The sequence below is a fragment of the Williamsia phyllosphaerae genome (genome assembly GCF_014635305.1).
GTDB classification, from domain to species: Bacteria; Actinomycetota; Actinomycetes; order Mycobacteriales; family Mycobacteriaceae; genus Williamsia_A; species Williamsia_A phyllosphaerae.
Genome location: NZ_BMCS01000001.1, coordinates 2218610 through 2276280, shown reverse-complemented (window position 1 = coordinate 2276280; position 57671 = coordinate 2218610). Strand labels below are relative to the sequence as shown.

The window sequence follows — 57671 nt, the reverse complement described above, 5'->3', positions numbered from 1 at the left end:
CGGCGACGGCGTCGGCGTTCTCGACGGCGGCGTCAGGGGCGTCGGCCTCGACCTGCGCGACGACGTTGTTCTCGTCCTCGGCGGCGTCGGCAGCGGCCTCGGCCGGAGCCGAGTCGGCAGCAGCGGCCGGGGCCGCCTTCTGCGATGCGGCGACACGGGTGGCGCGGCTGGCCTCCGACGATGCGGTCGACCCGGTCACGAGCTCGATCACGGCCATCGGGGCGTTGTCGCCCTTGCGCGGCAGCGTCTTGACGATGCGGGTGTAGCCACCGTCGCGATCGGCGAACGACGGCCCGATCTCGGCGAACAGCTTGTGGACGATGTCCTTGTCACGGATGTCCTTGAGCACCTCGCGACGATGAGCGAGATTGCCCGCCTTCGCATGGGTGATCAGCTTCTCCGCGTACGGGCGCAGGCGCTTGGCCTTGGCCTCGGTCGTGGAGATCCGGTCGTGCTCGAAGAGCGCGGTGGCGAGGTTCGCCAGCATCGCCTTCTGGTGCGAGGCCGAACCGCCGAGGCGGCGCCCCTTGGTGGGCTTGGGCATTGATGACTCCTTGAAGAGCTCGCGGCCTCTCGGCCGGGAGAAGATGTGTGGTTAGAGCTGTTCGGTCTCTGCGTAGTCTTCGCCCGCATCCGCGTCGCCGAAGGCTGCGGGGTCGGACCAGGTGCCGGTGGCGGGGTCGTAACCCGCGACCTGCGACGGATCGAAGCTTGCCGGGCTGTCCTTGAGCGCCAACCCCAGTGCGTGCAGCTTCACCTTCACCTCGTCGATCGACTTCTGACCGAAGTTGCGGATGTCGAGCAGGTCCGACTCGGTGCGCGCAACCAGCTCGCCGACGGTGTGGACACCCTCGCGCTTGAGGCAGTTGTACGACCGGACGGTCAGCTCGAGATCCTCGATCGGGAGGCTGAACGAGGCGATGTGATCGGCCTCGGCGGGCGAGGGACCGATCTCGATGCCCTCGGCCTCGACGTTCAACTCACGGGCGAGCCCGAACAGCTCCACCAGGGTCTTGCCGGCCGAGGCCAGCGCGTCCCGTGCGGTGATGGAGTTCTTGGTCTCCACGTCGAGCACCAGACGATCGAAGTCGGTGCGCTGCTCGACACGGGTGGCCTCGACCTTGTAGGTCACCTTGAGGACGGGCGAGTAGATGGAGTCGACCGGGATGCGGCCGATCTCGGCGCCCGACGCCTTGTTCTGCACGGCGGGGACGTATCCGCGACCACGCTCGACGACGAGCTCGACCTCGAGCTTGCCCTTGTCGTTCAGGGTCGCGATGTGCAGATCCGGGTTGTGCACCGTGACGCCGGCGGGCGGCACGATGTCGGCGCCGGTGACGGCACCCGGTCCCTGCTTGCGCACGTACATGGTGACCGGCTCGTCCTCTTCCGAGGAGACGACCAGACCCTTGAGGTTCAGGATGATGTCGGTGACGTCTTCCTTGACTCCCGGCACGGTGGTGAACTCGTGCAGGACTCCGTCGATGCGGATGCTGGTGACCGCCGCGCCCGGGATGGACGACAGCAGCGTGCGCCGCAGCGAGTTACCGAGGGTGTAACCGAATCCCGGCTCGAGGGGTTCGATGACGAACTTCGACCGATCGTCGGCGACGATCTCCTCGGAGAGTGTGGGTCGCTGTGAGATGAGCATGTAAAGGTGTTCCTCCTGTGTGGACGTCCGCTATTTGACGCCCTAGAGACCAAACAGCATGTGCCGCTTGGGGGTGGAGCGATCCGCGCCGGGAGATTCCCGACGCGGATCGGACCGGATTACTTCGAGTAGTACTCGACGATGAGCTGCTCGGTGAGCGGCACGTCGATCTGTGCACGCGAGGGAACCGAGTGCACCAGGATGCGCAGGGTGGACGGGACCACCTGCAGCCAACCCGGCACCACGCGATCGCCCTGGATCTCGCGGGCGATCTGGAACGGGACGGTCTGCAGCGACTTCGGACGGACGTCGATGATGTCGTACTGCGAGACGCGGTAGCTGGGCACGTCGACGCGCACACCGTTGACGGTGAGGTGGCCGTGCGTGACCATCTGACGCGACTGACGACGGGTACGCGCCAGGCCGGCGCGGTACACGACGTTGTCGAGTCGGGTCTCGAGGATGGCGAGCAGTTCGTCACCGGTCTTGCCGTTGCGACGGTTCGCCTCTTCGTAGTAGCGGCGGAACTGCTTCTCCATGACGCCGTAGGTGAAGCGGGCCTTCTGCTTCTCCTGCAGCTGCATCAGGTATTCGCTCTCCTTGATCCGCGCGCGGCCGTGCTGGCCGGGCGGGTAGGGGCGACGTTCGAATGCCTGGTCTCCACCGACGAGGTCGACGCGCAGACGGCGCGACTTCTTGGTTGCGGGTCCGGTATAACGAGCCATTGTTTTTCCTTAACCTTTCCCGCTAGACCCGGCGCCGCTTGGGCGGTCGGCAGCCGTTGTGGGGTGCTGGGGTGACGTCGGAGATCGTTCCGACCTCCAGGCCGGCGGCCTGCAGTGAACGGATCGCGGTCTCGCGGCCCGAACCCGGGCCCTTCACGAAGACGTCGACCTTCTTGACGCCGTGCTCCTGCGCCTTGCGGGCGGCGTTCTCGGCCGCGAGCTGAGCGGCGAACGGGGTGCTCTTACGCGAACCCTTGAAGCCGACGTGACCCGACGAGGCCCACGCGATGACGTTGCCCGCGGGGTCGGTGATCGAGACGATCGTGTTGTTGAACGTGGACTTGATGTGCGCGCTGCCGTGCGGGACGTTCTTCTTCTCGCGACGCCGCGTGCCCTTCTTGGGGCCCGCACTACGTGACTTGGGGGGCATTACTTCTTCTTCCCGGCGATGGTCTTCTTGGGTCCCTTACGGGTGCGGGCGTTGGTCTTGGTGCGCTGTCCACGGACGGGCAGACCACGGCGATGCCGGATCCCCTGGTAGCAGCCGATCTCGATCTTGCGACGGATATCGCCCTGCACCTCGCGACGCAGGTCACCCTCGACCTTCACCGAGGCTTCGATGTACTCACGAAGCTTCGCGACATCGGCGTCGGTCAGGTCCTTGGCGCGGAGGTCGGGGCTGAGCCCGGTTCCCGCCAGGATTTCCTTCGAGGTGGTGCGACCCACCCCGTAGATGTAAGTCAGTGCGATCTCCAAGCGCTTCTCACGCGGGAGATCTACACCAGAAACACGTGCCATCTGGCATTTCCTTTTCGTTTCGAAGGTCTGCTCCCCGTCCGTCCCCGCGAATCGAGATTCGGGGCTCCGGCCTTCGTCCGGAGGTGGGCGATCACGCGAATGTGGTCGCTGGTGCTGGGAGTTTCATGTCGTGCTCGATATTCGGTTGTGTCGCGCTTTTCAGGTGTTACTGACAAGCGATCTGTGATGCGACCGTGGGTCGTATCGAGTGCAGATCAGCCCTGACGCTGCTTGTGGCGCAGGTTGTCGCAGATCACCATGACCCGACCGTTACGACGGATCACCTTGCACTTCTCACAGATCGGCTTGACGCTCGGCTTGACCTTCACGTCGTTGTGCCTCTCGTGGTGGTGGTGAGTTCCCCCCGGCACGCGCGAGCGCTTCGGGAGGTGGGTGGTGCTACCCGGACGAGATGCCCGGGGAGTTCGTTACTTGTACCGGTAGACGATCCGACCGCGGGCGAGGTCATAGGGCGACAGCTCCACGACCACGCGGTCCTCCGGCAGGATGCGGATGTAGTGCTGCCGCATCTTGCCACTGATGTGCGCGAGCACCTTGTGACCGTTCTCCAGCTCAATGCGGAACATCGCATTGGGCAGGGGCTCGACCACGCGACCCTCGACCTCGATGGCGCCGTCTTTCTTGGCCATGTCCTCCACAATCTCTGTCGCACACGCGTGGCGGCGACATCTCGTTTACCGTGTCGGTACGCACGTCGGGCGGGGCGCCGAGAGACTCGGCGGAACCTGCGTCGATTCGCCGGATCTGTGCAGACCGGATGGCGAACCATCTGACCTGTGGGCACAGGAGTACCGGCGCGAAGCGCACCAGCGATCCACTTTACGCTTTCCGCAGGCGACAAGCCAAATTGCTGCTCAGCCCGCCGTCAGCTGCTCCAGGACGTCGGTGATGTCCTGCGTGGACTCGGGAGCGCCGAGCACCTGGATGGCGACGTGGTCGGCGCCCGCTGCGAGATGCGCGTCCACCTTGTCGCGGATCGCGTCGGAGTCACCGTGCGCCACGAGGTCGTCGATCAGCGCGTCGCTGCCGCCGTCGGCGATGTCGGAGTCGGCGTACCCCAGACGCTTGAGGTTGGCCACGTAGTTCGCCAGGTGCAGGTACGGGGTGTCGACGGGCGGACGGCCGATCGCGCGGGCGGTCACCGGGTCGGTGTCGAGGACGATCTTGTGCTCCGGCGCGAGCAGGGCGTCGGGCCCGAGGATCTCGCGGGCGTAGGCCGTGTGGGCCGGGGTCGTGAGATACGGGTGCGCGCCGAGCGCGCGATCGGCCGAGAGCCGCAGCATCTTCGGTCCGAGAGCGGCCAGGATGCGGCGATCGGCGGGCACGCCCGCGTCGTCGAGCACGTCGAGGTAGGCGACCATCGACTGGTACGGAGAGGCGTACTCCTGCGTGGCCTCCCGGTGCCCCACCCCGATGCCGAGGTAGAAGCGCCCCGGGAAGTCGGTCTCGAGCGAGGCGAACTCACCGGCGATGGCCGCGGGCTCGGTGTTCCAGATGTTGGTGATGCCGGTCGCGACGCGGATCCCGTCGGTCGCCTCGAGGATCGCGCGGACCGGGGCCAGCGTCGGCGCGGAGCCGCCGAGCCAGATCGTGCCGTACCCGAGTTGTTCGATGCGGGCCGCCTGCTCACCCGTCAACGTCGAGAAACCTGTCCACACCCCGTGCGTTCCGAATCCATGCATGTCCCGATTCAACTCCCCGACGCCGTCATCCCTTCCGCGAGGTCGGTGTCGGGGGTTCGAGCACGGTGTCGCAGTGCACACGCGCGACGAGCGCACCGGTCCGACGGGTCAGGGCCCGTTCCAGGTCGCGGCCACGGCCGACCGGTATCGCCCCCAGCAGCCGCCGGCCGTCGTCGTCGGCGATGACGACGAGCACGTCGTCGATCCGGCTCTCCACGTCGATCCAGTCGACGAGCGTCTCGATGACCCCGGCGTCGACGGGACGTTCGAGTTCGATCAACTCGATCAGGGGGTGCCGCGTCCGCCACTGTCGACGGAAGTCGGCGTGGTCCTCCCCCGGCGCGAACACGTGCACCGCCCGCAGCGCTCGACCGAACGGGCGGGATCGCACGATCGCCTCGTGCAGGACGGCCGCGTCGTCGACCGGGACGATCACGACCCCGCGGGCGGTGAGCGGGGTTCGCGCCTGCCCGGGTCGACGGAGAGCGGCCGGCTTCGTCTGGGTGGTGGTCACCAGGACGACCCTGCTCGCCTGCGCGTCCGCGCGGGAGATGCGTTGACGGGATCTGTACGGCCGCAGCCACGTTCTTGACGCGCTCCGACCGGGTCGGCCGGCGAAGATTACGGTGTCGACATGCGTGCAATCGTCACCCGGGTGTCGTCCGCGTCGGTGTCGGTCGACGGTGCGGTCGTCGGTGCGATCGACCCTCCGCCGGGGTCCGCGGGGCTGTTGGTTCTGGTCGGCGTCACCCATTCCGACACCCCCGACATCGCACGCGCACTGGCCGAGAAGATATGGCGTCTGCGCATCCTCGACGGTGAGGTCAGTGCCGCCGACATCGACGCCCCGGTCCTCGTCGTCAGCCAGTTCACCCTCTACGCCAACGTGTCCAAGGGGCGCCGGCCGTCGTGGAACGCCGCGGCCCCCGGCCTGGTGGCGCAGCCACTCGTCGACGAGGTCGTCGCCGCGCTACGTGGTCTCGGGGCGACGGTGAGCACCGGCGTTTTCGGCGCACACATGATGGTCGACAGCGTCAACGACGGGCCGGTGACGATCCCGATCGAGCTGTGAATCAGGGCCGCAACGTGAGGATGCGCGGACCGTCCTCGGTGACCGCGACGGTGTGCTCCCAGTGCGACGCACGCGAGCCGTCGTCGGTCACGATGGTCCATTCGTCCTCGCGCACAGACGTTTCCACCGTTCCGAGGGTCAGCATCGGCTCGATGGCCAGGGTGCTACCGACCACCAGCTGCGGTCCGCGGTTGGGCTTGCCCTCGTTGGCGAGGAACGGCTCCATGTGCATCTGTCTGCCGATGCCGTGGCCTCCGTATCCGGCCACGATCCCGAAGGGCCGGCCCAGGCGCTCCTCGGCGGCCCGGGTACCCAGCTCGATCGCGTGGGACACGTCGGTCAAACGATTGCCCGGGACCATCGCCGCGATGCCGGCCTCCATGGCCGTGCGGGTGGCCTCGTTGAGCTTCTCGTCGTCCTCACCGAGATCTCCGATCCCGAAGGTCCACGCCGAGTCGCCGTGCCAGCCCTCGAGGATCGCGCCGCAGTCGATGGACACGAGGTCTCCCTCGGCCAGCACCGTCTCGTCCGACGGGATGCCGTGCACCACGACGTCGTTGACCGAGCTGCAGATCGAACCGGGGAACCCGTGATAGCCGAGGAACGAGGGCACCGCACCCGCGTCACGGATGACGGCCTCGGCGACCTTGTCCAGATCGAGGGTGCTGACCCCCGGGCCTGCCGCGGCGCGGACGGCCACCAGGGCGGCGCCGACCACCGCGCCCGCGGCGGCCATGGCGTCGAGCTCACCGGCGGTGCGGAACGGGACGACCTTCGCCTTGCGCAGACCCATGACGCGTGTCAGTCGTTCAGGGCGCGGAGCACACGCTGGTGCACCTCGCCGACATCACCGATGGCGTCGATGACGGTGACCTGCTCCGCGTAGTAGTCGAGCAGCGGCGAGGTCTCCTTGATGTAGACCTGCATCCGGTTGCGGATCACGTCCTCGGTGTCGTCGGCCCGACCGCGGGCGAGCATGCGCTCGACCACGACGTCCTCGTCCACCTCGAACGACAGCACCGCGTCGAGCGAATGGTCGTTGTCGGCCAGGATCTGCGTCAGGGCGTCGGCCTGCTCGGTCGAGCGCGGGAACCCGTCGAGGATGAAGCCGTTGACCGCGTCGGGCTCACCGACGCGGGCACGGACCATGTCGACCGTGATCTCCGAGGGGACGAGGTTGCCCGCGTCGAGGTACTTCTTGGCCTCGATGCCGACGGGCGTGCCCTCGGTGATGTTCGCGCGGAACAGGTCCCCGGTGGAGATGTGCGGGATGCCGAGGCTCTCCGAGAGCATCTCGGCCTGCGTTCCCTTGCCTGCCCCAGGAGGGCCGAGGATCACGAGTCTCACTTCAGGAACCCTTCGTACTTGCGCTGCATCAGCTGGCTGTTGATCTGCTTCACGGTGTCGAGTCCGACGCCCACCATGATCAGCACCGCGGTGCCACCGAAGGGCAGGTTCTGCACACCGCCGCTGTTGCCGATCTCGAGGAACAGGTTGGGCAGGACCGCGATCACACCGAGGTAGATCGAGCCGGGCAACGTGATGCGGGACAGGACGTAGCCGAGGTAGTCGGCGGTGGGCTGACCCGGGCGGATGCCGGGGATGAACCCGCCGTACTTCTTCATCTCGTCGGCGCGCTCCTGCGGGTTGAACGTCACCGCCACGTAGAAGTACGTGAAGAAGATGATCATCAGGAAGTACACGGCGATGTAGACACCGTTGCTGGGGTCGACGAGGTACGTCTGGATCTGACGCTGCCACCACGGCTGCTCGCCGCTGCTGCTCTGTGTCAGCTGGACGATCAGGTTGGGCAGGTACAGCAGCGACGACGCGAAGATCACCGGGATGACGCCGGCCTGGTTGACCTTCAGTGGCAGGTAGGTCGACGAACCGCCGTACATCTTCCGCCCCACCATGCGTTTGGCGTACTGCACGGGTATTCGTCTCTGACCCTGCTCGATGAAGACCACGCCGGCGACGATGATCACCGCCGCGACCAGGACCAGGAAGAACACCAGGCCACCACGGGTGTCGAGGATCTGCTTGCCCTCGGACGGGATGCGCGCGGCGATGCCGGCGAAAATCATCAGCGACATGCCGTTGCCGATGCCGCGCTCGGTGATGAGCTCACCGAACCACATGACGACGCAGGCACCGGCGGTCATGACCAGCACGATGATGATCAGGCCGAAGATCGACTTGTCGCGCAGGATGTTCGCGCCGTTCGAGCAGTCCCGCAGCAGATCGCCACGGTCGGCGAGGGCGACGATGCCGGTCGACTGCAGCAGTGCCAGCGCCACCGTGAGGTAGCGGGTGTACTGCGTCATCTTGGCCTGGCCGGACTGGCCCTCCTTGCGGAGCTGCTCGAACCGCGGGATGACCACGGTGAGCAGCTGCACGATGATGCTCGCGGTGATGTACGGCATGATGCCGATCGCGAAAACCGACAGCTGCAGCAATGCACCGCCGGAGAACATGTTGATGAGGGAGTAGATACCCGCGGAGTCACCACGCGAGACCTCGTCGAGACACGAGCGGACCTGGCGGTAGTCCACGCCGGGCGAAGGGATGGTCGCTCCCAGGCGGTACAGGATGATGATGCCGATGACGAAAAGGATCTTTCGTCGCAGGTCCTGTGTCCGCAAAGCCGAGACAAAGGCGGAACGCACTAACTCCTCCTACCGAACGAGCACGCGCCTGCCTTGCTCAACGGAGAACTCCCGCGGTCGCGCCGCGTCGGTCTCGCCTTGCACAGGGGGTGATCCGTCGTTCTGGTCGGTCGGCCCCCTCCGCGAAATCGCGAGGAGGATCGACGATGATCAACTCTTGAACTCTAACAGTGGTCCTCGCGGCGCCCGGTCGAACACCGAGCGCCGCGAGAACCGACGGGTCACAGCACCGTGGTGCTGCCACCTGCCGCGCTGATCTTCTCGCTCGCCGACGTCGAGAACTTGTTGGCGCTGACCTGCACGGCCACCGACAGTTCTCCGTCGCCGAGCACCTTCACGAGCTCGTTCTTGCGAACCGCACCGGCTGCGATGAGCTCATCGACGCCGATGGTGCCGCCCTCGGGGAAGAGGCGGGCGATGTCGCCCACGTTCACCACCTGGTACTCGACACGGTTGCGGTTGGTGAAGCCCTTGAGCTTCGGGAGCCGCATGTGGATGGGCATCTGCCCACCCTCGAAGCCGGCCGGGACGTTCTTGCGCGCCGAGGTGCCCTTGGTGCCGCGACCCGCGGTCTTACCCTTGGATCCCTCACCACGACCGACCCTGGTCTTCTCTGTCTTCGCGCCCGGAGCGGGGCGAAGGTGATGCAATTTGATGGTCATTGACTACACCTCTTCGACTGTCACGAGGTGACGCACCACGTTGATCAGGCCACGGTTGGCCGGTGTGTCCTCGCGGGTGACCGTCTGACGGATTTTCCTCAGTCCGAGGGTCCGCAGAGAGTCACGCTGGTTGCTCTTGGTTCCGATCGTGCCCTTGATCTGGGTGATCTTCAGCTCTGCCATGTCATGCACCCTGTCCTGCACGCGCCCGCAACATACCCGCGGGAGCGACGTCTTCGATGGGGAGGCCACGACGTGCGGCGACCTCTTCGGGACGCTGCAGCATCTTCAGTGCGGCCACGGTCGCGTGGACGACGTTGATCGCGTTGTCGCTGCCCAGGCTCTTGGCGAGGACGTCGTGGACGCCTGCGCACTCGAGCACGGCACGCACCGCGCCACCGGCGATCACACCGGTACCGGGCGACGCCGGACGCAGCATGACGACTCCGGCCGCGGCCTCACCCTGGACGGGGTGGGTCACGGTGCTGCCGATCAGCGGGACGCGGAAGAAGTTCTTCTGAGCCTCTTCGACACCCTTCTGGATGGCGGCCGGGACCTCTTTGGCCTTGCCGTAGCCGACGCCGACCATGCCCTGGCCGTCACCGACGACCACGAGGGCGGTGAAGGAGAACCGACGTCCACCCTTGACCACCTTGGACACGCGGTTGATGGCGACGACGCGCTCGAGGCGGTTCTTGTCCTGCTCGCGTCCGCCTCCACGCCCGCCGTCGCGGCCGCCGCCACGACGATCGCCGCCGCCTGCGCGGTTGCCACCGCCACGGTTGTCGGCACCCGCTGCTGCGGGAGCGTTGGGATCGGTGCTGGTGGCGGGTCCGGTGCCGCCGTCACGCCGTTGACGTCCCGGCATCAGATGGTCCTTCCGTATGCGCAGTGGGCGCTGGTGTTGGTGATGGTCATCAGAACGTGAGCCCTCCCTCGCGGGCGGCGTCGGCCAGAGCGGCGATCCGTCCGTGGTAGTCGTGCCCACCGCGGTCGAAGACCACCGTGTCGACACCCGCGGCCTTGGCGCGGGATGCGATCAGTTCGCCGACCTTGGCGCTCTGCGCCGACTTGTCGCCGCCGGAGCTGCGCACATCGGCCTCGATCGTCGAAGCCGCCGCGAGCGTGGTGCCCGAGTGGTCGTCGATGATCTGGACGTGGATGTGTCGCGAGGACCGCTTGACCGCGAGACGCGGTCGCTGCGGGGTTCCGCTGATCTTCTTGCGCAGCCGGAAGTGCCGGCGTGCGGTGGAGCGGCGGCGACGGGTCGACACGTCTTTGCCGACCGTCTCGCGCTTCGTGGTTGTGGTTTCACTCATGTCACTTACCCGTCTTTCCGACCTTGCGGCGGATCTGCTCACCCTCGTAGCGGATGCCCTTGCCCTTGTACGGGTCCGGACGCCGCAGGCGGCGAATGTTGGCCGCGATCTGGCCGACCAGTTGCTTGTCGATTCCCGAGATCGAGAACTTGGTGGGCGACTCCACCGCGAAGGTGATGCCCTCGGGCGCCTCGATCGGCACCGGGTGGCTGTAGCCCAGCGCGAACTCGAGGTCCTTGCCCTTGAGCTGCACGCGGTAGCCGACTCCGAAGATCTCCATCTTGGTGGTGTAGCCGGTGGTCACACCGGTGACGAGGTTCGCCACCAGGGTGCGGCTGAGTCCGTGCAACGAGCGGTTACGACGCTCGTCGTTCGGACGGGTCACCACGATCGAGCCGTCCTCGGCGACAACCGAGATGGGCTCGGACACCATCAGGGCGAGCTCGCCCTTGGGTCCCTTGACCGACACGGCCTGGCCGTCGATCTTCACGTCCACTCCGGCCGGGATGGCGACCGGGTTCTTTCCAATACGCGACATTGAATCTGCCCCTTACCAGACGTAGGCGAGGACTTCGCCGCCGACGCCCTTGTTGGCTGCCTGACGGTCGGTCAGCAGGCCCGAGGACGTGGAGATGATGGCCACGCCGAGGCCGCCGAGAACCTTCGGCATGTTGGTGGACTTCGCGTAGACCCGCAGACCCGGCTTGGAGACTCGCCGCAGTCCGGCGATGCTCCGCTCACGGGTGGGGCCGTACTTGAGAGTGACGACGAGGCTCTTGCCCACGGGGGCGTCCTCGGTGCGGAAATCGGTGATGTAGCCCTCGCGCTTGAGGATCTCGGCGATGTTGCCCTTGATCTTCGAGTGCGGGAGTGTCACCTCGTCGTGAAACGCCGAGTTGGCGTTGCGCAGACGGGTCAAGAAGTCTGCGATCGGATCAGTCATGGTCATGAGTGACCGTCAACCTTTCTCGTGGCGGTTCCCATGCAACGCGTGCACGCCGGTTCCGTTGCCGCTCTCACTCGAGCGGCGCGGGCCTCGCATGTCACACCGTGGGCCTACTACGAAGTGTGTTTTGTCCTCACCGACTGCTGCCGATGAGGGGCCATGCACCAGTGGTGCAGTCCGAATTCGTCTCGGGTGCACCACCGGATTTCTCTAGCTGTGAAGCCAAGAAAGTGGGTGCCACCTGGCGGTTCTCGCGCACGCGTGAGCGCGCCTGAGTGCAGGCAACCGTTCTAGTGTAGGGATCGCCGTGGTCAGGGCCAAATCGCTGCCGATGTGGGCCCTCAGAACGAGTGCAGGTGACGGACCGTGGGCACCACGTCGATGTTCTCGTGCGCCCCGATGCGCACGACGCTGTCGAGCAGAGCGGTCATGCGGCGTCGCAGTTCGGTGTCGTCTCCGCCGCTGCCGTAGAACGCGTGGATGTCGCCTGCCGCGGCGAGCGGGAAGAGTTCCTCCACGATCGCGTCGACGTGTTCCACGTCGGGCGTCACCGGCCGTTCGACGATGTTCTGCAGGTAGCCGGAGGTCGCCTGCGTCGCGATCGCGATCGGCGTGTGCTCCTCGAGCCAGCGGCGCAGCCACTCGGCGCGGTCGAGGGTGTCGGGTTTGCGCAGGAACGCGACGTTGGCCATGGCGTCGGCGCGCGAGCCGTCCCAGGTCTCCGACGGTGACAGGGGCCGGCGCTCGGTGACCTCCCACCCCACGACGCGGTCGGTGAGGCCGGCGAGCACCTCGGTGACCGGCTCGGGTTCGGCGCCGGTCCAGACGCTGATGACCGCGTCGATCGGCGGGGTGAACGTGGAGAGCGTCATCGCCCCGGCGATCTCCGGCACCCCGGCGATGTTGAGTTGCACCCGGTCGGCGCCGGCCCGCCGCAGTGCGTCGTGGGTGTCCGCGGACGCCAGGACGGCGCCGAGGTCGGTACCCCACAGTGCGTACATCAGCTTGACCACGGTCAGAAATCTAGACCGGCGACGCCGGTCGTCTCGACGATTGGGGAGATCCGCCGAACTGTTGACAGCCTCTGGTGACCGCCATGCGGTCGCCGTCCGCCGGTCGGAACCCGGTGGTCTGCTCGTGCTCCTCGAACGAAGGAGCACCCATGACCGATCGCCACGCAGACCGCCGCGGACTACCGAGGTGGCACCCGAGTCCCCTCGTCCAGTCGGCCATCACGACGATCCGGGCGCTGGGGTGGTCGGTGATGGCCGTCAGTGACGAGTGCAGCTGCGCTTCCCTGGAATGTGAGCCGCCGGACTGTTCGTTCGCGTACACGAGCGGACTCCATCTGGGTCCGATCCCTGAACTGGCCGTCTACGGCCTCGACGCACGAACTGCTCAGGCCGTCCTCAACGAGATGGTGGATGTGCTGCGATGGCGCAATTGGAGGACTCTGGTCGAGCACGAGATCGAGTTCACCATTGATTCCATCGACTCGACGCTGCGACTGATCGAACTCGTGGACAAGTCGGATCTCCTGATCACCAACGAGTTGTTCCCCGATGCCGCTGTCCTGCAGGTCGTATGGGCCGATGACCACGGCGCCTATCCGTGGGAGGAGGGCTACTCACTCGAGGTGCGCGACCAGTTCATCAAGGGCGTCGAGGGCGTCGGCCGGGACGTGGGTCCCCGGGTCATCTCCCGCTCGACCGGTCCCAACCGTGCGCAACGTCGAAAGCGCAAACGGTGAACCGACTGAGATCATCCGACTACAGGGCCACCGTGGTCTCCATGACCACGGTCGCCGTCAGACCGGACGATCTCAGTCGCGCATCCGGTGGCGACGCGGCCGGGTGATTGCTCGGATGGAGTCGAGCGACTCGTCCCAGCCGTAGACGACGTCGTCGTATGTGAACCGCATCTTCATCCATCCGCGCACGAGTGCGCTCCGATCGCGCCGACGATCGTTGCGGTAGTTCTCGAGACTGGTGTGGTGCGCCTTGCTGTCGCACTCGATCAGCAGCTTGCCGACTCGGAGGTCGACCCACCCGACGCCCTCGATCTGCGGTTGCACGACGACCTCGAAACCGAGCGCACGCAGACGAACCCGGACCAGTGACTCCGTCCCGGATTGCGATCTGCCGTCGCACCTGGCCAGCAGGTCCCGACCGTGCGGCCCGAGTTCCGCGGCGATGTCGGAACGGTGTGCCAAGCGCGACTGGAGCGTCGAGTCGCACGCAGCAATCCAATGCTCTTCTGTCATGCAGCGCACCGCACAACCCAGTGCATACGCCGGCGAGTCCACGGCCGTGGTCGTGGGTGGCGGTGCTCCGACACCGCGACAGCTCGAGGCAATCGAGCCACGGAGGCCTTTGCTGCCGCGAACATGGATCTGGTCATGACCGGGCGCAACCCAGACCCCGCGGTGCTGCAGCGCCGAGACGCAGCCGAGTACCCCGCCGGCTCGAACTGCCGCAGCGACATGAGGGTCCGCATCGCGCCGCGCGTACCAGCCGGGGCGCAGGCGTGTCAGATCACCCGCTGTGACCGCCCGCCGGATCTGAGCGTCGGTCGTACCGCCGTTCTTGAGCTGCGCCGTCGAGAACACTCCGTCACCCATACGGTTTGGACGTCGGAACGACCCGATGAGATCCACTGAGATCGTCCGGGCTGCGAGTCTCCGTGGTCGTGGTGACCACGGTCGCTCACCAGTCGGACGATGTCAGCGACATCCGCTCATGACAAAGGCCCGAGTCCGTCTGGACTCGGGCCTTTGTCAGCAGATCAGTGGTGCAGTGTCACCAGCTCGACTTCTGCACGCCGGGGAGTTCACCCGCGTGCGCCATCTCGCGCAGGCAGATACGGCACAGGCCGAACTTGCGGAACACCGCGTGCGGGCGACCGCAGCGGTTGCAACGCGTGTAGCCGCGGACCTTGAACTTCGGCTTCTTGTTGGCCTTGTTGACCAGAGCCTTCTTTGCCATGTCAGTTGTCCTTCACGCTGTTGTCTTTGAACGGGAAGCCGAGGTGACGCAGCAGCGCACGGCCTTCGTCGTTGGTGGTGGCCGACGTGACGACGGTGATGTCCATACCGCGCGGGCGGTCGATCTCGTCGATGTCGATCTCGTGGAACATCGACTGCTCGTTCAGACCGAACGTGTAGTTGCCGTTGCCGTCGAACTGCTGGTCGGACAGACCGCGGAAGTCGCGGATACGGGGAAGCGCGATCGACACGAGCCGGTCGAGGAACTCCCACATCCGGTCGCCGCGCAGCGTCACGCGAGCACCGATGGGCATGCCCTCGCGCAGCTTGAACTGTGCGATGGACTTGCGGGCACGGCGGATCTCGGGCTTCTGGCCGGTGATCAGCGCGAGGTCCTTGACCGCGCCGTTGATCAGCTTCGCGTCGCGGGCGGCGTCACCGACACCCATGTTGACGACGACCTTGACGACGCCGGGAATCAGCATCACGTTCTCGAACTTGAACTCTTCGTTCAGCGCGTCCTTGATCTCGGAGCGGTAGCGCTCCTTGAGCCGGGGCTGAACCTTGTTCTCGGTGGTGGTCATGTCAGATGTCCTTCCCGTTCTTGCGGGAAATGCGCACGTTCTTGCCGGTGTCGGCGTCCCGGCGGTAGCCGACGCGAGTCGGGTTGCCCTCGGAGTCGACGACCATCACGTTGGAGACGTGGATGGCGGCCTCGGTGACGACGATGCCGCCCGAGGAGGCGCCGCGCTCGGACTGTGCTGCGGAGGTGTGCTTCTTGATGCGGTTGACGCCCTCGACGAGGACCCGGTTACGCGTGGGGTAGGACTCGATGACCTTGCCCTTCGCGCCCTTGTCCTTGCCCGAGATGACGATCACGGTGTCGCCCTTGTGAACCTTCATGTCAGAGCACCTCCGGAGCCAACGAAACGATCTTCATGAAGCGCTTTTCGCGCAGCTCGCGACCGACGGGTCCGAAGATGCGGGTTCCGCGGGGGTCGGTGTCACTCTTGAGGATGACAGCGGCGTTCTCATCGAAGCGGATGTACGAACCATCCGGACGACGGCGCTCCTTGGTGGTGCGGACGATGACGGCCTTGACGACCTCGCCGCGCTTGATGTTGCCGCCGGGAATGGCGTCCTTGACGGTGGCGACGATGACGTCACCGATGCCGGCGTACCGGCGTGACGAGCCTCCGAGCACGCGGATGCACAAGATTTCCTTGGCACCCGTGTTGTCGGCGACCCGCAGGCGTGACTCCTGCTGGATCACTGTTGATCTCCTCGACCTGGATTGTTTTGCCCGCCGGATTTCCGACCCGACGCGCACGGTCCGTTGCCGCCGTTCACACGCCTGACCACGGCCTGAATCGGCCGCGAAGGGTTCGTGCTCTGGTTTGCGACACAACCGTGCCGCAGGCAACCGGTCAAGTGTAGGGGAAACCCCAGGTCGCAAACAAATCCGTGCCCCGCGGCACCGTTTGTGATTCGCTGAGCGAACGAATTCGCCCCGCCGACCGAAGGACCACCCTCGTGTATCCCGAGTATCCCGCACCGGCCGACCCGAGACCGGGTGGCGAGGAGGCGTGCGTACCCGCGCTCGAGACCCGTGAGCTCACCAAGGCCTACGACGGGGCGAGCGCGGTCAGCGGAGTGAGCCTGTCGGTCCCCGCGGGATCGCTGTACGGACTCGTCGGCGCGAACGGGGCCGGCAAGACCACCCTGCTGTCGATGGCGACCGGGCTGTTGCGCCCGACGCACGGCTCGGTGTTCATCGGCGGCCGCAACGTGTGGTCCGACCCGGTGGGCGCCCGAGGACGGGTGGGCCTGCTGCCCGACGGCCCCACCATGTCGGAGGCGCTGCCCGGGCGCACCGCCCTGCGCTACGTGGGCGTGCTGCAGGGCCTCTCGCCGGCGGTGGCCGATGCGCGCGCCGACGACCTGATGGGCGTCTTCGACATCGCCGGGAGCGCGGACAAACCGGTCAGCTCCTACTCGGCGGGCATGAAGAAGAAGATCGGCCTGGCGGCCGCGCTGATCCACTCCCCCGCCCTGCTCGTCCTCGACGAACCGTTGGAGGCGGTGGACCCGGTCTCGGCAGTGACGATCCGCGAGATCCTGACGCGGTTCACCATGACCGGCGGCACGGTCATCCTGTCGAGTCACTCGATGTCGTTGATCGAGCAGATCTGCACACACGTTGCGATCCTCAACCGCGGCACACTCGTCGTCGCCGGCGACACCGCGCAGGTGCGGGCGGGCACCAGCCTGGAGTCGATCCTTGTCGACACCGTGGGCAAGACCCCGGATCCCGGTGGCCTCGGACTCGACTGGCTCGGCAGCGCACCTCCGGCCGACCGGGACGACCGATGACGCTCGCGCCGCCGCGTGAGACGCCGAGCGGATCGTCGCGACAGACCGTGGCGGCCCTCGTCGACCTCGACAGGGCGATCCGCCGCGCCAGTCCCGCCCCGCGAGGACTCCGCATCGTGGGCGGCGTACTCGCGGTGTTCGTACTGATCGGGATCGCGGCGTTGGTGATGACGGCCGATGCCGGATCGGCTCGACGCACCACTGCGGCCGTCGTGTGTTTCGTCGTGGTCGGCGCGCTGTGCCTGGCCCCGTTGATAGCAAGCCGCCCGACCGGGGTGAGCCCGGTCGACGTCCGACATCTTCCGGTGTCGGCGACCGCGCTGCGTGCCGCGTCGATCCGTTCCGTACTGCGCGGGCCCGGGCTGGTCTTCGAGGTCGTGGCCCTTCTGGTGGTCCCGCTGGCCTGGTTCACCGATCCGTCGGCGAGCACCGCCGCGTCCGTCGTCGCGACCGCGGCGGTCATCCCCCTGGCCGGCGTCGGCGTGATCGGCCCCCGGGTCCTCGGTCTGACCTACGCGCAGGCGATGCGCAGCCAGACCGGCCGCATCGTCTCGACGGTCCTGGGTGTCGCCGCGATCGCCGGCATCTACGTCGTCTACCTGCTGCTCACCCAGGGGGTCATCGACCCGGCCGATCGCGGCCTGCAGATCGCGGCCCGCGTCCTGCCCACCGGGTGGCCGGTCGTCGCGGGTGAGGCCGTCGATTCCGGACGCTGGTGGCTCGCGGCGATCGTGGTTCTCGGTCTCGTCGCGGTCGCGCTCGGGATCCACCGACTCTGGTCCGGGCGTATCGACACCGCCATGTACTCCGACGCGGTCAGCTCCGCATCGCGGTCGAGAACGCGGGGACCACGTCGGCCGGTCACCGCGTCCCCCACGGTCCTCGTGCTGCGGACCGAGGCACGGATGCTCGTCACCGATCCGCAGCGTCTGGGGCTGGCAATCATGCCGCTCGCCTTCATCGTCATCGGAGTGGTGCTGATGCTGACCAGCGCCGACGTCTACGGGATGCAGTACGGCGCACCCCTCGTCGTCTTCATGTGCGGCTCGATGCTGGCCAACACCTATGGTCTCGACCGGTGGGGCTTCGCCCTCCTGGTCACCTCGCCGGCGGCGGCTCCGCTGGTCATCCGCTCCCGCATGATCCTGGCGGCATCGATCGCGGTGCCGGTCGGTGTCGTCGGGACGGTCGTGGCGCGCCTCGTCCGAGACACCGATCCCTCGACGTGGCCGGTCGCCGCCGCCGTCATCGTCGCCGGGACGATCACCGCGTCGGGCATGGCCGCGCTGCTACCGGCGCTGAGCCCGTATCGGGTGCCGCCCGGGTCGTCGATCTCGTCGATGAGTTCGCGCGGCTCGATGACGACCGCGAGCGTCGGGTACTCCCTCGCCGCGGTGGCCGCGATGGCGGTGATGTGCGTGCCCGGGATCGTCATCGGGCTCCTCGTCGAGGGGCCGGCCGCCTATCTCGCGGTCGTCGTGCAACTCGCCGTCGGCCTCCCCGCGCTCGTCGTCGCCCATCGCGTCGCGGTTCGCCTGGTCGCGCAGCGCGGCCCGGAGATCCTCACGGCGGTGACGGCGACGAGCTGACAACAGCGCCGTTGTCGGCTGTTCAGATGACGTTCGACGCGAAAGTCAGGGCACGACCGCGGTGAACCGCTATCTTTCGATCGCCTGAGATCGTTCGTCATCGAGAAGTGAGCATGTCGTGAACCTGAATCCCCTGAGCCGTGCCGTCATCGCCGTCGGCTCCGCATGCCTGCTGACGCTGGGAGCGATGGCCACCGCGGCACCGGCCTCGGCCGCGACGTACTCGAACTGCTCGCAGCTGAACCAGGATTACCCGCACGGCGTCGGCCAGACGGGCGCCGTCGACTCGACGTCCGGGACGCCGGTCACGAACTTCGAGCGCGACGACGCGGTCTACCAGGACAACACCAAGCGCGACCGCGACAAGGACGGCATCGCCTGCGAGAAGAAGTGAGCCTGACGATCTGACACGTGGGGCACCGTCCCACATCTCACGATTTCTGGAACACTGGTGGCCGTGTACGGGAATCGATCATGACCAGCCTGTCCCGAGGTGAGAACCGGCCGCTGCCGGCACCGGGGGTGGCGGTCACGGTGTCGTCGACCACCTCTCTCGACGTCTCGGCGTTGCTGCTCGGTGAGAACGGTGCGGTCCGCTCCGACGCCGACCTCATCTTCTTCAACAACCCGGTCGGTCCGGGCGTCGAGTACCGCCACGGCCGGGGTGCGGGTGACGTGGTCGTCATCGACACCGCCGCTCTGCCCGCCGACGTGGCCACCGTCGTGGTCACCGCCAGCCTCGACGGCTCAGGGCCGGCGACATTCGCCGGCGCCGGGCAACTCCTCGCCACCGTCAACTCCTCGGGCGAAGCGCTGACCTTCGAGGTGTCCGGACTGACCACCGAGGCCGCACTCGTCTGCGTCGAGATCTACCGCCGCAACGGCGCGTGGAAAGTCCGCGCCGTCGGGCAGGGATACGACGACGGCCTGGCCGGTATCGCCACCGCCTTCGGTATCGACATCGAGGACGAGCCGGCACCCACTCCCCCGCCCGTCACGCAGCCCGCACCCACGGCGTCGCCGACGCCGTCGAGTCCCGCTGCCGCACACGCGTATTCGACGCCGACACCGACGTACGCGGCCGCAGCACCGTCGTCACCCCCGCCCAGTCCGACCCACAATCAGGGAGTCCCGCCCATGCAGAGCGAACTGTTCGCACCCCAATTCGCCGAGTCGAACGAACCCGGGATCCAGAAGCAGGGCTCCAAGATGGCCAAGGTCGCGCTCAACGGCGACGTGATGGCGCGGACCGGTTCGATGGTCGCCTATCAGGGGGATCTGAAGTTCGAGGCCCTCGGGTCCGGCGGCATCGGGAACATGATCCGCCAGCGACTCTCCGGCGAGGGAGTACCGCTGATGAAGGTGGTCGGACGCGGAGACCTGTTCCTGGCCAACGCATCATCGGATGTCCACCTGATCGACCTCGACGGGTCCGACGGCCTGACCATCAACGGCGCCAACGTGCTGGCCTTCGAATCCACGCTGACCTACAACATCGCTCGCGTCCAGGGCGCGGCCATGGCAAGCAACGCCGGCCTGTTCAACTGCGTCTTCACCGGGCGTGGACGCATCGCGATCACCACCGACGGGACCCCGGTCGTGCTCAACGTCGACCAGCCGACCTTCGCTGATCCGCAGGCCGCGGTGGCCTGGTCCTCGAGCCTGAGAACCGGTGTCAAACAAAATGATTCGTTCAACCTCGGCACCCTGATCGGACGCAGCACCGGCGAGCGGTTCACCCTGTCGTTCTCGGGGCAGGGCTTCGTCATCGTGCAGCCCTCCGAACTCCCGCCCGGCGGGATGATCGGTGGCACCGGAGCCGGCGAGCAGTCCGGGGTCGGCGGGGGGCTCGGCGGTCTGCTCGGCCGCTGACGCGCCTGTCGGGCTCGAGGCCCGATGTCGATCTACATCTGCGCGAATGCGCCGCGGTAGGCGGCGGCAGGGTGCGTGTCGGGGAGGCGGTCGCGTCCGGTCGCCCGGCGTCGGGCGGTGCCGTCGGCGTAGTCGCGCCGCGCTAGGCCCCGGTCGCGCAGTACCGGGAGCACATGGTCGATGAACTCCTCGTAGCTGCCGGGGATGGTGGAGTTCACCACGTTGATCCCACCGACCCCCGCCGCGCGCCAGTCCTCGAGAACGTCGGCGATGCTCTCCGGCGTCCCGACGACACGACCTGAGCGGCTCCGGATCTCGGCCAGATCGCGCACGGTGGGTTCGCGATCGGTGATGGCCTCCTTCACCCAGGCGAGCGTGCTGCGGTTGCCCTCCGCCTCGATCTCACCGATCGGGGTGTCCAGGTCGTAGGACCCGAGATCGAAGCCCATGCCACCGGCCGCGTGGGCGATGATCGTGGTCGGATCGATGAACTCGTCCAGCTCGGCGGCCTTACGGGTCGCCTCCTCCTCGGTGCTGCCGATGACGAACGACAGTCCCTGGAAGAACTGGAGATCCGCCGGCGCGCGGCCGGCGTCGGTGACGAGAGCACGGGTGTCGGCGATCAGCTTCTTCGCGGCCCGCGGATTGGGCGACATGATGAACTGCGCCTCGGCATTACGGGCCGCGAAGGCCCGGCCTGCGGGCGACGAGCCGGCCTGGAACAGCACCGGGGTGCGTTGCGGCGACGGCGCCACCAGATGCGGCCCCTCCACCCGGTAGCGCTCGCCGACGTGGTTGATCTTGTGGACCCTGTCGAAGTCCGCGTGCAGACCGGACTCCTTGTCCGCGATGAGCGCACCGTCGTCCCACGAGCCCTCCCACAGCTTGTAGACCACGTCGACGTACTCATCAGCCCACCGGTACCGGTCGTCGTGCGCGGTGATGTCGTCGTAGCCGAAGTTCCGCCACGCGTTGGCCGACTGGCTGGTCACGATGTTCCACGCGATCCGACCGTTCGACGCATGATCGAGGGTCGACATCGTGCGGGCGAACTGGAACGGATGCGTCTGCAGGATGGAGCTGGTGACGGCGATGCCGAGGTGCTCGGTCGCGTGCGCGATGGCCGACGCGACGACCATCGGATCGTTGCTCGGGATCTGCAGGCCGGACTCGACGAACTTGCGCCACGACCCCTGATAGTCGCCGTACAGACCGACGACGTCGGCGAAGAAGATGTAGTCGAAGGTCCCTGCCTCCAGCGTCTTCGCCAGCGACACCCAGTGCTCGAGCGAGTTGAAATCGGACTGGCGCGCCTCCGGTCGACGCCACGCGCCGTGCGCGATGTGCGACGTCGTGTTCATGACGAAAGCGGAGAACTGCAGCGGAGTGGTCATCCCAGACCACGCTACGGCGGGCCCGTCGCGGGCACACATATCCGGTCGCGGTGACTCGAAGTACGCAACAGCAGCAGGGCCGGACACCTGTGGTGTCCGGCCCCACGCGGGCAATACTGCGGTCTGATCAGCCCAGCGGCACCCAGAAGCCGAAGAACCAGAAGCCCCACCCGTGGTGATGCTGGTCGAAGACCGGCGTCACCCGATGGCCCTGGTAGGTGAACGGCCGGTGATCCGGGCGCCTCACCGGACCGGGCTGGGCGACGGGAGCGCCGTTGCCGCGGAACTCCTGCTGGGTGTTCTGGTGCGGAGCCTGCGGTGCGGCGGACGCCACACCGGCTCCGGCGCCCACGGATGCGAGCGCGATCCCGCCCGCGAGTGCCGATCCGATGACGATCTTCTTGAGCTTCATTCCCATGTCCCCTCGTGACCACCGGAGATCCGGTGAACCGTCTGTGGTTGCCGCCTGATCGGCGACTTCGGCAAACGTAGGAGCGCAACCTGGGAGGGAACTGCCGGTCGAGCTGTCAACGGACTGTCAACGCGGTGATGCGTTGCCAGAAAGGGTTTTTCGGGCAGTCAGTCGGCACTGCGCCCGTTGTCGGCGGCGATCACCGCGCCGTGCACGGCCTTCGCGGCGTCACCGGCGAGGAACGCGATCATCCCGGCGACATCGGACGGTTGCGACATCCCGCGCGGGGACGCCGTGCGCATGACGAGGTCCACGTCGGCACCGTCGGGGAAGACGAAGTTCGTCACCTGCGGCGTCACCATCCCGCCCGGGCACACCGCGTTGACCCGGATCTGCGACGCACTGAACTCCACCGCGAGCGCCCGCGTGAGTCCGACCAGACCGTGTTTGGCCGCGCAATACCCGGCCGAGTACGCCTGACCCTGGGTGCCCGCGGTCGAGGCGACGTTGACGATGCTGCCGTTCACGGCCAGCAGGTGCGGTAACGCGGCCCGGGTCAGGAAGAACGGTCCGTTGAGGTTGACCGCGAGGTCGGCCGCCCACTCGTCGTCGGTCACCGACGACGTGTGTCGCATGGTGTGGGCCCCCGCGACGTTCACCAGGGTGTCGAGTCGGCCGAAACGCTCCACACACTCGCCGACGGCGTCGGCACACGCCTGCGCCGAGGAGATGTCCACGGCCGCATACCCGGCGGAGCCCGCCGACTCGTGGACATCGCGGAGACGCTCGACGTCGCGGGCGATGCCGAAGACGGTGGCACCCTGCGCGGCGAACAGGGCGACCGTCGCCGCGCCGAGCCCCGAGGATGCGCCGGTGATCAGGGCGACCTTGCCCTCGAGTGTGGCCATCGCCACACCTTATCGACGCAGGCGCTCCCCGCCCGAGGATCGCGCGTCCGCCGGCGAGTTAGTATCGCCTTACTTTCAAAGTGAAGGAGTGATCATGCAGGTTCGTTCGACCATCGCCGGCGTCGCGATCGCGCTCGCCGCCGTCGCGGGTGTCGCGGCGTGCGGGAGCGACGACTCGTCGAGCAGCTCGGCATCGACCTCCGCGGCCTCGGGTTCGGCCGCGTCGTCCACCGAGCAGGCCGCTCCGTCGGATCTGGACACCGCGAAGGCACAGCAGATCGTCCGCACGGTCGTCGATCCCGCCACCACCCCGGAGGCGGCGGCCGCACTGGTCGACTCCACCGACCCGGCCATCGGTCAGAAGCTCAACGGCTTCGCCAAGGGCGCGAGCGCCGGCGGCTACACCCCCGACATCTTCACGGTCAGCTCGGTGAGCGCCGACGGTGCCGACAAGGCGAAGGCGGCCATCGCCGTGGCGAGCCCGCACACCCCGGCGCCGGTGACCGTCTCGTACGGCTTCGCCAAGGTCGACGGTTCGTGGAAGCTGTCCTCGGACGCGGTGACCTCCCTGCTCGGCATGGCGAGCGGGCCACGCTGATCCATCGGTTCCGGGCCCGTCCGCGGTCCGGGACCACGCGCGCGGCAGCCATGTGCGCGGTGCTCGCCACCGCGCTGGTCGCGGGCGCTTGCTCGACCGCGCCGATCGACGTGGGGACCACGCCCACGGTGTCGGTGGCCGACGGCCCGCGCACCGCGCGCACGGCGTCGGCGGATCCGGTGCCGGTCACCGGCACGCCCGCCCCCGTCCTCCCGGCGACCGTCCGTACCCACGACGGACGATCGGTCACGGTCAGAGACGTCAGCCGGATCGTCGCACTGGACCGATACGGCAGTTACGGCACCGCCGTGTTCGCCCTCGGACTCGGTCGCAACCTCGTCGGACGCGACATCGCGACGAAGTTCCCCGCCGCCGAGTCGATCCCGGTGGTCACCCGGGGCGGCACCGACGCCAACGTCGAGTCGATCATCGCGCTGCGCCCGACGGTCGTGCTCACCGACGACTCGCTGCCGAACGCCACGACCCTGCAGACACAGCTGTCCGCCGCGGGCATCCCGGTGGTCGTCGGCGACGAGAACCGCACCGTCGACAACACCGACGCACTGCTGCGTCTCACCGCCGCGGCGCTCGGGGTACCGGCCGCGGGCGACGCCCTCGTCGCACGAACCGACACCCAGATCGCACAGGCACGCAGCCTGGTACCGAAGGATGTCGAACGCCCGCGTATCGCGTTCGTCTACGCGCGGGGCACCGGACTACTGATCCTGGGCGGTCCGGGCTCGGGCGCCGACTCGATGATCGACCTGATCGGCGGACAGGACGCGGGCACCGCGTCGGGTCTGACCGACGCGTTCACGTCGTTGACGTCGGAGGGGTTGATCAAGGCGAAACCCGATGTGTTGCTGATGATGACCGACGGACTGGCCTCCGTCGGCGGTGTCGACGGACTGCTGAAGGTCCCCGGCGTCGCCGAGACGCCCGCCGGTCGCGACCGGCGGGTCATCGACATGGACGACGGGGAACTGCTCTCGTTCGGTGCGCGCACCGGTGATGTCGCGGTGGCACTCGCACGCGCGTTGTACGGCTCCCCGTGACCGGACCCCGACTCCGGCGCGTCGGCGCCGCGGTCGTCGTGCCGGTCGGTCTCGTCGTGCTGGCGATCGTGGTCGTCCTCGCCGCGGGTATCGGGCAGAACCACGTGCCTGCGTTCGAGGTGTTCGGGTCGCTCATGCACCACCTGCACATCCCGCTGGGACCGCTGCCCGATCAGGTCGGCGAGGACACGCTGTGGAACGTCCGGATGCCGCGCGTCGTGCTGGCGCTGCTCGTGGGGGCCGCGCTCGGGTGCGCGGGTGCGGTGCTGCAGGGCGTGTTCGCCAACCCGCTCGCCGAGCCCGGCATCATCGGCGTCTCCTCCGGCGCCGCCGCAGGTGCCTCCGGAGTGATCCTCGTCGGGGGGCTCGGCGTCGCCGGGTACGCCGTCGCCGGCGGGGCCTTCGCGGGCGGCCTGGTCACCACCGCGATCGTCTACCTGCTGTCTCGATCGGCCGGTCGCACCGAGGTGATCACCCTGGTCCTGACCGGTATCGCGATCAACGCCTTCGCGGGCGGACTCATCGCGTTCTTCACGTTCCGTGCCGGCCCGACCGCTCGCGATCAGATCGTGTTCTGGCAGCTGGGCAGCCTGAACCGCGCGAGCTGGGACCAGGTGTTCCTCGTCGTCGGCTTCGTCGTGGTGGGCATCATCGCGTCGATGGTGATCGCGCGTCGCATGGACCTGCTCTCGCTCGGCGAGTACTCCGCCCGACACCTCGGTGTGGACGTCGAGGCGTTGCGCCGGGTCGCGGTGGTCATCGTCGCGATCCTCACCGCCGCGGCCGTGGCGTTCTGCGGGATCATCCTGTTCGTCGGACTGGTCGTCCCGCACCTCATGCGTCTGATCGTCGGCCCGGCGCACCGGGTGCTCATCCCGGCGAGCGTGCTCGCCGGAGCGATCGGTCTCGTCCTCGCCGACCTCGCCGCGCGCACCATCGTGGACTACGCCGACCTGCCGATCGGCATGCTCACGAGCCTCGTCGGTGGACCGGTGTTCCTGATCCTGCTCCGTCGCACCCGCGCGCGTCAGGGCGGTTGGACGTGATGGGCGAGGTGCGCATCAGCGCCGACGGCGTCACCATCAGCCGTGGCGGCGGTGTCGTCGTACGCGACATCGGTGTCGAGGTGCACGCCGGCGAGTTGCTGTGCCTGGTGGGGCCCAACGGAGCGGGTAAGTCGACGCTGCTGTCGGCCCTGGCCGGTTCGATCGCGGTCGACTCGGGATCGGTTGTCCTCCAGGGTGATCCGGTCGGCACCCTGTCGACGGTCGAGCAGGCGCGGCGCCGCGCGGTCCTCCCCCAGGAGCACGTGGTCAGCGGGTCGTTCAGTTGCCGCGAGGTGGTGCAGATGGCCCGCTATCCGTGGAACCGCACGCCCGCGAACGCCGACGACGAGGACGCGGTCGCCGAGGCCATGGATCGTTGCGACGTCACCGGCTTCGCCGACCGGCCCTTCGCGACGCTGTCCGGCGGTGAACGTGCCCGCGTCGCGCTCGCCCGGGTCCTCGCGCAGCGCACCCCGGTGTTGTTGCTCGACGAGCCGACCGCCGCGATGGACCCGCACTTCGGGGAGACGGTGATGTCGCTGGTGTCGCAGCGGGTGACCGAGGGCGCCGCGGTGATCGCGGTCGTGCACGACCTCACGATGGCCGCGGCATACAGCGACACCGTCGCGGTGCTGCACGACGGCACCATCGCCGCCGTCGGACCGCCCGCCGACACCCTGACCGACACGATCCTCAGCGACACCTACGGTCTGCCGATGATCGCGACGACGGTGGACGGCCAACAGGTGATCATGCCCAGGCGCACGAAGCGCTGACAGGAGCAAGGGCCCGCACGTGCTGACTGTGTCGAAAGCATGCATCGAGTGTGCTCACCACAACCCGCAAGACGCGCAACAAACACGGCACACTCGATGCGCGGTTTCGGCACGGTCGGCGGCCACGCAGCCCAACCAGCACCAAACGCTCCACTTTCATCGAAACGCTCCACATACAACCGGAGCGTTTCGCAACAACCGGAGCGGATCCGATCGTCGGCGGCTTCCTCGGCGGCTCGTCCCGAGTGCGTAGGCTCGGCACGTGAGTGTGCGCGCAGGAATCGTGGTGACCGGAACCGAGGTCTTGACCGGACGAGTGGCCGACGAGAACGGTCCGTGGCTGGCCGACCGGCTGCTCGAACTGGGTGTGGAGCTGGCGCACATCACGATCTGCGCCGACCGCGAGGCCGACATCGACGCCCAGCTGCGGTTCCTCGCCTCCAACGGTGTCGACCTCATCGTGACCAGCGGCGGCCTCGGCCCGACCGCGGACGACATGACGGTCGCGACCGTGGCGGCGTTCTGCGGAGTCGAGCTGGAGCTCGACACCGAGCTCGAGTCCACCATCACCGACATCGTCGCGCGGTGGGCCCGCAAGCGCGGCAGCGATCCTGACCTCGAGTCCGTCCGGGTCGCGACCCGCAAGCAGGCGATGGTGCCCGTCGGCGCCACCTGGATCTCCCCGACCGGCACCGCACCCGGCGTCGTGGTGACCGCGGAGTCCGGTGCCCCCACCGTGCTCGTGCTCCCAGGCCCACCGCGCGAACTACAGGCCATGTGGCCCGCCGCGGTCGAGACCGCCGGCGTGCAGAAAGCCATCGCCGGGCGGACGGAGTACCGCCAGGAGACGATCCGCATGTTCGGCCTCCCCGAGTCCGAACTGGCCGACTCGCTGCGCATCGGCGAGGACACGATCGCCGGGTTCGACGCCCTGGAGATCACCACCTGCCTGCGCAAGGGCGAGGTCGAGATGGTCACCCGCTTCGAGCCCGACGGCGCCGCGACGTACGACGCGATCCTCGCGCTGCTCGACGAGCGTCACGGCACACAGATCTTCTCCACCGACGGGGCCACCGTCGACGAGCAGGTCGCCGCCCTTCTCTCCGGGCGCCGCATCGCGACGGCCGAATCCTGCACCGCGGGAATGATCGCCGCGCGCCTCACCGACCTCGCCGGATCCTCGGCCTACGTGGCGGGTGGCGTGGTGGCGTACGAGAACCAGGCCAAGATCGGACTGCTCGACGTGGACGCCGCCCTCATCGAGACGCACGGTGCGGTGTCCGAACCGGTCGCCGAGGCCATGGCCCGCGGGGCGCTGGCCCGGCTCGGCACCGACATCGCCATCTCGACCAGCGGGATCGCCGGTCCCGGTGGCGGGAGTCCGGACAAGCCGGTCGGCACCGTCTGCTTCGGCATCGCGCTGGCCGACGGGTCCACGCGCGCAACGACTCTCCGACTACCCGGCGACCGCTCCGACGTGCGCGAACGGTCGACCACGGTCGCCATGCACCTGCTGCGGCGGGCGCTGCGCGAGCTCACCGACTGACCAGGCCCGAACTCACCGGGAGATCCCGCACCGCCGCATCGGGCCGGTGCAGGAACTCGTGCAGCAGGCCGCCGAACGCCGCGAGGTGGTCCTCGATCTCGGCGCCGGAGTAGATCGTCGAATTGCCGTGCAGGTCGACGACGATCGGCAGTCCGGCACCGGCCTGGTAGAGGTTGATCCGCAGATCGTCGAGGATGCCCGACGAGAGGATGTGGTAGCTGACCCGGGCCCCGTCGAGCGCGAGCGGCTTGTCGAAGAACACCAGGTTCACGATCGGGCCGAACGACGTGACGGTGTCGGAGAGACCGGCCCGCTCGGCGATGTCCTCGAATCGATAACGCTGTCTGCGAAGGCATCCCGTCAGCTCGAGGGTCGCCGCGGCGACCAGGTCGCGGCCGGAGTGCGTGAGGACGCCGTCGAGACGGACGGGCAGCATGTTGGCCACCATCCCGCCCGCCCGCTTGATCTTCGCCGTGGCCCGACCGGTCACCGGCAGGCTCAGCACGATGTCGTCGCGGTCGGCGCTCACCGCCAGGTACGCGGCGAAGGCCGCGCCCAGCACCGCAGCACTCGACGCCCCGAACTCGATGGCCCGCGCGTCGAGCAGGCGTTGGTCATCGGCGGGCATGACCATGCTGCGCACCTCGTGATGCGGTGCGAGCCGACCCGCCGACGGGGCCTGCGCCAGGCTGACGCGCTCGGGCAACCCCGACACCCGCTCGGTCCAGTACTCGGCATCGGCCACCCGCCGACTGCTGTCGCGGTACTTCTCGTCGTCGGCGACAACCTCGGCGACCGTCGCCCGCGGCGCCACCTCGTAGGTCTCACCCCGCGTCGAGGAGTTGTAGCGGTCGACCGCCTCGTGCAGGCACGTCAACGCGGCGAAACCGTCGAAGGCGATGTGGTGGCCCCGCAGGTACCAGAACGTGCGATCGTCGGCGACACGCAGGAACGCCGACACCGCCATCTGATCGGCCGTGACATCCATGAGCGCCTCGTGGTCGGCGCGCATCCAATCGTGTGCGGCGACAACCGGATCGGCCTCACCTCGCAGATCGACGGTGTGCACACCGAACGGCACACTCGGGTCGATGTACTGCGCGGGCTGCCCGTCGACGATCGTGAAGCGCGAGTACGCGGTCTCCAGGACCCGCGCCCCCGCGATGACGCCCGCGCGGAACCGTTCGTGGTCGAACCGGCGGTCGACGTCGGTGATGTCGAGATAGTGCGCGACCACCACCGAGTAGTCGTCCTGCAGGTGTTCGGCATCGAACATGTTCCGCTGCGACGCCGTCAGACCGAACGTCTCCCCCATACCGTCTCCCCCACCTCGACATCGGTTGTGAACGCAGCGGAAGTCTAACGGCCGGGCCGGGTTCGCACGTCAGGACCGGTCGAGCCGGCTCTCGAGCTCCGGACCGATGACCCGCAGCGCCTCGGCGTCGGCCATACCCAGGTGATGGGTGTCGACGTCGATAGCGGTGATCGCGCCGGTGACGTAGGGACGCCAACTCGACTGCACCGCAGCGGGATCGTCCTTGTCGGCCGTGGCGACGAACAGCAACATGTCGCCGTCGAACACGTCCGGACGATGCGTCGACCCGATCTGCGCGGCGGTGTCGAAACTGATCATGATGCGGTCCACCTGCTCCGGTGACAGCAGCCCGAGCGCGGTGATCTGCTCGCGGACCACGGCGGCGACCGCCTCGGGGTCCGACGCCTCGATCTCGTCGTCGATGTCGAACAGCGATCGCCAGCCGCCGAGCAGGTCGGCCACGCCGGTGGCCGGGTCGTCGACCGGCGCGGCGACCGCGGGCGCGGCCCCCGGGTCGGCGACCGCGGCGTCCATGACACCGAGGAACGCGACGTCATCGCCGCCGGCCTGGAGCTCTGTCGCCATCGCCTGGGCGATGTACCCGCCGATCGACCACCCGAGCAGGTGATACGGCCCCTGCGGCTGCACCCGTCGGATCTCGGCGACGTAGCGCCGCGCGAGTTCGGAGACCGACTGCGCCGACGCCTCACCGTCCACGACCGAGGGATCCTGCAGCCCGTACAGCGGCCGGTCGGCGATGTGGGGAGCCAGTCCGCCGTAGAACCACGCGAGTCCACCCGCGGGGTGCACACAGAACAGCGGCGGCCGCGACCCACCGGCCCGCAGGGCGATGAGGACGTCGTCGGTCAGGCCACGCTCGGCGTCGGTCCCGGTCGCCGTCTCCGACAGCCGGGCGGCCAGGCCACGTGGCGTCGGATCGACGAACAGCCACGGCAGCTGGACCTTTCGACCCGACCGCTCACCGATGAGCGCCGCGAGTCGTACCGCCGACAGCGACGTGCCACCGAGGTCGAAGAAACTCTGGGTCGCGCCGACCCGGTCCGCGCCGGTCACCTCAGCCATCGCCCGGGCGACGAGGGTCTCCAGCTCGCCCTCCGGTGCGACGAGTTCCGGGGTGGCCGACCCGGATGTCGGGACGGGGAGCCGTCGCCGGTCGACCTTGCCCGTCGACGTCATCGGCATCGTCTCCATCACGACGATCACCGACGGCACCATGTGCCGGGGCAGTCGGTTGCGCAGTTCGGCGCGCACGCGAGTCGGGTCGGGCGGATCGCCGGCCGGGTTCGCGGCGACGAAACCGATCAGCCGCGCGTCCCCCTGCGGCCCGGTGACGCCGACGACCGCGGACACCGACACGTCCGACCGGGCGCTGAGCGCCGCCTCGATGTCACCGAGTTCGATGCGTTGGCCGTTGATCTTGACCTGGAAGTCGTCTCGGCCGCCGAACTCGAGAGCGGGGCCGTCCGCGTCTCCGACGTCGACCCAGCGGACCAGGTCGCCGGTGCGGTAGAGCACCGATCCGGGCGGGCCGTACGGGTCGGCGACGAACCGCCCGGCGGTGAGGTCGGGGCGTCGGTGGTAGCCGCGGGCGGTGGCGTCGCCGGCGAGGTAGAGCTCGCCCAGCACGCCCCTCGGCACCGGGCGCAGACGGTCGTCGAGGACCAGTGCACGGAACCCCCGGATGGGCCTGCCGACGACGACCCGCCTGCCCGCCTCGAGCACCACCGACGTCGAGGTGATCGTCGTCTCGGCGGGTCCGTACCAGTTCGACATCGTCCGGCCGGAAGCCCACAGTGCGACCAGTTCCGGCGGGCACGCGTCGCCGGCGACACCGAGGTGTCGGATGGAACGGGCCCGCTCGGGGTCGAGGGTGGCCAGCACGGCAGGCGTGATCATGGCGTGCGTGACGGCGTGCTCGGAGATCACCTCGGTCAGGTCGTTGCCCGCGAACGCATCCGGCGGAGCCACCACCATCGTCGCGCCGAGTGCGATGGTGCCGATCACCTCGAACATCGACACGTCGAAGCTCAACTGCGCCAGGTGCAGCACGCGCGCCCGCTGCGGGTCGCCGATCCAGTACTGCCGCTGGTGCTCGATGAAGTCGGCCATCCCCCGATGGGTGACCGCGACGGCCTTGGGCTTGCCGGTCGAGCCCGAGGTGTACATGAGGTAGGCCAGGCCGTCGGGGGTCAGATCGGCGGCGGGGACGGGTGTGTCGACCTGGTCGGCGCCCAGCGTGCTCGACACGACCCAGTCGGGACCGATACCCGCGACGTCGCCGAACGACTCGACGCTGGCCAGGCCGAGTACCGCACCGGATTCGGCGAGCATGTGTGCGACGCGCTCGACGGGCAGCGCCGGATCGACCGGCATCGGCGCCGCACCCGCCTTCCACACCGCCCACAGGGCGATCACCGCGTCCGCCGAGCGCGGCATCCCCACGGCCACGACGTCCTCGCGTCCGATGCCCCGCGCACGCAGCGCCCGCGCGAGACGGTTGCTGGCGGAGTCGAATTCGCGGCGCGAGAAGGTCCGGTCGCCGTCGATGAGGGCCGGGTGGTCGGGATCGAGCGCGCCCCGGTCGGCCAGCAGCGCGGGCAGGGTCCGGGCAGTGACGGGTGCCGGTCCCACCGCGGGCACCAGTGCGCGTCGGTCCGCGTCGTCGAGGATGTCGATGTCGCCGACCGGCGCGGCGGGGTCGGCGGTCATCCCGTCGAGCACCGTCAACACGGTGTCGCGGAATCGTTCGATCGTGCCCTGATCGAACAGGGCTGCCGCGTAGACGATCTCGCCGCTGATGGTCGACGACGTCTCGTCGTCCGCGGTCCACTCGGTCAGGGCCAGGGTGAGGTCCACCTTGGCGGGCTGGTCTCCGATGGCCACCGGGATGACGTCGAGGCCGTCGACGCCGACCGCCGGAGCACTCGAGGAGGTCAGGTAGTTCAGGGCGATCTGATAGATCGGTGCGTGCGAGGTCGAGCGCACCGGCGCCAACCGCTCGACGAGCAGCTCGAACGGTAGGTCGGCGTTGGCGAACGCACCGGTATCGGAGACTCGCACCTGCTCCATCAGCTCCATCGTGGAATCGCCGGGGCGGTGGACGGTCCGCAGGGCCAGGGTGTTGACGAACATGCCGACGAGTGGCTCGATCTCGCGACGACCGCGACCTGCGATGGCCGCCCCGATCACCACGTCGTCGACCCTGGCCGACCTCGCCACGACGGTGGCGAGCGCGGCGTGCACGACCATGAACGGGGTGCTGTTGCACGCTCGGGCCAGCGTGACGACCGCTGCGCTCCGACGGCGTCCGAGGTACACCGGGACCTGACGGCCGGTGGTGTCCATCACCGCCGGTCGTGGGCGGTCGGCGGGCAGGTCGGTCGATCCGGGCGCGTCGGCCAACGTCGTGGACCAGTACTCGAGCTGCTGTCCCAGAGGCGATAGGGGGTCGTCGACGGCGCCGAGGACCTCGTGCTGCCAGAGGGTGTGGTCGACGAAGGTGATCTCCGGGGTGGGGAGTACGCCGGGTGCATCGTCGGCACGACCGAGCCGCGCGGTGTACGCCGTCATCATCTCCCCGGCGAGGATGCCCAACGAGTGTGCGTCGGCTGCGATGTGGTGGACGACCAGCACCAGCAGATGCTCAGCGGCTCCCGCCGCGGGTGACGTCGCGATCCGTGCGCGGATGGGTGGTTCCCGGGTGACGTCGAAGCCGGCGCCGACGATCGCCATCGCGGCGTCACGATCATCGATGACGCGCCAGTCGAGTAGTCGGCGGGCCGTCTCGGGATCGAGGACCTGTTGGCACGGTTCACCGTCGACGAGCGGGAACACGGTCCGCAGCGGCTCGTGGCGGGTCACCACGTCGTCCAGGGCGGCACGCAGCGCCGCCACGTCGAGGTCGCCGACGATACGCAGCGCGATGGGGATGTTGTAGGCGGGCGAGGTGACGTCGAACTGGTTGATGAACCAGATCCGACCCTGTGCGTACGACAGCGGTATGCGCGTCGGACGGTCGCGGCGGACGATCGGGATCTCGGCGACCCGCGACTGCGAGACACGCTGCGCCAGTTCGCGGACGGTCGGGTGGTCGAAGAGTTCGCGCACCCCGACCTCGACGTCGAGCGCCGCGCCGATCCGGGCGACGACCCGCATCGCCGACAGCGAGTTGCCACCCAGTTCGAAGAACCCTGCGGTGACCGACACCCCGTCGATCCCCAGTTCATCGGCGACGATCCCGGCGATCAGGTCCTCCACCGGAGAGGTCGGCGACTCGACGGCCGCACCGACGAGCTGAGCTGCGCCGGTGTCGGGGGCAGGGAGCGCGCGGCGGTCGATCTTGCCCGCGGAGTTGTAGGCGAATCCGTCGAGGACCATCCACATCGTCGGCCGCATGTACGCCGGGAGTCGTTGTGCAGCATGCTCTTTTATCTCGTCGAGGGCGCCTGTGTCGTGGATGCTCGGGCCGGACAGATAGCCGACGAGCGAGTCGCCCCCGGCGGTCGTGAGGACGGCGGCCGCGGCGGCACTGACCGAAGGCGCCGACATCAGCACCGTCTCGATCTCTCCGAGTTCGATCCGCTGCCCGCGCAACTTCACCTGGAAGTCGCCGCGGCCCAGGTACTCCAGCTCGGAATGGCGGTTCCATCGGACAAGGTCACCGGTGCGGTAGAGGCGGGCACCACTCCCGGCGGGGTCGGCGACGAAGCGGTCGGCGGTGAGGTCGGGGCGGGCGGCGTACCCGCGGGCCACCTGTACGCCGCCGAGGTAGAGCTCGCCGACCACTCCCACGGGGACCGGCGCCAGACGTGCGTCGAGCACGCGGGTGATGGTGCCCGCCATCGGCGCACCGATCCCGATGACCGTCTCGTCGTGGGTGACGGTGTGCGCGGTGACCTCGACGGCGGCCTCGGTGGGGCCGTACAGGTTGCGGATGACGGCGGCGGGCACGACCGCGGCCATGGCGTGTGCCGTCGCGGCGGGCAGCGCCTCACCGGAGGCGAGCACGCGCCGCAGCGAGGCGAGTCCGGCGATCTGCTCCTCGGTGAGGAACTCGACGAACAGCGCCATCATCGACGGCACGAAGTGGATGGTGGTCACGCGGTGTTCGCGAACGAGGGACGCGATGTGCGCGGGGTCGGCGTGCCGTCCGGGTTCCGCCAGCACGAGCGACGCGCCGGCGATGAACGGGCCGAACAGCTCGCCCACCGACACGTCGAAGGTGATCGGCGTCTTCTGCAGGACCACGTCGTCGACGGTGAGCTCGTCCAGGTCCTGCATCCACTTCAGCCGGTTCGCGATGGCGCGGTGGGAGACCGTGACACCCTTCGGCCGACCGGTCGATCCCGACGTGAAGATCGTGTAGGCGGCGTCGTCGACCAGCACCGGACGGATCAGCTCGTCGGGTCGCAGCGACGCGACCTCTCCTGCGACCGGTGCCGAACAGTCGACGGTCAGGGTGTCAGTGGCGCCCATGTCCGTGGTGCCCGAGTCGGGAACGGGCCATCCTGCCGGGCCGACGAGAACCAGTGCGACGCCGGCGGTGTCGATCATGTACCGGACACGGTCGGCCGGAGCGTCGATGTCGATCGGGACGTACTGGCCACCCGCTCGCACGACGGCGTGGACCGCGACCATCATCTCGACCGAACGCGGCAGACACACTCCGACGGCGACGTCGGCGCCGACACCGCGGGCGATCAGGGTGCGGGCCAGGTCGTCGGTGTACGCACCGAATTCGCGATAGCTCAGCGTCCGTCCGGCGACGACCACCGCGGCCGCGTCCGGGGTCAGTGCCCGCTGCGTGTCGAGCAGCTCGACCAAGGTGGTCGGTGCGGCCGCACCGGCGCCCGACGACATGGTCGCGAGCTCCCGGCGTTCGGCGGGGTCCAGGAGATCGACGTCGCCGACGGCAGCCGAGGGTGACGACACGATCGCGTCGAGCACACGCACCAGCCGCTGGGCCAGAACCCGGATGCTCGATTCGTCGAACAGGTCGGTGGCGTAGACGATCTCGGTGGTCCAGGGGTCCCCGGCGGGTGCGGTCGCCACGGTGAGGGTGAGGTCGGTTCGGGCGGCCACCTCGTCGGCGGGCATCTGCTCGACCCGCAGGCCCGACGCGTGATCGGGCGCCGCGTCACCCGATGGCTGCTGGTGCTGCTGCATCGACAGCATCACCTGACTGAGCGGCGCGAACGCCTCGGACCGGGTGGGCGCCAGACGTTCCACGAGATGTTCGAACGGAAGGTCCGCGTGGCCGAACGCGTCGACGTCGACGGCCCGGACGTCGGCGAGCAGTTCCGACAACGACATCGCCGGGTCGACACGGGTCCGCAGCACGAGGGTGTTGACGAACATGCCGACGAGGGCATCGAGCGCGGCGTGTCCGCGACCGGCCACCGGGGTGGACACGACGATGTCGTCGCCACCGGAGACCCGGGCGAGCACGGCGGCCAGTGCGGCGTGCACGACCATGAACTCGGTGGCGCCTTGGATCCGCGCGACGTCGGCGATTCGTGCGGCCACGGTCGCCGGGATGTCGAACTGCAGCCGCGCACCGTGATTCGTCGCCACCGGAGGTCGTGGCCGGTCCGTGGGCAGGGTGAGTACGTCGGGGATCCCCGCGAGGACCGCCGACCAGTGGGCAGCCTGCCTGCCCAGGGTCGACGCCGGGTCGTCGACCGATCCCAGGACGCGTTGCTGCCACAGTGCGTGGTCGGCGAATTGCACCGGCAACGGCGCGAACTGAGGTGCGTTGCCCTGGACACGGGCCTCGTAGGCCGTGACGACGTCGCGAACGAGTGGGGCAACCGACTCACCGTCGACGGCGATGTGATGCAGCGCCAGGGCCAACACGTGGTCGCCTGCGTCGACCGTCAGGATCCGTCCCCGGATGGGCAGTTCGGTACTCACGTCGAATCCGCGACGCAGCAGCGCCGCGATCGCGGAGTCGTCCTCGGTGACCGACCAGTCCAGGAGCGCCTCGGCAGCGGCGATGGTCAGCACCTGCTGGCGTGGGCGCCCGCCGGTCGACGGGTACACGGTCCGCAGCACCTCGTGACGGCCGAGAACGTCGCCGATCGCGAGACGTAGCGCCCCGACGTCGAGAACTCCGACGAGCCGCAACACCACCGGGATCGTGTACGCGATCGACGCCGGCTCGAAACGGTTGAGGAACCAGATCCGCTGCTGCGCGTTGGACAGCGGGATGAACTGCGGTCGCGTGCCGGCGACGAGCGGGACGGCCGTCATGGATCCGCGGCCCGGGCGCCTCGAACGGATCCGACCGACGAGACCACGGACGGTGGGCGCCTCGAACAGGTCGCGGATACCGACGCGCGTCCCGAAGGCCTCGGTCGCCCGGGCGGTCACGCGGGTGGCCGACAGAGAGTTGCCGCCGACGTCGAAGAAGTCCTCGCCCACGCCGATGTCGGTCGGGTCGCACCCGAGCACGTCGGCCATGATCGCGGCCAGCGTCTGCTCGTCGTCGTCGGCAGGCCGCTCGGCGATCTCGGCGAGGTGATCGGTCTGATCCGGGTCGGGCAGTGCGGAGCGATCGAGTTTGCCCACCGGGGTCAGGGGCATGGCGTCGACCACGGTGATCGAACCCGGCACCATGTACGCCGGGACGAGTCCTTCGAGGTGTGTTCGCAACGCGTCTGTGTCGAGTTCGTCCGGTGCGACCCTTTCGGACGGCTCGACGTACCCGGCGAGTGTGTGCACCGGATCCCCGACACCGACGACGGCGGCGATGCGTACCGACGGGTGGCTCGACAGCGCCGACTCGATCTCGCCGAGTTCGATGCGCTGACCCCGCATCTTGATCTGGAGGTCCGAGCGACCCGCGTAGAGGAGATCACCGTTCGCGGTGCGCCGAACCAGGTCACCGGTGCGGTACATCCGGGTTCCGACCGGGCTCGCGCCGGTGTCGGACGAGTCGACGAACGGGCAGGCGACGAAACGGTCGGCGGTGAGGTCGGGGCGATCGTGATACCCACGGGCCAAGCCCGCCCCGAGGACGTAGAGCTCACCGATCACGCCGACGGGCACCGGGCGCAGACGGTCGTCGAGGACGACGACGTCGGAGCCGGGCTGCGGGAGGCCCAGTGGGACGACGTCGTCCGGCGCGATGGACTCCGATGTCAGGCACGCCATGGTGGTCTCGGTCGGACCGTACGAGTCGTAGAAGCTCCGGCTCCCGGCCCAGCGCCGCATCTCCGCGTCCGGTACTGCTTCGGCGCCGGCGAGCAGATGCGTCACCGACACCGACGAGGGGTCCGGAAGCGACGCGAGCACGCTGGTGACGATGGCGGCGTGGGTGACCGCGTTCCCGGTGATCCACTGCGCGAGATCCTCACCGCCGACGATGTCGGGCGGGGCGACCACGAGCGTGCCACCGGACACGTACGCACCGACGACCTCGAGCATCGACCCGTCGAAGCCCGGCGAGCTGACGCCGAGCCAGCGCGCCGAGTCGTCGCTGCGGTGGCGATCGCGCAGTGTCGCGGCCATACCCGCGATGCCGGTGTGGGTCACCGACACCCCCTTGGGCGTGCCGGTCGACCCGGAGGTGAAGAGCAGGTAGGCCACATTGTGTGTGTGCAGTGGCCGGATCCGGTCGGCGTCGGTGAGCGGGGCGTCGGACACCTCGCCGCGCGCCACCCTCGCCTGCAGATGCGACAGGGCTGCGGCGTCGACGGTCAACCAGTCGATGCCGTCGTCGACGCCGGCCGGGCGGGATCCCGAGATACCCACGCGGGCTCCGATTCCCGCGAACACACGGCCGAGGCGGTCGGGCGGATGGCCCGGGTCGACCGGAGCGTAGGTCGCCCCGGACTTGGCGATGGCCCACAGCGAGACCTGTACGAGTGCCGTGCGCGGAAGGGCGCTGACGACCACGTCCTCGGGCCCGACACCGCGCGCGATGAGATCGCGGGCGAGCGCGGAGCTCAATGAGTCCAGCTCGGCGAACGTCAGCGAGTGGCGGTCGTCGACGACTGCGATCCCGTCCGGGCGGCGTGCGGCCGCCCGGGTGAGGAGGTCGGGGAGCAGGACCGATTCCACCGCGGCCGCGGCCGGGTGCGGCATCACGGTGTCCCGCTCGTCGACGTCGATGATGTCGATGTCGCCGACCGCGATCTCCGGCCGCTCAGTCGCTGCGGCGAGCACGTCGACGAGTCGCCCGGCGAATCGCTGCACCGTCGCGGCGTCGAACAGATCGGTCGCGTAGACGACGCTGCCACGCCAGGAACCCGTACCGCCGGTGGCGATCCCGACGGTCAGATCGACCTTGGCCGTGGTGACCTCGGTCTCGACGGGCTCGACGGTCAACCCGTCCACGGTCACCGCGCCGGAGTCGGCGTCGTCCCCGGCCCGGTCGTCGGTGACGGTCAGCACGATCTGGGCCAGCGGTGCGAACGCCTCTGACCGGACGACGTCGAGCCGGTCGACGAGTTCCTCGAACGGGATGTCCGCCCCGGCGAGCGCGTCGACGTCCACGCGTCGAACCTCGTCGAGTACGTCGAGGAAGCGATCGTGTCCGCTCACACGGGTGCGCAGGACGAGGGTGTTGACGAACATGCCCACCAGGTCGTCGAGCGCGGCCCGCCCGCGGCCTGCGACCGCGGTGGCCAGAACCACGTCGTCGGTGACGGCGAGACGCGCCAGCAGTGCGGCGAGCGCGGCGTGCACGAGCATGAAGTCGGTGACGCCGCGCTCGCGGGCCAACCGGGTTGCCGCCGCAGCGATCTCGGCCGGGATCGTGAACTCGACGCTCGCACCGCGCGACGACGCGACCGGTGGGCGCGGGCGGTCGGTGGGCACCTCGAGCAGCGCGGGCACCCCGGCGAGCTGGGTGTCCCAGTACGCGAGTTGCTCACGAACCGCTGCCGCCGCCGGCGCGTCGGCACCGGGGTCGTCGTCATGGCCCAGCACGCGGTTCTGCCACAGCGCGTAGTCGGCGTACTGCAGCCGTAGCGGCTCCCAGGTCGGAGCAGCACCCGCGCGTCGAGCCCGGTACGCCGCGACCAGATCTCGGGCGATGACCGGACCGGATTCACCGTCCGCGGCGATGTGGTGGACGACCAGCACGAGCAGTGCGGTGTCGGGGCCGGTGACGGCGAGTCGGCCGCGCAGCGGCAGGTCGGTGGTGACGTCGAAACCGAGCTCGGTGACCGCCGACGCCTCGGCGACATCGGACACGACGGCCCAGTCGAGTTCCGCGACAGCGTCGTCGGCGGTGCGGATGACCTGCCATACGTCGCCGGCCGGGGTCTGCGGGTACACGGTCCGCAACGTCTCGTGCCGCGCGACGAGGTCGCCGACCGCCGCGGTCAGCGCCGACACGTCGAGCGGTCCGCGCAGCCGTAGCGCCACCGGGATGGTGTAGACCGGCGACGAGGCGTCGAACGAGTTGATGAACCACATGCGCCGCTGCGCGTTCGACAGCGGGATCCGATCCGGGCGGCTCTGCGCAGTCGGCGTGTCGAGCCGCACGCGGTCGGCGCCGTCCACGCGGGTCGCCAACTGCCGCACCGACGGCGCGGCGAACAGGTCGCGGACGCCGAGGTCGGTCGCGGTGGCATCGGCGACACGCGCAGCCACGCGCGTCGCCGACAGCGAGTTCCCGCCGAGGTCGAAGAAACTGTCGGTGACCGACACCTCTGCCGTACCGAGGACGTCGGCGAACACCTGCGCGATCACGGTCTCGGTCGACGATCCCGGTGCGACGTGCTCGCCGCCGACGACGGGGGCGGGTGCCGGCAGCGCGCGGCGGTCGATCTTGCCTGCCGGGCTCAGCGGCATCGCGTCGAGGACCACCCACGCCGTCGGCCGCATGTAGGCGGGCAGCGAGCGCGACACCGCGGCCTGCACCACGTCTGCGTCCGGATCGGGTCCGACGAGGTAGGCGACGAGCCGATCGTCCCCACCGGGGGTCGGGATCACCTGCGCGACCGCCTGACTCACCCCCGGCACGGCGGCGAGCACGGACTCGACCTCGCCGAGCTCGATCCGCTGGCCACGGATCTTGGCCTGGAAATCGTTGCGCCCGAGGTACTCGAGCTCGCCGTGACGGTTCCAGCGGACCCGGTCACCGGTGCGGTACAGGCGGGAACCCGGGCCGTTCGTCTTCGACGGGTCGGGGTCGGCGACGAACCGTTCCGCCGTCAGATCGGGTCGCGCGGAGTAGCCACGCGCGAGCTGGATGCCGCCGAGGTACAACTCCCCGACCACCCCGGGCGGGACGGGACGCAACCGGTCGTCGAGCACCCGCGTGGTGGTGTTCGCGATCGGACGTCCGATCGGGACGTCGACGGCGTCGGCGAAGACCTCGTGGTGGGTGACGTCGACCGCGGCCTCGGTCGGGCCGTACAGGTTGTGCAGCTCGGCCGCCGGGACCAGCGTGGTCATCGAGTTCGCAGCGGCGGCCGACAACGCCTCACCGGAGGTGAACACCGTTCGCAGGGTGGCCAGGTCGACCTGGCGGCCACCGCGACGCCGACCACCCGCGGCCGTCTCGACGAACACCGACAGCATCGACGGTACGAAGTGCAGGGTGCTGACCTTCTCGGCCGCGATCAGTCCGACCAGGTACGCCGGATCGCGATGTCCGTCCGGGCGGGCGATCACCATCGACGCACCGGTCATCAGTGGCCAGAACAACTCCCACACCGACACGTCGAAGGTCACCGGCGTCTTGTGCAGGATCACGTCCGACCCGTCGCGCGGGAACCGGGCCTGCATCCACTGCAACCGGTTCATGATCGCCGCGTGCGACACCGTCACGCCCTTCGGGCGACCTGTCGAACCCGAGGTGAACAGCGTGTACGCCGCGTCGTGCGGCCGCAGCGGCGCAAGTCGGTCGGCGTCGGACAGCGCCGTGACGTCACCGGTCGGCGGGTGCGCGCAGTCGACGGCCACGACGTCGCCGGGGAATCGGTCGACCGCACCGGGCGCATCGCCATCTCGGACGAGAACCAGTGCGACGGCTGCGGATTCGGTCATGTGGGCGACGCGCTGCGCCGGGGCGTCGACGTCGATGGGGACGTAGCGGCCACCGGCCGCGACGACCGCGTGGACGGCGACGAGGAGTTCGACGGAACGGTCCATGCAGATGCCCACGCCCACGTCGGGCCGGACACCACGGGCGATCAGCGATCGGGCCACCGAGGCGACATGCGCACCGAACTCGCGGTAGGTGAGACGTCGGTCGCCGACGACCAGCGCGGTCGCGTCCGGGGTCGAGCCGATCTGGCGCGACACCGCCTCCGCGAGGTTCTGGGGTTCAGGGCTCTGGAGTTCGTGGCTCTGGGGATCGCGGTCCACGATCTCACCGACCGACCACCCTGCGACGGTCCTGCGCTCGGCGTCGGACGTCAGGTCGATGTCGGCGATGCGACGGTGGGGATCGGCGACCCCGGCGCTCAGCAGCGCGACGAAACGGCGGACGACGGCCGCCGCGGTGTCGGGGGCGAAGAGGTCCGCGGCATAGACGAGGTGACCGGACAGGCCGGTGAGCGTCCCGTCGGCGGCGCGGGCCGCTCCGAGTCCCAGGGTGAGGTCGAAACGTGCTGCGGGCGTGCCGGGGTCGGCCGCGGTGATGGTGAGCCCGGGCAACTCCAACGCGGTGTCGGTGCGCTGGTCGAGGGTCAGCATGACCTGGGTGAGCGGGGCAAATGCCTCGGACCGTACGGGCGCGAGGACGTCGACGAGGTGCTCGAACGGGACGTCCGCGCTGGCGAAGGCGTCGAGGTCGCCTGCGCGGGCGAGTTCGACGAGCGCGGCGAAGTCGAGATCGGGATCGACCTCGGTGCGCAGCACCAGCGTGTTGACGAACATGCCGATGAGGCCGTCGAGTTCGGTGCGGCCGCGACCGGCGACCGGGGTGCCGATGGCGATGTCGGTGGTCGCCGACAGTCGGGCCAGGACCGCGGCCAGCGCGGCGTGCAGCACCATGAACAGCGTGGCGTCGTGGCGGCGGGCGAGGTCGTCGGCGGCCCGCAGCACGTCGTCGGGTACGACGACGTCGACCATCGCACCGCGCAGCGACGCGACCGGCGGACGCGGGTGGTCGGTGGGCAGGTCGAGCACATCGGGCAGGCCCGCGAGTCGCGTTCGCCAGGAATCGATCTGACGACCCAGCGCCGAGGTGGGGTCGTCGACGCCGCCGAGGACCTCCTGCTGCCACAGCGTGACGTCGGCGTACTGCACCGGCAGCGCGGACCACCCGGGCTCGGTGCCCGCGGAACGGGCGGCGTAGGCCGTGACCAGGTCGCCGACGAGAGGGGCGATCGACTCGCCGTCGGACGCGATGTGGTGGAGCACCACCACCAGCAGGTGGTCGTCGGCGCCGATCGCGAGGACGCCGGCGCGGATCGGCACCTCGGTGGTGACGTCGAACGGCCGGGCGGGCAACGCCGCGACCTCATCGGTGACCCACCAGCGGTTGTCCTCGACCGCACCGGCGGCGAGGATCTGTTGCCGCGCGACGCCGTCGGAGTCGGACGGGAAGATCGTCCGCAACGTCTCGTGGCGACCGATGACGTCGCGCAGCGCGGTCCGCAGCGCGTCGACGTCGAGGCTTCCGGTCAGCCGCAACGCGAACGGGATGTTGTACGCGGGGGTCGTCGGGTCGTAGACGTTGATGAACCACATCCGCTGCTGCGCGCTCGACAGCGGGATCACATCGGGCCGCGGTCGTGCGACCAGCGGCGCGATCGCCACGGTGTCGGACGTGTCGGCGCCCTCGACGCGGTTCGCCAGGGCCCGCACCGTCGGCGCATCGAACAGGTCCCGCAGGCCGACGGCGACCCCGGTCGCCTCACCGACCCGGGCGACGACCCGGGTGGCCGAGAGCGAGTTGCCGCCGATGTCGAAGAAGTTGTCCGACACCGAGACCCGCTCGGTCCCGAGGACATCGGCGAACACCGCGGCGATCGCGGTCTCCGTCGCCGACACCGGGGCCACGAAGTCCCCGCCGGTGAAGTCGGGGTCGGGCAGGGCCCGACGGTCGATCTTGCCCGCCGCGTTGCGCGGGAAGTCGTCGAGGAGCACCCAGGTCGTGGGATGCATGTAGCCGGGCAACGACCGTGCGAGGTGCGCGGCCACCGCCTCGGTGTCGACGGTGCCTGCGAGGTAGCCGACGAGGTGTTCGTCGCCGCCGCTCGAGGTGGCGATCGTCGCCGCCGCGAGCACGACGCCCGGTGCCGCGGCGAGCACGGTCTCGACCTCGCCGAGTTCGATGCGCTGGCCGCGCAGCTTCACCTGGAAGTCCGAGCGTCCCAGGTACTCCAGTTCGCCGTCGGTGTTCCACCGTACGAGATCACCGGTGCGGTAGAGGCGCGCGCCGCTCGCCGGATCCGGCGCGAACGGGTCGGCCACGAAGCGTTCGGCGGTGAGGTCGGGGCGCGCCGCGTAGCCGCGGGCCACCTGCACGCCGCCGAGGTACAACTCGCCGACCACACCGGGCGGCACCGGCCGCAGCCGCGCGTCGAGCACCCGGGTCGCGGTGTTCCATCCGGGACGCCCGATGGGGATCGACACCTCGCCGTCGACCACGCGATGGTGCGTCACGTCGACCGCGGCCTCGGTGGGCCCGTACAGGTTGTGCATCTGCGCGTCCGGCACGAGCGCCCGCATCGCGTGCGCGGTGGCCGCGGGCAGCGCCTCGCCGGAGGCGAACACCCGGCGGACCGACGCCATCGCGACCGCGGCGTCCGATGCGGGCAGTCCGGCGACGAACGCGGCCATCATCGACGGCACGAAGTGCAGCGTGGTCACGCCCGCGTGGGCGACGACGTCGGCGAGCCGGCGCGGATCGCGGTGTGCATCGGGGCGGGCGATGACCATGGTCGCACCGGTGATCAAGGGCCAGAACAGTTCCCAGACCGACACGTCGAAGGTCACCGGCGTCTTGAGCAGGACCGCGTCGGAGGCGTCGATCCCGAACTCGCTCTGCATCCACCGCAGTCGGTTGGCGATCGCCGCGTGGGACACGGTGACGCCCTTCGGCCGTCCCGTCGATCCCGACGTGAACAGCGTGTAGGCCGCGTCGTCTCGACCGCGCGCGCCGCGACGCTCCGACTCTGCGACGGGCGACACCGTGTCGTCGATCGGCTCGTCGGCGGAGAACGTCAGGACCTCGGTTCCGACGGCGTCGACCGCGGCGGGAGTCGCATCCGACGCACACACCACCAGAACGGCGCGCGACGTGCTGAGCATGTAGGCGATGCGCTCGGCCGGGGCCTCGACATCGAGCGGTACGTACTGCCCTCCCGCGGCGACGACGGCATGGACGGCCACCACCATCTCGATCGACCGGCCGATGGCGACGCCGACCGCCACGTCGGGTCCGACACCGCGTGCGATCAACCGTCGCGCGAGGGTCGCGACCCGCGCACCGAATTCGCGGTAGGTCACCACGCGGTCGTCGTACCGCAGCGCGGGAGCGTCCGGGGTGCGGGCGATCTGGGCGTCGGTCTGATCGGGTACCGATGCGTCGCGGTCCGACCCGTCCTCGGTCTGCAGCCCGACCGACCACTGCTCCACCCGCGCGGCGACCTCCGGTGACGACAGCGCGAGATCGGACAGACGCGTGGTCGGGTGGTGGGCGATCCGCTCGCACAGGGTGACCAGGGCGTCGGCGAACACGTCGATCTGGGCGTCGTCGAACGCCGCGGGCAGGTACTTGACGGTCAACGCCATCCGATCGCCGTCCGGCACGACGATGAGGCTCAACGGGTAGTGCGTGGCGTCGGCCGAGGTCACCCCCCGGATGTCGAGTCCGGCGGCCCGGGACCCGTCGCCGACCGCGGCGGCGTCGACAGGGTAGGACTCGAAGACCACCAGGGTGTCGAAGACCGCGGATTCACCGGCGGCCGCGGTGATCTCGGCCAGGCCCAGGTGCTGGTGGTCGAGGACCCGGGCCTTGTCCTGCTGCAGCTGCGCGAGCAGGTCGGCCGCGGTGTGCGCGGGCTCGAGGGTGACCGCGACGGGCAGGGTGTTGATGAACAGCCCGATCATCTGTTCCACACCGTCGATCTCGGGTGGCCGACCGGACACCGTCTCGCCGAACACGACGGTGTCGCGACCGGTGATGCGGGACAGCAGGATGCCCCAGACCGCCTGCAGCACGGTGGATGTGGTTGCGCCCGCAGCCCGACCGGATGCGGTCAGCGCGGCGAGAAGACGCGGGTCGAGGTACACGCTGCGCCCACGCGGCGGGTGGGTGACGTCGGGGCGCGCACCGGCGGCGACCAAGGTCGGGCCGTCGGCCGCGGCCAGCGCGGTGCGCCACGCCGAGGCCGCCGCCGCGGTGTCGCGCCGTGACAGCCAGTCCAGGAACACCGCGAAGTCGGCGCCGTCGGCCGGCGGAGCCAGTGCCGTCCCGCCGCTGTGCGCGGCGAGGAGGTCGGCCAGGACGAGCGGCGCGGACCATCCGTCGAGCAGCAGGTGGTGCGCGGTGATGATCAGCGACGCGCCCGGCTGCGGTGCGGCCGCCGGGTGGTCGGGATCGGTGATGAGGTGTCGGACCCAGACGAACCGCATCAGCCCCGGGGTGGCGAGGTCGAACCGTTCACCCAGTTCTCCGCGGGCGATGTCGGCCACCCGGTCGCCGGCGTCGGTCGGTGCGTGGTCGGCGAGATCGATCTCCCGCCAATCGGGTTCGACGACGGGGGCGACGACGGTGACGGCGTGTCCCTCGTCGGTGCGCACGAACGACGACCGCAGGACGCGATGGCGTGCGAGCAGGGTGCGCGCGGCCGCGTGCATGCCTGCGGCGTCGACGTCACCACCGAAGGTGATGGTCGACTGGGTGACGTAGACGTCCGGGTCCGCCCCGGCCGTGGCACCGTCATCAACACCGGCCGGGTCCCGCCGCAGGCGTGCGCCACCGGCGAGCTCGGCCTGGAAGAACAGGCCCTCCTGCAGCGGCGTGAGCGGCCACAGGATCGACCCGGGGTGCTCGGCGGTGAGCCGATCGATCTCGTCCTGCGTCAGTCCCGTCGAGGCCAGGTCGGTCTCGCTCGGCCCGGGATCGGAGACCGTGGCGACGTGGGTGACGATCTCGGTCAGTGCGTCCCCCCAGCGCGCGGCGATCGCGGCGACCTCGTCGGTGTCGAGAAGCGCGCCGGGGAAGGCGAACTCGGCGTGCAGCACCCGGCCGGCCGGTCCGGGGACCGCGCTGACGGTGACGGTGAGCGCCGCGGTGGCCACCATCGCCCCGGTGATCGAGGGCGGCAGGTTCGGCGCATCGCTGACCGGCAGGAGCGCGCCGGTGCTGTCGGTGACAACGGGCGCGGGGGCCTCGGACTCGGCGGCGACGTTGCCGAAGTAGTTGAAGCTCACCGGGGGCAGTGGATGGTCACGCAGCGGGGAGTCGTGTCGTGCCCGTAGGGGCCCGAACGCGATGCCGCGGTTCGGCATCCGCACGATGGCGTCCTTCACCGTTTTCACGGTGGCGGTGACCGGGCGTCCCGGTCCGGTCGACACCGCGAGCGGGACGAAGCTGGTGAACCACCCCACGGTGCCGGACAGATCGGCGCCGGGCGCGACCTGCTCCTCGCGGCCGTGGTTCTCCAGCAGGATCGACACCCGCTCGTCGGCCTCGCCCGAGAGTGCCTGCGCCAGCGCGGCGATCATCGTCGTGTCGGCGCCGGTCCCGTACGCCTGCGGGATCGCGGTCAACACCTGCTCGCTGGTCGCGACGTCGACGTCGAATCCGACGGTGGTGACGGTCGACTGCCGGTCACGGGCGCGGTCGAGCCTCAGCCGACCGGCGACCTCGCCGGAGGAGCCGGCCAGATGCGACAACCACAGCGGCGTCTCGTGTTCGCGCTCCGCGAGGTCGGCCACGACGTCGGCCCAGCGGCGCATCGACGTGCCCGGTGTGGGCAGCGTGATCGTCTCGCCTGCGGCGCGCTGCCACGCCGCGGTGAGAAGCCCGGTGATGATGGTCGGCCACGAGACCGCGTCGACGGCGATGTGGTGGATCGCGACAACCAGGCGGCCCGGCGCCCCGGGGCTCACCGAGCGGACACCGACCGCGGCCACGAGCCGACCGACCTGCGGATCGAGGCTCGCCAGGGCCCGGGCGTGCGCGGAACGGATGGCGGCGTCGGTGTCGGGTCCGGTGGCGTCGGTGATGTGGACGTCGATGTCCTCGGCGGTCCCGTCGCCGGCGACGAGGCGCCACTGGCCGTCGGTGAGTCGGAGCGAGGCGGTCAGCATGGCGTGGGTGTCGACGACCGCGGTGACGACGGCTCGCACGTCGTCAATGGTCATGTCGGCAGGCAGGGTGAGCACCGCCGACTGGGAGAAGTCGGCGTGGTCGGCAGGGTCGTCACTCAGGTCGAGCATCCACCCGATCGACGGTCCGATCGTGACCGGTCCCCGTGCGCCACCGGGGTGTTCGGCGAGAACGGGGGTGACCTCGCGGGCGCCGGCGAGCGCCCGGACGGTGCGGTGCTCGAAGATCATCCGCGGGGTCAGGACGTATCCGGCGGCCCGCAACAGCGAGGTGAGCCGGATGGACATGATGGAGTCACCGCCGAGGGTGAAGAAGGACTCGGTGACCGACACCCGGTCGACGCCGAGCACCGCGGCGAACACCTCGGCGATCACCCGCTCGTCGGGCGTCCTCGGCGCGACGTATCCGCTCGCCAGGCGTCCGAAGTCCGGCTGCGGCAGCGTTCTACGGTCGAGCTTGCCCGCACTGCTGCGCGCGATGTCGTCGACCGGCATCCACAGCGACGGCCACATGTACTCCGGCAGCGCGGCCTCGACCGCCAGCCGCACCGTGTCGGTGTCGTTCGCCGCCGGGCCCGCGACGTACCCCACGAGGTGCTGTGCGCCGCCGGGTGCGGTGACCACGGTCGCGGCGGCGTGCACGACGCCGGGCACCGCGGCCATGACCGACTCGATCTCACCGAGTTCGATGCGCTGGCCGCGCAGCTTCACCTGGAAGTCGGTGCGGCCCAGATATTCCAGCTCACCGGCAGCGTTGCGACGGACCAGGTCACCGGTCCGGTAGAGACGGGTGCCGGGCTCGCCGTCGGCATCGGGCACGAAGCGCTCGGCGGTGAGGTCGGGGCGCGCGGCGTACCCGCGGGCGACCTGGACACCACCGAGGTAGAGCTCGCCGGCGACGCCGGTCGGCACCGGGCCTAGACGGTCGTCGAGCACCCGCGTGGTGGTGTTCCAGATGGGCCGCCCGATCGGGACGACGGCCCCGACGGTGTGCAGATCAGCGTGAGCGACCTCGACGGCCGCCTCGGTCGGCCCGAACAGATCGTGCAGTCCCGCCCACGGCAGTGCCGCACGCACCCCGTGGGCGACGGCTGCCGACAACGCCTCTCCCGAGGCGAACACGTACCGCAGCGCGGTGAGTCGAGCCAGGGCCTCCGGCCCGACGACGTCGAGGAACACCGACAGCATCGACGGCACGAAGTGCACCGAGGTCACCTGCGCGGCGGCCAGTACGTCGGCGAGATAGGCCGGGTCGGTGTGCCCGCCCGGACGCGCGATGTACATGCGCGCACCGGCCAGCACCGGCGCGAACAGCTCGGGCACCGAGACATCGAAGGTGTACGGCGTCTTGAGGATCACCGTGTCGGTGGCGCCGATCGGGAACGTCGCCAGTCCCCACCGCAACCGGTTCATCACCGATCGGTGCGAGACGGTGACGCCCTTCGGCCGTCCGGTCGAGCCGGAGGTGAACAGGGTGTAGGCCGCGTGGTCGGGACGCAGTGGTGCGATCCGGTCGGCGTCGGTGACGTGGGTCGGATCCCGGTCCGTGCCCGTGTCACCGCCCGCGTCGAGATCGACGGTCAGCACGCGAACGTCGGCGGACATCGCCGTGTGGGAGTCCTTGTCGCCGACCAGCACGATGCGCACATCGGCGGTGTCAAGCATGTAGGCGACGCGGTCGGCGGGGGCCTCGGGGTCGATGGGGACGTACTGCCCGCCCGCGGCGACGACCGCGTGGACCGCGACGACCATCTCCACCGACCGCGCCATGGCGATCCCGACCGCGGTCTCCGGGCCGACACCGGCGGCGATCAGTCGGCGGGCCAGCACCGCGGTGTGCACCGACATCTCGGCGTAGGTCAGCGAACGATTCTCGGCGACGAGCGCCGGGGCGTCGGGGGTCGACACGCTCTGCCGGACCAGCGCGTCGGCGATCGTCTCCTCCGGCAGGCCGACGTCCCCGCCGCGGGCGAGGGTCCGGAGTTCGTCGCGTTCGGGGCCCGACGTCCACTCGATGTCGCCGACGACCGCGGAGCGCTCCGACGTCACCGCGTCCAGGATGCGGACCAGTCGTTCGGCGAACCCGACGACGGTGGACTCGTCGAAGAGGTCCGCGGCGTAGACGATCTCACCGTTCCACGCGGCACCGCGCGGGGTCGTGGCCACGGTCACCGCGAGGTCGAGGCGAGCCGGCGGGGTCCCCGGGTCGAGCAGGTCGATCTGCAGTCCGTCGGTCGTGACGGAGTCCGGCGCGGGGGTGTCTGGCGCGACGGTGTCGGGACCCGAGCCGTCCGACATCCCGATCCCGTGTTCGACCGACAGCATGACCTGGCTCAGCGGGGCGAACGCCTCCGACCGGGTGGGCGCCAACCGCTCCACCAGATATTCGAACGACACGTCGGGGCGGGCGAACGCGTCGAGGTCGACGGCCCGGACGTCGTCGAGCAACCGGTCGAACGGTCGGCCCGAATCCACGGTCGCCCGCAGCACCACGGTGTTGACGAACATCCCGACCATCGGGTCGAGCGCAGCCTGTCCTCGACCGGCCATCGGTGTAGCCACGGCGATGTCGGAGCTCGAGGACAGACGCGCGAGCAGTACCGCCAACGCGGCGTGCACGACCATGAACTCGGTGGCCCCGCGCTCGCGGGCGGTCGCGGTGATGCGCCCGGCGAGATCGGCCGGGAGGTCGAACCGGATGCGGCCGCCGGTCTGCGTCGCCACCGCGGGACGCGGTCGGTCGGTGGGCAGCGACAACACATCGGGCAGATCGGCGAGGTGGTCGAGCCAGTAGGCGACCTGTCCGCCGAGCACCGACGCCGGATCGTCAGCGGCGCCGAGCGTCTCCTGCTGCGCGAGGGCGACGTCGGCGAACTGCATCGGCAGCGGCGTGAACTCGGGTGGCACTCCGGCGGCGCGGGCGTGATGGGCGGTGATCAGGTCGGTGATCAACGGCCGCAGCGATTGTCCGTCCACGGCGATGTGATGCATCGACAGGGCGAGCACGTGCTCGTCCGGGGCCACCGGAATCAGCTGGGCCCGGATCGGCAGGTCGACGGACAGGTCGAAGCCGGCCGTGACGAACGTCGTGACGACAGCCGTCACGTCGGGGTCGGCGTCACCGGGGACGGTCGATCCGTCGCGCCACACCAGCATCGACCGCGCCTCGTCGATCGGGTGGATGCGTTGCGCCGCGCGGCCGTTGACCTCCGGGTAGGTCGTGCGCAACACCTCGTGGCGTGCGATCACGTCACCGATCGCGTCGCGCAGCACCGACGGGTCGAGCACGCCGCGCAGACGCATGATCATCGGGATGTTGTAGGCCGCGGAGTCGGGTTCGAACCGGTTGAGGAACCAGATCCGTTGCTGCGCCACCGACAGCGGGATGTGCTCGGGACGCGGCCCGGTCCCGGACGGCAGCGCGGCGTCGACGATCGGGGTGTTCGAGCGGATGCGGCGCACCAGGTCTCGCGCGGTGGGCGCCTCGAAAAGATCCCGCACCCCGACACGGACCCCGAAGGCGTCCGACGCGCGGGCGGTCACCCGGGTCGCCGACAGCGAGTTGCCGCCGACGGCGAAGAAGTCGTCGGTGGCGCCGAGGGTCTCCGGTGCGACACCGAGCACCTCGGCGATGATCGCGACCGCGGTGCGCTCCTCGTCGTCGGCCGGTTCGATGACGACGTCGTCGACCACCGCGATGGGCGCGGGTGCGGGCAGTGCGCTCCGGTCGATCTTGCCGACCGTGGTGAGCGGCATGGCCGTCAGCACGGTCAACGACGAGGGCACCATGTGCGCGGGCAGGGCCGCGGCGACGTGGGCGCGCACCTGCGCCACGTCCACCTGATCCGGGTGCGACACCTCGATGTATCCGGCCAGCGACTCGACGGCGGTGTCCCCCACGCCAACGACCACGGCCCGACGCACCTGTGGATGCCCCATGAGCGCCGACTCGATCTCACCCAGTTCGATGCGCTGGCCGCGCAGCTTCACCTGGAAGTCCGAGCGTCCGGCATAGAACAGGTCACCGGTGCGGCTGCGGCGGACGAGGTCCCCCGTGCGGTACATCCGTTGCCCTGTCGGCCCGAAGGGTGCGGCCACGAAACGCTCGGCCGAGAGGTCCGCACGACCGCGGTATCCCCGCGCCAGCGACGGCCCGCAGAGGTACAGCTCGCCGAGCACCCCGACGGGCACGGGTCGCAACCGGTCGTCGAGGACGACCGCACCGGTCCCGGCCATGGCCTGTCCCAGCGGCACCGGGTCGTCGGGGTGCAGCGGGTGCGACGTGACGCAGATGATGGTCGCCTCGGTGGGGCCGTAGGCGTCGTAGAACGATCGGTCACCCGCCCAGCGGCGCATCTCGGCGTCGGTGACGGCCTCGCCGCCGGCCAGCAGGTGCGTGAGCGACACCGCGCCGGGGTCCGGCAGCGACGCCGCGACCGACGGCACCAGGAACGCGTGGGTCGTGTCGTTCGCGGCGGTCCACTCGGCCAGTTCCTCGCCGCCGACGATGTGGGCGGGGGTGACGACCATCGTCGCACCTGCGACGTAGGTGCCGAGCACCTCGAGCATCGCGGCGTCGAAGGCGGGTGAGCTGATGCCCAGCCACCGCGCCGATGCGTCCGACGCGTGGTGGTCACGCAGCGTGTACGCGACGCCCGCGAGCCCGGTGTGCGTGACGAGAACACCCTTCGGGACCCCGGTGGAGCCCGAGGTGTAGATCATGTACGCGCCGTTGTGTGCCCGCAGCGGGCGGACACGTTCGACGTCGGTGACCGGTTCGGCCGACGCCGCGCCGGAGGAGATGCGTTCGCGCATCGTGGCGAGCGCGGTGTCGTCGAGCACCGTCGCCTCCATCCCGAGATCGGCGAGCGCGGTGACCTCGGACCCCACCAGCCCGATACGGGCGCCGCTGTCGGTGACGACCCGACGGATGCGGTCGGCCGGGTAGCGCGGATCGATCGGTGCGTACACGGCACCGGATTTCGCGATGGCCCACAACGCCACCTGGACCAGCGCCGACCGGGCGATCGCGCTGACGACGACGTCGTCGGGTCCCACCCCGGCGGCGATGAGGTCGCGGGCGAACGCCGAGCTGAGCCCGTCGAGTTCGCGGTAGGTCAGGCTGCGCGTCTCGTCGACGACGGCGACGGTGTCGGGGGTCGCCTGCGCGGCACGGGAGAGCAGGTCCGCCAACAGGAGTGGGGGCGGTGCGTCGACGGCCGCGACCGAGGGCACCAACTGCGCGATCTCACCGGCACCGAGGATCTCGACGTCGGCGACCGGGGCGTCGGGGCGGGCCACCAGGGCGTCGAGGAGTCGTACCCAGCGGGACGCGAGGTCGGCGACCGAGCCGGCGTCGAACAGGTCGGAGGCGTAGGTGATGGTGCCCCGCCACGGCCCGGGACCGGCGTCGGTGACGACGCCGATGGTCAGATCGACCTTCGCCGTGGCGATCTCGGCCTCGACGACCTCCGCGCGCAGCGACTCCCCCAGATCGAGCAGATCGGCGTCACCCTGCCCGGCAGGCGCGGTTCGCTCGGCCACCGTGAACAGGACCTGCACGAGAGGGGCGAACGCCTCCGAACGCACGACGTCGAGTCGGTCGACCAGTTCCTCGAAGGGGACATCGGCGTGGACGAGCGCGTCGAGATCGGTACGGCGCACCGTGTCGAGGACATCGAGGAAACGCTGCCCCGACCGCACCGGCGTACGCAGGACCACGGTGTTGACGAACATGCCGATCAGGTCGTCGAGTTCGGCTCGACCGCGCCCGGCGACCGCGGTCCCGATCACGACGTCGTCGGTCGCGGCGAGACGGGAGAACAGCACCGCCAGCGCGGCGTGCAGCACCATGAACGTCGTCGTCCCGGATTCGCGCGCCACCTCGGCGGCGGCAGCGGCGATCCCGGCCGGGATCTCGAAGTCGACCGTGGCGCCCCGCATCGAGGCGACGGCCGGTCGTGGCCGGTCGGTCGGGAGTTCGAGCAGCGCGGGCACCCCGGCGAGTTGAGACCGCCAGTGCTCGAGCCCTGCGTCGGTCGACGAGTCCTGTTGCCACAGGGCGTAGTCGGCGTACTGCACCGTCAGCGGCGCCCAGTCGGGTGCCGCACCGGCGGTACGCGCGCGGTAGGCCCACACGAGGTCGCGGGCGAGCACCGGCACCGATTCGCCGTCGGCGGCGATGTGATGCACCGCGATCACGACCAGCGCGTCGTCGCCGTCGACCGCGAGACGGGTCCGCACCGGCAGGTCGATCGTCAGGTCGAAGCCACGCCGCAGCACCGCGAACGCCTCGTCGTCGGTGTCGGACACCGCCCAGTCGAGTTCCGCCGCGGCGCGTTCGGCCTCCCAGATGTGCTGGTGCACCGCACCGTCGCGGTCCTGTGGGTAGACGGTGCGCAGGATCTCGTGTCGGGCGACGACATCGGCGACGGCCGCGCGCAGGGCGTCGACGTCGAGGTCGCCACGCAGGCGCAGCGCGAACGGGATCGTGTACACCGGCGAGGACGTGTCGTAGTGGTTGATGAACCACATGCGCCGTTGCGCGTCGGACAGCGGGATCCGCTCCGGCCGTGAGACGGCGACGACGGGGCGGGAATCGACCCGTTCGGCCGAGTCCAGCCCGGCCGCCAACGCACGGACGCTGGGGGCGTCGAACACCTCCCGCACCCCCACCTCCCGGCCGAGGGCATCCGCGACGCGCGCGGCCACCCGCGTCGCCGAGAGCGAGTTGCCGCCCATGTCGAAGAAGTTGTCGGTGACCGAGACCCGGTCGACGCCGAGCACCGCGGCGAACACGGCGGCGACGATCTCCTCGACCGCGCCCTCGGCCGGGACATGGTGCGCGGATCCGAACTCGGGTGCGGGCAGCGCGCGTCGATCGACCTTGCCCGTCGCGGTCAGCGGCATCGCGTCGAGGGCGATCCACATCGACGGCCGCATGTAGGCGGGCAGGGTCTCGGTGGCCGCGGCGACGGCGGACGGTTCGTCGACGTCGGGCGCGCCGGTGACGTAGGCGATCAGCTGGTCGCTGCCGTCCGGTGCGACGGCGACGGTGACCGTCACCTCACGCACGCCCGGTGCGGCCGCGATCGCGGCCTCGACCTCGCCGAGTTCGATCCGCTGACCGCGCAGCTTCACCTGGAAGTCGGTGCGGCCCAGGTACTCCAGCTCGCCGTCGGCGCTCCACCGGACACGGTCGCCGGTCCGGTAGAGCCGACCACCGGGTTCACCGGGAACATCCGGATCGGGGTCGACCGGGTCTGTGGCGATCGGATCCGGGACGAAGCGTTCGGCGGTGAGATCCGGACGCGACTCGTACCCGCGGGCCACCTGCACGCCACCGAGATACAACTCACCGACGACCCCGCGTGGCACCGGACGCAACCGGTCGTCGAGGACACGGGTGACGGTGTTGGGCACGGGCCGACCGATGGGCACGGTCGTCTCACCGTCGACGACCTCGTGGTGGGTGACGTCGACGGCGGCCTCGGTGGGGCCGTAGAGGTTGTGCAGTCGCGCCTGCGGCGTCAGCGCGCGCATCGCGTGCGCGGTGCCCGCCGGGAGGGCCTCACCGGAGGCGAACACCGCGCGCAGGCCGCTCAGGTCGGCGGCCCCGCCGGTGGCGACCACGTCGACGAACGCGGCCAGCATCGACGGCACGAAGTGCGCCACGGTCACCCGCTCGCGCTCGATCACCTGCGCGAGATGACCCGGATCGCCGTGGCGGTCGGGTTCGACGATGACGATCCGCGACCCGGACAGCAACGGCCAGAAAAGTTCCCACACCGACACGTCGAAGGTCACCGGGGTCTTCTGCAGCACGGCGTCGTCGGCGGAGATCGCGAACCGCTCCTGCATCCAGGCCAGCCGGTTGACGATCGCGCGGTGCGTCACCGTCACGCCCTTCGGCCGTCCGGTCGAGCCGGACGTGAACAACGTGTACGCGGCGTCGTCGGGGTGCGCCGTGGCGAGACGGTCGTCGTCGAGCGTCGCCGGATCATCCACCGGTGCCGAGGTGTCGACGGGCAGCAACGCGTACGTCGCACCCGGGGTCAGCGCGACCGTCGACCCCGCCGGGATCAGCATCAGACGGGCCCGCGCGGTGTCGATCATGTACGCGGCGCGCTCGGACGGCGCCTCGGGGTCGATCGGCACGTACCGCCCGCCCGCGGCGACGACGGCGTGGATCGCGACCAGCAGCTCGATCGACCGCGGGATCCGGATCGCCACGGCCACGTCCGCGCCGACCCCGAACGCGACCAACGTCCGCGCGAGCGTCGCGACACGGGAACCGAACTCGGCGTAGGACACCGTGCGGTCGCCGAACACCAGGGCAGTCGCATCCGGGGTCGCCGCGACCTGACGGGCCACGAGAGTGGCGAGGTTCGTGGTCTCGAGCGGGCGGTGCGCACCGACCGACCAGCGCGCGACCTCGCGGCGTTCGCCCGCGTCGACGATGTCGATGTCGCCGACGGGCAGCGTCGGCTCCGCCACCCCGGCGGCGAGCACGTCGACGAGGCGGCGGGCGATACCGGCGCCGGTGTCGGCGTCGAACAGATCGGTGGCGTAGATGACGGAACCCGTCAGCCCGACCAGCGTGCCTGCATCGTCACGCGAGAGCGTCAGTCCCACGGTGAGGTCGAACCGGGCGGCGGGGTCGCCGGCGTCGACGGGCGTGATGCGCAGTCCGGGGAGATCGATTGCGCCGCCGGATCCGTCGGCCGCGTGCTGCTCGACGGTCAACAGCACCTGGGTCAGGGGGGCGTGGGCCTCGGAGCGGGTCGGCGCCAGCAGGTCGACGAGGTGCTCGAACGGGACGTCGGCGCCGGCGTAGGCGTCGAGGTCGGTGGCGCGGACGAGGTCGAGCAGTTCGGCGAAGGACGCGGCCGGGTCGACCTCGGTGCGCAGCACCAGGGTGTTGACGAACATCCCGATCAACGGGTCGAGTTCGGTCCGGCCGCGACCGGCGACCGGGGTGCCGATGGCGATGTCGCGCGTCGCCGACAACCGCGCCAGGACGGCCGCCAGGGCGGCGTGCACCAGCATGAAGACGGTGGCGCCGCGTCGGGCGGCGAACGCGTCGATCTCGGCGGCGACGGCCGCCGGGATGTCGATGGGGACAACCGCACCCCGCATCGAGGCGACCGCGGGACGCCGACGATCGGTCGGGAGTTCCAGGACACCGGGCAGTCCGGCCAGTCGGGTCCGCCACCGCTCGAGCTGTTCGCCGAGCACGGAGGTCGGATCGTCGATCGACCCGAGGACACGCTGCTGCCACAGGGTGACGTCGGCGTACTGGACGGGCAGTGGCGTCCACGTCGGCGCGACCCCGGCCACCCGCGCCGCGTACGCGGTCACGAGGTCACCGGCCAACGGCGCCAACGACTCCCCGTCGCTCGCGATGTGGTGGAGCACCACGACGAGCAGATGGTCGTCGGGCCCGGTCTCGACGACCCCGGCGCGGATGGGGACGTCGACGGTGACGTCGAACGGACGGGTGGTCAGATCGCTCACACCGGCCGCGAACCACCACGCGTCGCGGTCGAGCTCCGCCGGATCCAGGATCTGCTGCGCGACCACACCGTCCGGCCCCTGCGGGAACACCGTCCGCAGCGTCTCGTGGCGCACGATGACGTCGGACAGGGCGTCGCGCAGGGCGTCGACGTCGACGGTTCCGTGCAGGGTCAGGGCGAACGGGATGTTGTAGGCCGCCGACGACGGGTCGAACCGGTTGATGAACCACATCCGCCGCTGCGCGGGCGACAGCGGGATCGTCGCCGGCCGCTCCCGGGCGACCAACGGTTCGACCACCGTGACATCGGCAGCGCGCACCCGGTGGGCCAGCGAACGCACCGACGACGCGTCGAACAGATCGCGGACACCGACCGCGACCGCGAGGGCATCGGACACCCGGGCGACGACCCGCGTCGCCGACAGCGAGTTACCGCCGATGTCGAAGAAATCGGCGGTGGCCGACACCCGCTCGACCC

General features: G+C 69.7%; 40 protein-coding genes (2 of these 40 running past the window's edge). 11 read left to right on the top strand and 29 right to left on the bottom strand.

The genetic code is table 11. The features are described from left to right. From rplQ to IEV93_RS10505, 9 genes are all read right to left on the bottom strand, one after another. Positions 1–544, bottom strand: partial view of a 50S ribosomal protein L17 gene (gene rplQ, locus IEV93_RS10545; RefSeq protein ID WP_188489442.1) — the 5' portion only. It extends 107 nt beyond the left edge of the window; the window shows 544 of its 651 coding nt (coding positions 1–544); its start codon is at positions 542–544; its stop codon lies beyond the left edge, outside the window. 51 nt (positions 545–595) lie between these two features. Continuing rightward, the gene (locus tag IEV93_RS10540; protein WP_188489440.1) at positions 596–1651 is read right to left on the bottom strand and encodes a DNA-directed RNA polymerase subunit alpha; all 1056 of its coding nucleotides are present in this window, start codon (positions 1649–1651) and stop codon (positions 596–598) included. Between the two features lie 119 nt (positions 1652–1770). After that, positions 1771–2376: a 30S ribosomal protein S4 gene (gene rpsD / locus IEV93_RS10535; RefSeq protein ID WP_188489438.1), complete on the bottom strand. Its 606-nt coding sequence runs from the start codon at positions 2374–2376 to the stop codon at positions 1771–1773. Positions 2377–2398: 22 nt separating this feature from the next. Continuing rightward, positions 2399–2806, bottom strand: a complete 408-nt coding sequence (gene rpsK, locus IEV93_RS10530; protein ID WP_188489436.1) for a 30S ribosomal protein S11 — start codon at positions 2804–2806, stop codon at positions 2399–2401. Then, entirely contained in the window at positions 2806–3174 is a 369-nt protein-coding gene (gene rpsM, locus IEV93_RS10525; protein WP_045823657.1) for a 30S ribosomal protein S13, read from the bottom strand. The genes rpsK and rpsM overlap by 1 nt, the downstream gene beginning before the upstream one ends. Positions 3175–3389: 215 nt before the next feature. Then, on the bottom strand, positions 3390–3503 hold the full coding sequence (gene rpmJ, locus IEV93_RS10520; protein ID WP_009679193.1) for a 50S ribosomal protein L36: 114 nt from the start codon (positions 3501–3503) through the stop codon (positions 3390–3392). 99 nt (positions 3504–3602) lie between these two features. Further along, positions 3603–3824 carry a translation initiation factor IF-1 gene (infA, locus tag IEV93_RS10515; RefSeq protein ID WP_007616247.1) on the bottom strand — a complete coding sequence of 74 codons (222 nt, stop codon included), beginning with the start codon at positions 3822–3824 and terminating at the stop codon, positions 3603–3605. 225 nt (positions 3825–4049) lie between these two features. Beyond that, positions 4050–4877 carry an LLM class F420-dependent oxidoreductase gene (locus IEV93_RS10510; RefSeq protein WP_188489433.1) on the bottom strand — a complete coding sequence of 276 codons (828 nt, stop codon included), beginning with the start codon at positions 4875–4877 and terminating at the stop codon, positions 4050–4052. 25 nt (positions 4878–4902) lie between these two features. Then, complete coding sequence (locus tag IEV93_RS10505; protein ID WP_188489431.1) at positions 4903–5391, bottom strand: hypothetical protein; 489 nt, start codon at positions 5389–5391, stop codon at positions 4903–4905. A 120-nt stretch (positions 5392–5511) separates the two neighbouring features. Here IEV93_RS10505 and dtd point away from each other — a divergent pair, with 120 nt between their 5' ends. Continuing rightward, positions 5512–5949 (top strand): D-aminoacyl-tRNA deacylase, encoded by a 438-nt coding sequence (gene dtd / locus IEV93_RS10500; RefSeq protein ID WP_188489429.1) that lies wholly within the window; start codon positions 5512–5514, stop codon positions 5947–5949. Between the two features lies 1 nt (position 5950). On the opposite strand, the gene map is transcribed toward dtd, so the two are convergent. From map to IEV93_RS10450, 10 genes are all read right to left on the bottom strand, one after another. Beyond that, a complete protein-coding gene (map, locus tag IEV93_RS10495; RefSeq protein WP_188489427.1) occupies positions 5951–6742 on the bottom strand; it encodes a type I methionyl aminopeptidase in 792 nt (263 codons plus the stop codon). Positions 6743–6750: 8 nt separating this feature from the next. Further along, positions 6751–7296, bottom strand: coding sequence for an adenylate kinase (locus IEV93_RS10490; protein ID WP_188489424.1), 546 nt, complete (start codon positions 7294–7296; stop codon positions 6751–6753). Beyond that, a complete protein-coding gene (secY, locus tag IEV93_RS10485; protein WP_188489422.1) occupies positions 7293–8618 on the bottom strand; it encodes a preprotein translocase subunit SecY in 1326 nt (441 codons plus the stop codon). The genes IEV93_RS10490 and secY overlap by 4 nt, the downstream gene beginning before the upstream one ends. 221 nt (positions 8619–8839) lie before the next feature. After that, positions 8840–9280 (bottom strand): 50S ribosomal protein L15, encoded by a 441-nt coding sequence (gene rplO / locus IEV93_RS10480; RefSeq protein ID WP_188489420.1) that lies wholly within the window; start codon positions 9278–9280, stop codon positions 8840–8842. Positions 9281–9283: 3 nt separating this feature from the next. After that, positions 9284–9463 (bottom strand): 50S ribosomal protein L30, encoded by a 180-nt coding sequence (rpmD, locus tag IEV93_RS10475; RefSeq protein ID WP_188489418.1) that lies wholly within the window; start codon positions 9461–9463, stop codon positions 9284–9286. Position 9464: 1 nt separating this feature from the next. After that, positions 9465–10148 carry a 30S ribosomal protein S5 gene (gene rpsE, locus IEV93_RS10470; protein ID WP_188489417.1) on the bottom strand — a complete coding sequence of 228 codons (684 nt, stop codon included), beginning with the start codon at positions 10146–10148 and terminating at the stop codon, positions 9465–9467. A gap of 49 nt (positions 10149–10197) precedes the next feature. After that, positions 10198–10599, bottom strand: a complete 402-nt coding sequence (rplR, locus tag IEV93_RS10465) for a 50S ribosomal protein L18 (RefSeq protein ID WP_188489415.1) — start codon at positions 10597–10599, stop codon at positions 10198–10200. A gap of 1 nt (position 10600) precedes the next feature. Then, the gene (gene rplF / locus IEV93_RS10460; RefSeq protein WP_188489413.1) at positions 10601–11137 is read right to left on the bottom strand and encodes a 50S ribosomal protein L6; all 537 of its coding nucleotides are present in this window, start codon (positions 11135–11137) and stop codon (positions 10601–10603) included. Between the two features lie 12 nt (positions 11138–11149). Next, the gene (gene rpsH / locus IEV93_RS10455; RefSeq protein WP_188489411.1) at positions 11150–11548 is read right to left on the bottom strand and encodes a 30S ribosomal protein S8; all 399 of its coding nucleotides are present in this window, start codon (positions 11546–11548) and stop codon (positions 11150–11152) included. 338 nt (positions 11549–11886) lie between these two features. Beyond that, positions 11887–12558: an EthD domain-containing protein gene (locus tag IEV93_RS10450; RefSeq protein ID WP_229705020.1), complete on the bottom strand. Its 672-nt coding sequence runs from the start codon at positions 12556–12558 to the stop codon at positions 11887–11889. Between the two features lie 149 nt (positions 12559–12707). On the opposite strand from IEV93_RS10450, the gene IEV93_RS10445 reads away from it, so the two are divergent. Then, complete coding sequence (locus IEV93_RS10445; RefSeq protein WP_188489409.1) at positions 12708–13295, top strand: DUF4262 domain-containing protein; 588 nt, start codon at positions 12708–12710, stop codon at positions 13293–13295. A gap of 72 nt (positions 13296–13367) precedes the next feature. Here the strand turns inward: IEV93_RS10445 and IEV93_RS22515 are convergent, their stop codons facing one another. The 5 genes from IEV93_RS22515 to rplN all read right to left on the bottom strand — a co-directional run bounded on the left by IEV93_RS22515 (position 13368) and on the right by rplN (position 15801). Further along, a complete protein-coding gene (locus IEV93_RS22515) occupies positions 13368–13808 on the bottom strand; it encodes a putative endonuclease domain-containing protein (protein ID WP_229705019.1) in 441 nt (146 codons plus the stop codon). A gap of 535 nt (positions 13809–14343) precedes the next feature. Further along, the gene (locus IEV93_RS10435; RefSeq protein ID WP_011778599.1) at positions 14344–14529 is read right to left on the bottom strand and encodes a type Z 30S ribosomal protein S14; all 186 of its coding nucleotides are present in this window, start codon (positions 14527–14529) and stop codon (positions 14344–14346) included. Between the two features lies 1 nt (position 14530). Further along, positions 14531–15112: a 50S ribosomal protein L5 gene (gene rplE / locus IEV93_RS10430; RefSeq protein WP_188489405.1), complete on the bottom strand. Its 582-nt coding sequence runs from the start codon at positions 15110–15112 to the stop codon at positions 14531–14533. A gap of 1 nt (position 15113) precedes the next feature. Next, complete coding sequence (gene rplX / locus IEV93_RS10425) at positions 15114–15431, bottom strand: 50S ribosomal protein L24 (protein WP_188489402.1); 318 nt, start codon at positions 15429–15431, stop codon at positions 15114–15116. A 1-nt stretch (position 15432) separates the two neighbouring features. Beyond that, complete coding sequence (gene rplN / locus IEV93_RS10420) at positions 15433–15801, bottom strand: 50S ribosomal protein L14 (protein ID WP_188490507.1); 369 nt, start codon at positions 15799–15801, stop codon at positions 15433–15435. A 260-nt stretch (positions 15802–16061) separates the two neighbouring features. Between rplN and IEV93_RS10415 the strand changes: the two genes are divergently transcribed. From IEV93_RS10415 to IEV93_RS10400, 4 genes are all read left to right on the top strand, one after another. Further along, the gene (locus tag IEV93_RS10415) at positions 16062–16901 is read left to right on the top strand and encodes an ABC transporter ATP-binding protein (RefSeq protein ID WP_188489400.1); all 840 of its coding nucleotides are present in this window, start codon (positions 16062–16064) and stop codon (positions 16899–16901) included. Continuing rightward, positions 16898–18490 carry a hypothetical protein gene (locus tag IEV93_RS10410; protein ID WP_188489398.1) on the top strand — a complete coding sequence of 531 codons (1593 nt, stop codon included), beginning with the start codon at positions 16898–16900 and terminating at the stop codon, positions 18488–18490. The genes IEV93_RS10415 and IEV93_RS10410 overlap by 4 nt, the downstream gene beginning before the upstream one ends. A 187-nt stretch (positions 18491–18677) precedes the next feature. Beyond that, positions 18678–18884, top strand: a complete 207-nt coding sequence (locus IEV93_RS10405; protein ID WP_188490506.1) for an excalibur calcium-binding domain-containing protein — start codon at positions 18678–18680, stop codon at positions 18882–18884. Positions 18885–18964: 80 nt separating this feature from the next. Beyond that, positions 18965–20362 carry an AIM24 family protein gene (locus IEV93_RS10400; protein ID WP_188489396.1) on the top strand — a complete coding sequence of 466 codons (1398 nt, stop codon included), beginning with the start codon at positions 18965–18967 and terminating at the stop codon, positions 20360–20362. 32 nt (positions 20363–20394) lie between these two features. Here IEV93_RS10400 and IEV93_RS10395 read toward each other — a convergent pair whose 3' ends face one another. The 3 genes from IEV93_RS10395 to IEV93_RS10385 form a co-directional block, all read right to left on the bottom strand. Next, entirely contained in the window at positions 20395–21756 is a 1362-nt protein-coding gene (locus IEV93_RS10395; protein ID WP_188489394.1) for an LLM class flavin-dependent oxidoreductase, read from the bottom strand. A gap of 127 nt (positions 21757–21883) precedes the next feature. Then, on the bottom strand, positions 21884–22174 hold the full coding sequence (locus IEV93_RS10390; RefSeq protein WP_229705018.1) for a hypothetical protein: 291 nt from the start codon (positions 22172–22174) through the stop codon (positions 21884–21886). 161 nt (positions 22175–22335) lie between these two features. Beyond that, positions 22336–23076: an SDR family NAD(P)-dependent oxidoreductase gene (locus IEV93_RS10385; RefSeq protein ID WP_188489392.1), complete on the bottom strand. Its 741-nt coding sequence runs from the start codon at positions 23074–23076 to the stop codon at positions 22336–22338. A gap of 94 nt (positions 23077–23170) precedes the next feature. Here IEV93_RS10385 and IEV93_RS10380 point away from each other — a divergent pair, with 94 nt between their 5' ends. The 5 genes from IEV93_RS10380 to IEV93_RS10360 all read left to right on the top strand — a co-directional run bounded on the left by IEV93_RS10380 (position 23171) and on the right by IEV93_RS10360 (position 28097). Beyond that, positions 23171–23674: an MTB12 C-terminal domain-containing protein gene (locus IEV93_RS10380; RefSeq protein WP_188489390.1), complete on the top strand. Its 504-nt coding sequence runs from the start codon at positions 23171–23173 to the stop codon at positions 23672–23674. A gap of 50 nt (positions 23675–23724) precedes the next feature. Next, on the top strand, positions 23725–24729 hold the full coding sequence (locus IEV93_RS10375) for a heme/hemin ABC transporter substrate-binding protein (RefSeq protein ID WP_188490504.1): 1005 nt from the start codon (positions 23725–23727) through the stop codon (positions 24727–24729). Continuing rightward, positions 24726–25775 (top strand): FecCD family ABC transporter permease, encoded by a 1050-nt coding sequence (locus IEV93_RS10370; RefSeq protein ID WP_188489388.1) that lies wholly within the window; start codon positions 24726–24728, stop codon positions 25773–25775. The genes IEV93_RS10375 and IEV93_RS10370 overlap by 4 nt, the downstream gene beginning before the upstream one ends. Beyond that, positions 25775–26551 (top strand): heme ABC transporter ATP-binding protein, encoded by a 777-nt coding sequence (locus IEV93_RS10365; protein WP_188489386.1) that lies wholly within the window; start codon positions 25775–25777, stop codon positions 26549–26551. The genes IEV93_RS10370 and IEV93_RS10365 overlap by 1 nt, the downstream gene beginning before the upstream one ends. Before the next feature lie 262 nt (positions 26552–26813). Next, positions 26814–28097 carry a competence/damage-inducible protein A gene (locus tag IEV93_RS10360; RefSeq protein ID WP_188489384.1) on the top strand — a complete coding sequence of 428 codons (1284 nt, stop codon included), beginning with the start codon at positions 26814–26816 and terminating at the stop codon, positions 28095–28097. On the opposite strand, the gene IEV93_RS10355 is transcribed toward IEV93_RS10360, so the two are convergent. Beyond that, positions 28087–29412 carry a condensation domain-containing protein gene (locus IEV93_RS10355; RefSeq protein WP_188489382.1) on the bottom strand — a complete coding sequence of 442 codons (1326 nt, stop codon included), beginning with the start codon at positions 29410–29412 and terminating at the stop codon, positions 28087–28089. The two genes, IEV93_RS10360 and IEV93_RS10355, sit on opposite strands and share 11 nt — an antisense overlap. Positions 29413–29481: 69 nt before the next feature. Continuing rightward, positions 29482–57671: the 3' portion of a non-ribosomal peptide synthase/polyketide synthase gene (locus IEV93_RS10350; RefSeq protein WP_188489380.1), read on the bottom strand. The gene runs 13141 nt beyond the window's last position; the window shows 28190 of its 41331 coding nt (coding positions 13142–41331); its start codon lies beyond the right edge, outside the window — the gene reads right to left on this strand; the stop codon is at positions 29482–29484.

Bases quoted from the DNA above. Each gene is read 5' to 3' on its own strand.
- rplF (WP_188489413.1), bottom strand. From the start codon at position 11,137: ATGTCGCGTATTGGAAAGAACCCGGTCGCCATCCCGGCCGGAGTGGAC.
- IEV93_RS10390 (WP_229705018.1), bottom strand. From the start codon at position 22,174: ATGGGAATGAAGCTCAAGAAGATCGTCATCGGATCGGCACTCGCGGGC.
- rplX (WP_188489402.1), bottom strand. From the start codon at position 15,431: ATGAAGGTTCACAAGGGCGACACCGTGATCGTCATCTCGGGCAAGGAC.
- rplE (WP_188489405.1), bottom strand. From the start codon at position 15,112: ATGACCACCACCGAGAACAAGGTTCAGCCCCGGCTCAAGGAGCGCTAC.
- rpsD (WP_188489438.1), bottom strand. From the start codon at position 2,376: ATGGCTCGTTATACCGGACCCGCAACCAAGAAGTCGCGCCGTCTGCGC.
- IEV93_RS10445 (WP_188489409.1), top strand. From the start codon at position 12,708: ATGACCGATCGCCACGCAGACCGCCGCGGACTACCGAGGTGGCACCCG.
- rpsK (WP_188489436.1), bottom strand. From the start codon at position 2,806: ATGCCCCCCAAGTCACGTAGTGCGGGCCCCAAGAAGGGCACGCGGCGT.
- IEV93_RS10405 (WP_188490506.1), top strand. From the start codon at position 18,678: ATGGCCACCGCGGCACCGGCCTCGGCCGCGACGTACTCGAACTGCTCG.
- dtd (WP_188489429.1), top strand. From the start codon at position 5,512: ATGCGTGCAATCGTCACCCGGGTGTCGTCCGCGTCGGTGTCGGTCGAC.
- IEV93_RS10365 (WP_188489386.1), top strand. From the start codon at position 25,775: ATGGGCGAGGTGCGCATCAGCGCCGACGGCGTCACCATCAGCCGTGGC.
- rpsE (WP_188489417.1), bottom strand. From the start codon at position 10,148: ATGCCGGGACGTCAACGGCGTGACGGCGGCACCGGACCCGCCACCAGC.
- IEV93_RS10540 (WP_188489440.1), bottom strand. From the start codon at position 1,651: ATGCTCATCTCACAGCGACCCACACTCTCCGAGGAGATCGTCGCCGAC.
- IEV93_RS10355 (WP_188489382.1), bottom strand. From the start codon at position 29,412: ATGGGGGAGACGTTCGGTCTGACGGCGTCGCAGCGGAACATGTTCGAT.
- rpmD (WP_188489418.1), bottom strand. From the start codon at position 9,463: ATGGCAGAGCTGAAGATCACCCAGATCAAGGGCACGATCGGAACCAAG.
- IEV93_RS10510 (WP_188489433.1), bottom strand. From the start codon at position 4,877: ATGCATGGATTCGGAACGCACGGGGTGTGGACAGGTTTCTCGACGTTG.
- infA (WP_007616247.1), bottom strand. From the start codon at position 3,824: ATGGCCAAGAAAGACGGCGCCATCGAGGTCGAGGGTCGCGTGGTCGAG.
- rplO (WP_188489420.1), bottom strand. From the start codon at position 9,280: ATGACCATCAAATTGCATCACCTTCGCCCCGCTCCGGGCGCGAAGACA.
- IEV93_RS10375 (WP_188490504.1), top strand. From the start codon at position 23,725: ATGTGCGCGGTGCTCGCCACCGCGCTGGTCGCGGGCGCTTGCTCGACC.
- IEV93_RS22515 (WP_229705019.1), bottom strand. From the start codon at position 13,808: ATGACAGAAGAGCATTGGATTGCTGCGTGCGACTCGACGCTCCAGTCG.
- map (WP_188489427.1), bottom strand. From the start codon at position 6,742: ATGGGTCTGCGCAAGGCGAAGGTCGTCCCGTTCCGCACCGCCGGTGAG.
- IEV93_RS10410 (WP_188489398.1), top strand. From the start codon at position 16,898: ATGACGCTCGCGCCGCCGCGTGAGACGCCGAGCGGATCGTCGCGACAG.
- IEV93_RS10385 (WP_188489392.1), bottom strand. From the start codon at position 23,076: ATGGCCACACTCGAGGGCAAGGTCGCCCTGATCACCGGCGCATCCTCG.
- IEV93_RS10380 (WP_188489390.1), top strand. From the start codon at position 23,171: ATGCAGGTTCGTTCGACCATCGCCGGCGTCGCGATCGCGCTCGCCGCC.
- rpsH (WP_188489411.1), bottom strand. From the start codon at position 11,548: ATGACCATGACTGATCCGATCGCAGACTTCTTGACCCGTCTGCGCAAC.
- IEV93_RS10400 (WP_188489396.1), top strand. From the start codon at position 18,965: ATGACCAGCCTGTCCCGAGGTGAGAACCGGCCGCTGCCGGCACCGGGG.
- rpsM (WP_045823657.1), bottom strand. From the start codon at position 3,174: ATGGCACGTGTTTCTGGTGTAGATCTCCCGCGTGAGAAGCGCTTGGAG.
- IEV93_RS10395 (WP_188489394.1), bottom strand. From the start codon at position 21,756: ATGACCACTCCGCTGCAGTTCTCCGCTTTCGTCATGAACACGACGTCG.
- rplR (WP_188489415.1), bottom strand. From the start codon at position 10,599: ATGAGTGAAACCACAACCACGAAGCGCGAGACGGTCGGCAAAGACGTG.
- IEV93_RS10435 (WP_011778599.1), bottom strand. From the start codon at position 14,529: ATGGCAAAGAAGGCTCTGGTCAACAAGGCCAACAAGAAGCCGAAGTTC.